The 55,413-nt window shown below is 69.6% G+C and carries 54 protein-coding genes, 1 tRNA gene, 3 pseudogenes and 1 other annotated feature (1 of these 59 only partly in view); of the genes and pseudogenes, 20 read left to right on the plus strand and 38 right to left on the minus strand.

The features are described from left to right. Positions 1-30 precede the first annotated feature (30 nt). A pseudogene (locus ACFE65_RS06490) lies at positions 31-394 on the plus strand (transposase); the annotation flags it as partial. Beyond that, positions 296-410 (plus strand) — a sequence feature (AL1L pseudoknot). It overlaps the preceding pseudogene by 99 nt. Before the next feature lie 183 nt (positions 411-593). Here the strand turns inward: ACFE65_RS06490 and ACFE65_RS06495 are convergent. Together ACFE65_RS06495 and ACFE65_RS06500 are read right to left on the minus strand one after the other, a co-directional pair. Further along, positions 594-1,129, minus strand: a pseudogene (locus tag ACFE65_RS06495) (glutathionylspermidine synthase family protein); the annotation flags it as partial. Between the two features lie 595 nt (positions 1,130-1,724). After that, positions 1,725-2,081 (minus strand): annotated as a pseudogene (locus tag ACFE65_RS06500) (ATP-binding cassette domain-containing protein); the annotation flags it as partial. Positions 2,082-2,174: 93 nt separating this feature from the next. On the opposite strand from ACFE65_RS06500, the gene ACFE65_RS06505 reads away from it, so the two are divergent. Beyond that, positions 2,175-2,924 (plus strand): helix-turn-helix transcriptional regulator, encoded by a 750-nt coding sequence (locus tag ACFE65_RS06505; RefSeq protein WP_375381535.1) that lies wholly within the window; start codon positions 2,175-2,177, stop codon positions 2,922-2,924. A gap of 90 nt (positions 2,925-3,014) precedes the next feature. On the opposite strand, the gene ACFE65_RS06510 is transcribed toward ACFE65_RS06505, so the two are convergent. From ACFE65_RS06510 to ACFE65_RS06520, 3 genes are all read right to left on the minus strand, one after another. Continuing rightward, a complete protein-coding gene (locus ACFE65_RS06510; RefSeq protein WP_375381536.1) occupies positions 3,015-3,500 on the minus strand; it encodes a hypothetical protein in 486 nt (161 codons plus the stop codon). Then, complete coding sequence (locus ACFE65_RS06515) at positions 3,475-3,969, minus strand: tyrosine-type recombinase/integrase (RefSeq protein WP_375381537.1); 495 nt, start codon at positions 3,967-3,969, stop codon at positions 3,475-3,477. Before ACFE65_RS06515 ends, ACFE65_RS06510 begins: the two co-directional genes overlap by 26 nt. Before the next feature lie 158 nt (positions 3,970-4,127). Then, positions 4,128-4,217 (minus strand) — tRNA-Ser (locus tag ACFE65_RS06520). Positions 4,218-4,387: 170 nt separating this feature from the next. Here ACFE65_RS06520 and hspQ point away from each other — a divergent pair. Next, on the plus strand, positions 4,388-4,762 hold the full coding sequence (gene hspQ, locus ACFE65_RS06525) for a heat shock protein HspQ (RefSeq protein ID WP_375381538.1): 375 nt from the start codon (positions 4,388-4,390) through the stop codon (positions 4,760-4,762). A gap of 42 nt (positions 4,763-4,804) precedes the next feature. On the opposite strand, the gene ACFE65_RS06530 is transcribed toward hspQ, so the two are convergent. Beyond that, positions 4,805-7,408 (minus strand): TonB-dependent receptor plug domain-containing protein, encoded by a 2,604-nt coding sequence (locus ACFE65_RS06530; RefSeq protein ID WP_375381539.1) that lies wholly within the window; start codon positions 7,406-7,408, stop codon positions 4,805-4,807. Positions 7,409-7,436: 28 nt separating this feature from the next. Further along, positions 7,437-8,090, minus strand: a complete 654-nt coding sequence (locus ACFE65_RS06535; protein WP_375381540.1) for a GNAT family N-acetyltransferase — start codon at positions 8,088-8,090, stop codon at positions 7,437-7,439. Positions 8,091-8,401: 311 nt separating this feature from the next. Between ACFE65_RS06535 and rplU the strand changes: the two genes are divergently transcribed. The 5 genes from rplU to obgE all read left to right on the plus strand — a co-directional run bounded on the left by rplU (position 8,402) and on the right by obgE (position 11,554). Next, the gene (gene rplU / locus ACFE65_RS06540; protein WP_375381541.1) at positions 8,402-8,707 is read left to right on the plus strand and encodes a 50S ribosomal protein L21; all 306 of its coding nucleotides are present in this window, start codon (positions 8,402-8,404) and stop codon (positions 8,705-8,707) included. An 11-nt stretch (positions 8,708-8,718) separates the two neighbouring features. After that, positions 8,719-9,003 (plus strand): 50S ribosomal protein L27, encoded by a 285-nt coding sequence (gene rpmA / locus ACFE65_RS06545; RefSeq protein ID WP_375381542.1) that lies wholly within the window; start codon positions 8,719-8,721, stop codon positions 9,001-9,003. A gap of 157 nt (positions 9,004-9,160) precedes the next feature. After that, on the plus strand, positions 9,161-9,700 hold the full coding sequence (locus ACFE65_RS06550) for a GNAT family N-acetyltransferase (RefSeq protein WP_375381543.1): 540 nt from the start codon (positions 9,161-9,163) through the stop codon (positions 9,698-9,700). Positions 9,701-9,753: 53 nt separating this feature from the next. After that, the gene (locus ACFE65_RS06555; protein WP_375381544.1) at positions 9,754-10,368 is read left to right on the plus strand and encodes a TetR/AcrR family transcriptional regulator; all 615 of its coding nucleotides are present in this window, start codon (positions 9,754-9,756) and stop codon (positions 10,366-10,368) included. A gap of 142 nt (positions 10,369-10,510) precedes the next feature. Continuing rightward, complete coding sequence (obgE, locus tag ACFE65_RS06560; RefSeq protein WP_375381545.1) at positions 10,511-11,554, plus strand: GTPase ObgE; 1,044 nt, start codon at positions 10,511-10,513, stop codon at positions 11,552-11,554. 7 nt (positions 11,555-11,561) lie between these two features. On the opposite strand, the gene ACFE65_RS06565 is transcribed toward obgE, so the two are convergent. After that, entirely contained in the window at positions 11,562-12,470 is a 909-nt protein-coding gene (locus ACFE65_RS06565) for a LysR family transcriptional regulator (protein WP_375381546.1), read from the minus strand. 92 nt (positions 12,471-12,562) lie between these two features. Between ACFE65_RS06565 and ACFE65_RS06570 the strand changes: the two genes are divergently transcribed. The 8 genes from ACFE65_RS06570 (at position 12,563) to lptG (ending at position 21,545) form a co-directional block, all read left to right on the plus strand. Continuing rightward, complete coding sequence (locus ACFE65_RS06570) at positions 12,563-13,444, plus strand: aldo/keto reductase family oxidoreductase (protein ID WP_375381547.1); 882 nt, start codon at positions 12,563-12,565, stop codon at positions 13,442-13,444. Positions 13,445-13,510: 66 nt separating this feature from the next. Beyond that, positions 13,511-14,626: a glutamate 5-kinase gene (gene proB / locus ACFE65_RS06575; protein WP_375381548.1), complete on the plus strand. Its 1,116-nt coding sequence runs from the start codon at positions 13,511-13,513 to the stop codon at positions 14,624-14,626. Positions 14,627-14,636: 10 nt separating this feature from the next. Beyond that, on the plus strand, positions 14,637-15,539 hold the full coding sequence (locus tag ACFE65_RS06580; RefSeq protein WP_375381549.1) for an SDR family oxidoreductase: 903 nt from the start codon (positions 14,637-14,639) through the stop codon (positions 15,537-15,539). A 39-nt stretch (positions 15,540-15,578) separates the two neighbouring features. Then, positions 15,579-15,848, plus strand: coding sequence for an acyl carrier protein (locus ACFE65_RS06585; protein WP_375381550.1), 270 nt, complete (start codon positions 15,579-15,581; stop codon positions 15,846-15,848). Between the two features lie 37 nt (positions 15,849-15,885). Then, positions 15,886-17,112, plus strand: a complete 1,227-nt coding sequence (locus ACFE65_RS06590) for an aminotransferase class I/II-fold pyridoxal phosphate-dependent enzyme (protein ID WP_375381621.1) — start codon at positions 15,886-15,888, stop codon at positions 17,110-17,112. Between the two features lie 94 nt (positions 17,113-17,206). Next, positions 17,207-19,150, plus strand: a complete 1,944-nt coding sequence (locus tag ACFE65_RS06595) for an ATP-binding protein (RefSeq protein ID WP_375381622.1) — start codon at positions 17,207-17,209, stop codon at positions 19,148-19,150. Between the two features lie 86 nt (positions 19,151-19,236). Then, the gene (gene lptF / locus ACFE65_RS06600; RefSeq protein ID WP_375381551.1) at positions 19,237-20,454 is read left to right on the plus strand and encodes an LPS export ABC transporter permease LptF; all 1,218 of its coding nucleotides are present in this window, start codon (positions 19,237-19,239) and stop codon (positions 20,452-20,454) included. Further along, positions 20,454-21,545 (plus strand): LPS export ABC transporter permease LptG, encoded by a 1,092-nt coding sequence (lptG, locus tag ACFE65_RS06605; RefSeq protein WP_375381552.1) that lies wholly within the window; start codon positions 20,454-20,456, stop codon positions 21,543-21,545. The genes lptF and lptG overlap by 1 nt, the downstream gene beginning before the upstream one ends. 12 nt (positions 21,546-21,557) lie before the next feature. Here the strand turns inward: lptG and ACFE65_RS06610 are convergent, their stop codons facing one another. Further along, positions 21,558-22,658 carry a fatty acid desaturase family protein gene (locus tag ACFE65_RS06610; protein ID WP_375381553.1) on the minus strand — a complete coding sequence of 367 codons (1,101 nt, stop codon included), beginning with the start codon at positions 22,656-22,658 and terminating at the stop codon, positions 21,558-21,560. A gap of 170 nt (positions 22,659-22,828) precedes the next feature. On the opposite strand from ACFE65_RS06610, the gene ACFE65_RS06615 reads away from it, so the two are divergent. Next, positions 22,829-23,983, plus strand: coding sequence for an N-acetyltransferase (locus tag ACFE65_RS06615; RefSeq protein ID WP_375381554.1), 1,155 nt, complete (start codon positions 22,829-22,831; stop codon positions 23,981-23,983). A 21-nt stretch (positions 23,984-24,004) separates the two neighbouring features. Here ACFE65_RS06615 and ACFE65_RS06620 read toward each other — a convergent pair whose 3' ends face one another. From ACFE65_RS06620 to ACFE65_RS06650, 7 genes are all read right to left on the minus strand, one after another. Continuing rightward, on the minus strand, positions 24,005-24,328 hold the full coding sequence (locus ACFE65_RS06620) for a hypothetical protein (RefSeq protein ID WP_375381555.1): 324 nt from the start codon (positions 24,326-24,328) through the stop codon (positions 24,005-24,007). Between the two features lie 29 nt (positions 24,329-24,357). Continuing rightward, complete coding sequence (locus ACFE65_RS06625) at positions 24,358-25,209, minus strand: transporter (RefSeq protein ID WP_375381556.1); 852 nt, start codon at positions 25,207-25,209, stop codon at positions 24,358-24,360. After that, entirely contained in the window at positions 25,206-25,997 is a 792-nt protein-coding gene (xth, locus tag ACFE65_RS06630) for an exodeoxyribonuclease III (protein ID WP_375381557.1), read from the minus strand. Before xth ends, ACFE65_RS06625 begins: the two co-directional genes overlap by 4 nt. Positions 25,998-26,000: 3 nt before the next feature. Then, on the minus strand, positions 26,001-26,339 hold the full coding sequence (erpA, locus tag ACFE65_RS06635; RefSeq protein ID WP_375381558.1) for an iron-sulfur cluster insertion protein ErpA: 339 nt from the start codon (positions 26,337-26,339) through the stop codon (positions 26,001-26,003). A gap of 53 nt (positions 26,340-26,392) precedes the next feature. After that, positions 26,393-27,118 (minus strand): M23 family metallopeptidase, encoded by a 726-nt coding sequence (locus ACFE65_RS06640; RefSeq protein ID WP_375381559.1) that lies wholly within the window; start codon positions 27,116-27,118, stop codon positions 26,393-26,395. 184 nt (positions 27,119-27,302) lie between these two features. Then, positions 27,303-27,782 carry a peroxiredoxin gene (locus ACFE65_RS06645; protein ID WP_375381560.1) on the minus strand — a complete coding sequence of 160 codons (480 nt, stop codon included), beginning with the start codon at positions 27,780-27,782 and terminating at the stop codon, positions 27,303-27,305. Further along, positions 27,775-30,450 carry a bifunctional [glutamine synthetase] adenylyltransferase/[glutamine synthetase]-adenylyl-L-tyrosine phosphorylase gene (locus ACFE65_RS06650; protein WP_375381561.1) on the minus strand — a complete coding sequence of 892 codons (2,676 nt, stop codon included), beginning with the start codon at positions 30,448-30,450 and terminating at the stop codon, positions 27,775-27,777. Before ACFE65_RS06650 ends, ACFE65_RS06645 begins: the two co-directional genes overlap by 8 nt. Positions 30,451-30,518: 68 nt before the next feature. Here ACFE65_RS06650 and ACFE65_RS06655 point away from each other — a divergent pair, with 68 nt between their 5' ends. Next, a complete protein-coding gene (locus tag ACFE65_RS06655; protein WP_375381562.1) occupies positions 30,519-30,692 on the plus strand; it encodes a hypothetical protein in 174 nt (57 codons plus the stop codon). A 10-nt stretch (positions 30,693-30,702) separates the two neighbouring features. On the opposite strand, the gene ACFE65_RS06660 is transcribed toward ACFE65_RS06655, so the two are convergent. From ACFE65_RS06660 to ACFE65_RS06670, 3 genes are all read right to left on the minus strand, one after another. Next, a complete protein-coding gene (locus tag ACFE65_RS06660; protein WP_375381563.1) occupies positions 30,703-31,341 on the minus strand; it encodes a sigma-70 family RNA polymerase sigma factor in 639 nt (212 codons plus the stop codon). 76 nt (positions 31,342-31,417) lie between these two features. Next, entirely contained in the window at positions 31,418-31,570 is a 153-nt protein-coding gene (locus ACFE65_RS06665; RefSeq protein WP_375381564.1) for a hypothetical protein, read from the minus strand. Positions 31,571-31,613: 43 nt separating this feature from the next. Continuing rightward, a complete protein-coding gene (locus tag ACFE65_RS06670) occupies positions 31,614-32,420 on the minus strand; it encodes a response regulator (protein ID WP_375381565.1) in 807 nt (268 codons plus the stop codon). Here ACFE65_RS06670 and ACFE65_RS06675 point away from each other — a divergent pair. Further along, positions 32,391-32,834, plus strand: a complete 444-nt coding sequence (locus ACFE65_RS06675; protein ID WP_375381566.1) for a NepR family anti-sigma factor — start codon at positions 32,391-32,393, stop codon at positions 32,832-32,834. The genes ACFE65_RS06670 and ACFE65_RS06675 overlap by 30 nt on opposite strands. A gap of 9 nt (positions 32,835-32,843) precedes the next feature. Continuing rightward, a complete protein-coding gene (locus ACFE65_RS06680; RefSeq protein ID WP_375381567.1) occupies positions 32,844-34,430 on the plus strand; it encodes a sensor histidine kinase in 1,587 nt (528 codons plus the stop codon). Positions 34,431-34,636: 206 nt separating this feature from the next. Here the strand turns inward: ACFE65_RS06680 and tatC are convergent, their stop codons facing one another. The 19 genes from tatC to ACFE65_RS06775 all read right to left on the minus strand — a co-directional run. Beyond that, positions 34,637-35,410, minus strand: a complete 774-nt coding sequence (tatC, locus tag ACFE65_RS06685; RefSeq protein WP_375381568.1) for a twin-arginine translocase subunit TatC — start codon at positions 35,408-35,410, stop codon at positions 34,637-34,639. Then, positions 35,407-35,838, minus strand: a complete 432-nt coding sequence (locus ACFE65_RS06690) for a twin-arginine translocase TatA/TatE family subunit (protein ID WP_375381569.1) — start codon at positions 35,836-35,838, stop codon at positions 35,407-35,409. The genes tatC and ACFE65_RS06690 overlap by 4 nt, the downstream gene beginning before the upstream one ends. A 26-nt stretch (positions 35,839-35,864) precedes the next feature. Continuing rightward, positions 35,865-36,110, minus strand: coding sequence for a twin-arginine translocase TatA/TatE family subunit (locus ACFE65_RS06695; RefSeq protein ID WP_375381570.1), 246 nt, complete (start codon positions 36,108-36,110; stop codon positions 35,865-35,867). Between the two features lie 87 nt (positions 36,111-36,197). Beyond that, complete coding sequence (locus tag ACFE65_RS06700; protein ID WP_375381571.1) at positions 36,198-37,199, minus strand: glycoside hydrolase family 3 N-terminal domain-containing protein; 1,002 nt, start codon at positions 37,197-37,199, stop codon at positions 36,198-36,200. Between the two features lie 43 nt (positions 37,200-37,242). After that, the gene (locus ACFE65_RS06705; RefSeq protein ID WP_375381572.1) at positions 37,243-37,977 is read right to left on the minus strand and encodes an SPOR domain-containing protein; all 735 of its coding nucleotides are present in this window, start codon (positions 37,975-37,977) and stop codon (positions 37,243-37,245) included. 1 nt (position 37,978) lies between these two features. Next, positions 37,979-39,691, minus strand: a complete 1,713-nt coding sequence (argS, locus tag ACFE65_RS06710) for an arginine--tRNA ligase (RefSeq protein ID WP_375381573.1) — start codon at positions 39,689-39,691, stop codon at positions 37,979-37,981. Between the two features lie 98 nt (positions 39,692-39,789). After that, positions 39,790-40,944 (minus strand): DUF1501 domain-containing protein, encoded by a 1,155-nt coding sequence (locus ACFE65_RS06715; protein WP_375381574.1) that lies wholly within the window; start codon positions 40,942-40,944, stop codon positions 39,790-39,792. 4 nt (positions 40,945-40,948) lie between these two features. After that, positions 40,949-42,586, minus strand: coding sequence for a DUF1800 family protein (locus ACFE65_RS06720; protein WP_375381575.1), 1,638 nt, complete (start codon positions 42,584-42,586; stop codon positions 40,949-40,951). 73 nt (positions 42,587-42,659) lie between these two features. Then, positions 42,660-43,832 (minus strand): deoxyguanosinetriphosphate triphosphohydrolase, encoded by a 1,173-nt coding sequence (locus tag ACFE65_RS06725; RefSeq protein ID WP_375381576.1) that lies wholly within the window; start codon positions 43,830-43,832, stop codon positions 42,660-42,662. After that, positions 43,829-46,492, minus strand: coding sequence for an SPOR domain-containing protein (locus tag ACFE65_RS06730; RefSeq protein ID WP_375381577.1), 2,664 nt, complete (start codon positions 46,490-46,492; stop codon positions 43,829-43,831). The genes ACFE65_RS06725 and ACFE65_RS06730 overlap by 4 nt, the downstream gene beginning before the upstream one ends. A gap of 121 nt (positions 46,493-46,613) precedes the next feature. Next, positions 46,614-48,110 (minus strand): cell division protein FtsZ, encoded by a 1,497-nt coding sequence (ftsZ, locus tag ACFE65_RS06735; RefSeq protein ID WP_375381578.1) that lies wholly within the window; start codon positions 48,108-48,110, stop codon positions 46,614-46,616. 117 nt (positions 48,111-48,227) lie between these two features. Further along, complete coding sequence (ftsA, locus tag ACFE65_RS06740; protein ID WP_375381579.1) at positions 48,228-49,490, minus strand: cell division protein FtsA; 1,263 nt, start codon at positions 49,488-49,490, stop codon at positions 48,228-48,230. A gap of 63 nt (positions 49,491-49,553) precedes the next feature. Continuing rightward, positions 49,554-50,489 carry a cell division protein FtsQ/DivIB gene (locus tag ACFE65_RS06745; RefSeq protein WP_375381580.1) on the minus strand — a complete coding sequence of 312 codons (936 nt, stop codon included), beginning with the start codon at positions 50,487-50,489 and terminating at the stop codon, positions 49,554-49,556. After that, positions 50,486-51,460 (minus strand): D-alanine--D-alanine ligase, encoded by a 975-nt coding sequence (locus ACFE65_RS06750; RefSeq protein WP_375381581.1) that lies wholly within the window; start codon positions 51,458-51,460, stop codon positions 50,486-50,488. The genes ACFE65_RS06745 and ACFE65_RS06750 overlap by 4 nt, the downstream gene beginning before the upstream one ends. Positions 51,461-51,614: 154 nt before the next feature. Continuing rightward, the gene (murB, locus tag ACFE65_RS06755; protein WP_375381582.1) at positions 51,615-52,529 is read right to left on the minus strand and encodes a UDP-N-acetylmuramate dehydrogenase; all 915 of its coding nucleotides are present in this window, start codon (positions 52,527-52,529) and stop codon (positions 51,615-51,617) included. After that, positions 52,526-52,720: a hypothetical protein gene (locus ACFE65_RS06760; protein WP_375381583.1), complete on the minus strand. Its 195-nt coding sequence runs from the start codon at positions 52,718-52,720 to the stop codon at positions 52,526-52,528. The genes murB and ACFE65_RS06760 overlap by 4 nt, the downstream gene beginning before the upstream one ends. Next, positions 52,717-54,162 (minus strand): UDP-N-acetylmuramate--L-alanine ligase, encoded by a 1,446-nt coding sequence (gene murC, locus ACFE65_RS06765; RefSeq protein WP_375381584.1) that lies wholly within the window; start codon positions 54,160-54,162, stop codon positions 52,717-52,719. Before murC ends, ACFE65_RS06760 begins: the two co-directional genes overlap by 4 nt. Beyond that, a complete protein-coding gene (gene murG / locus ACFE65_RS06770) occupies positions 54,159-55,313 on the minus strand; it encodes an undecaprenyldiphospho-muramoylpentapeptide beta-N-acetylglucosaminyltransferase (protein WP_375381585.1) in 1,155 nt (384 codons plus the stop codon). The genes murC and murG overlap by 4 nt, the downstream gene beginning before the upstream one ends. Beyond that, on the minus strand, positions 55,313-55,413 hold the final stretch of the coding sequence (locus tag ACFE65_RS06775) for an FtsW/RodA/SpoVE family cell cycle protein (RefSeq protein ID WP_375381586.1). 1,144 nt of this gene lie beyond the right edge of the window; only the last 101 of its 1,245 coding nucleotides appear in the window; its start codon lies off the right edge, out of view; it ends in the stop codon at positions 55,313-55,315. The genes murG and ACFE65_RS06775 overlap by 1 nt, the downstream gene beginning before the upstream one ends.

A 55,413-nucleotide genomic window follows, 5' to 3' on the forward strand; every position in this document is an offset into this window, starting at 1 on the left:
CGGCAATCCACTTATCCAAGCCGCGAGCCTGTGCAGACAAACCGAGCCACCTCTGACCACGAGCGGCATCATCCATCCAGGTGGGCGACGGTGGTGTCGATCGCGGAGAAGATCGGCTGCGTACCGCAGACGCTGCACGGGTGGTTGAAGAAGGCGGAGGTTGACAGCGGCAAGCGCGCTGGCGTGGCGTCTGAGGTGGTGGACAAGCTAAAGGCGCTGGAACGCGAGGTTCGCGAGCTGCGACAGGCCATCGAGATTCTGCGCAAGCCTGTCCCGAGCCTGTCGAGGGGGCGTCAGCATATTTTGCTCAGGCGGAGCTCGACCGCCCGTTCAAGCGATAATCGCGTTCATTGACGATTATCGCGATGCCTATGGGGTCGAGCCGCGCTGTCGTTGCGCTGCTGGCCCTTAGCGCCAAGCTGGCCAAGTCACGCTGTGTGCGACAAGGCGAGCGTGGTCGCGACAAGAGGCGCTGGAACTACGTACGTGAAGGGCGGCGACCGCGTGCCCATTGCGAAATCAACGAAGCAGTAGAACAGCTTCGCGCTGGTCAACGTCTCGTGCTTGCGTGACATGTGCCAGCCGCCGTCCGCGTCGCCAGCAGCGTCGGCCGTATGCGCAAAGTGAAGATGACCGCCGAGGTAGGAGCTGATGTCGCGCCACTTCGCCACCAGTCTGTCGTGCAGGCTATTGAACTGATCAAGAGCGGGGAACACCTCCTCGTTCCTTGCCCATTGCACCACCGCCGCCTCCAGCAGCGACGTGGGCGTATCGCAGTTGAACTCGAACAGCTTGGGCGGGTCCTTGCCGTCATAGCCTGCATCGAACCGACCGAAGTTCAGCGCGGGCGGTTTAGCATTCCACGCGACGCGGATCGCATCGTGGCAGAACGACGGGATACCGAACTAAGCGAGGAGATCGAGCCTGTCTACGACATGCTGCCCGGCCTCCAGGAACAGCCTAAAGAGCTCCGTCGTGGCGGCCTCGATCTCATCGATCTGGGCCAGCGTGAAGCTGTAGAACTCGCTCTCGTCCCAATACGGTCGGCCATCGGCGGTGTGCCAATCAGGCCGAGCTCCTCGACCTTCGCCTGCCAGTCGGCGCGCGGCTTGATGGTACGGCGGTTCATTCGCCTGCCCCACCGCCCGCGCCGCCATACGCCGACGATCCAAAGCCGCCGCGGCTGATCGCAGCGGACCGTCATCGCGACCTCGGCCGGCGCGCGGCCGTAGGAGGTGCCGGTCCGACCGGTGAACGATTCACCCCGAACCGGCTCGCCATAGTAGGGCACGACGCTGCTGCGGCCGAGGTAATACCAGAGGAAGAGGCTGACCCCGACGCCGTGGCCGGCCTCGGCGGTCCGCGGGCATTGTGCGTCCGGCACGCGCTTTCCCGTCTTGTCGACGCAGACGGCAGTGTCGCGATCGGCGGTCCAGCCATTGTCCTCGCGCTGGCAAGCGGCCGCCAGCAAAGTCGCCGCCAACGCGCTCGTGATCTTCAGAGCGGCCTTCATGATTGCCTCTCTGCGACGATTATCGCTCCGATCAGGGCTTTGCGGAAGGGCTAAGCAGACGATTACCCTGCAGCGCGCTATGCTGACGCTTAACACGGCACTGCGGGACGCGATCGCCGACGTCGCGCACGATCATCCCGTGCGCTATTTCGAGGAAGAGGATTTCGGCGACCGGGGATAGGCGCACGCCGGGCAGTTATTGCTGGCCGGTTAGCGCTTCGCCTTCGTGCGCCAGCGCCTTGGCGATCATCACCCGGCGCTTCATCCCGCCCGATAGCTCGCTGATGCGGCTCGCGCGCTTGTCCCAGAGCGACAGGTCGCGCAGCAGCTGTTCGAGGTAGGCTGGCTTCGGCGGGCTGCCAAACATTATGCGACTGAACGCGACCGTATTCCAAACCGTCGCAAAGATGTCGACCGCGATCTCCTGCGGCATCAGCCCGATCGCGGCGTGCGCGTGTTTGTAGTCGCGCACCACGTCGCGACCGTCGAAGGTGATCGTGCCGGAGGTCATCGTCACCGTCCCGCACACGATGCTGATCAGCGTCGTCTTGCCGGCGCCGTTGGGACCTCCTCGACGCGAACCGCCATCAGCTTCGCGCCTGGAGCGATCGCTCCTACAATCCGACTTCACGCAACCTCAAGGACGAGGACGTAGGCCGCAATGATGGAGATCGCGAGGCTGTTGCCCCCCTCATCGCCGTGGGAGATCTACGAGGCCGGCGATCCCTTCCGCTTCCGCTCGAAGGACCACATGCTACTATCGGAGGCGGTGCTCCTCTACGTGGGTCTGGTGTTCGGCCAGGATGGCGCCGAGATCGCCGAGGCGTTCACGACCGGGGAACCGACAGGCTTCGATCGGAACAACCGCGGCGAGGCGCCCGCGCTCATTTCCGTCCTGCACGACCTCCTCGTGACGGGTCGGCTGCGCTCCTTCATCCGTCCGTTCGGCGGAGGCGCACCAAGGCTCCTGCATACCAACGAATGGGAGATGGACGATCCGCTGGCCCGCTTCGCGTGGAGCGGCATGAACCCGGCAGCGCCCTACGATCCCGACGCGACGCCGACCCACTGGATCCTCGTGCCTAGGAACGAGGTCGACGAGATCCTGGAGCGCGCCGGGGGCCGGGCCGTCTTCAGGGACGCCGCGGTCCCGCTCGACCGGCCCGCACGCCAGCCGCTCACCGCTCACGGCAACGGACCGGAAATCGTCACGACGGCGCCGGAGCGGCCACCGCTGCCGGTCGGCGACCTGCTCAGGCGCGACAAGGTCCTGGAGCGCACGGGCATGAGCAAGAGCACGCTCTACCAGAAGATCGAGGAGAAGAGGTTCCCGGCGCCCGTGACCCTCGGCACCCGGATGTCGCGCTGGCGCGAGGAGGACGTCGCCGATTGGCTCCGCGATCCGAAGTAGCGCATCGCGGCGAACGCCGATGCCGAGCCCGAGCAAAGGCAGGCGTGCGCGGCGACGCACGGACGCGAGCGGCATCGTCATCTCATGCCATTAGCGGGCCAGCGGCCTGCGCCTGCCGGAGAGCAGGGACGCGGCGGGCGGGAGGCCGCCGACGAGGAGATCCGACCACTGCTCCGCAAGTTCGCGCCGCCGCTCCATGTAGCGGCTCCGGTTGTAGCGGAACTCGGTCTCGCTCATCCCGGTGGGGACGTGCGCGAGCATCAGATCGATGATCAGTCGATCGATCAGCAGCCTGTCGGCCCCCGGATGCGTCCGCTCGACCAGACCGTTCATCACGGTGGAAAACGCGCTGCGCCAACTGCGCGGCACGTGCACGCCCTTGAAGCCGATGCGGTTGTAGAGATAGCCGATCGCGTTCGCGCTCATGGGATCGTGGACGGACCAGGTCGACGGAAACACCAGCGGTCCCGCCCCTGTGAGGGCGCGCACGGCGAAGAGGACCACGACGGCGGAGGGCGCGAGCGGCACGAAGTGGTCCCACTCGTCGTCGTCACGAAGATCGAACTCCAGCTTCATGTACTCGCTGGGCACGTGGCGCGGCCAGCAGCAGGGGCTCGTCGATGTCGGTGATCGGGTAGGCGCCGAGCGACGGGAACAGATCCCGTTCCATGCTGGTGATCACGTCGTCGGCATGGACCGGCTTCCAACGCCCCTTCTGCTGCTCGTGCCAGGACCTGGCCCACTTCTCGAAGGTCTCCTCCGCGCGTCCCTCGCCCACAAGCCGCACGCGCCGACGCTCGAGCGCCGGATCCTTGCCGGCCGCGAGCGTCCGCTTCGCCTCGTCCCGCGCGAGCCGCGCGGCCTTGAGGCTGACCTCGGGATAGCGCCCGATCACGAGCAGCTTCTCCTTGCCGCCTTTTCGGAACTTGAAGCGCCACGTCCGGGTGCCGGCGGCCGACACGTGGAGGAAGAGGCCTCCAGAGTCCGGCACCTTGTAGGGCTTGTCGCGAGCTGCCGCGGCGAGCACCCCCTTGTCGGTCAGCATGCATACCTCCGCACGATCGGGGGCCATACTCCCAGAATACCCCCATTCGCGTTCGGCTGCATGCGGACCACCTCGGACGACGTCGGGCCGAGAAAGCGCGGAAAATCTAAAGAAAACAAGCTTTGCCGGACAACGTCGGTCAACGGTGGATCAAGCCTTGGCGGAGAGGGTGGGATTCGAACCCACGGTACCCGCGAGGGCACAACGGTTTTCGAGACCGTCCCAATCGACCACTCTGGCACCTCTCCGCGAGGCGATCCGGGTTGCGCGATCATACCGCGCACGGGCCGGGCCGGCCGAAGGCGCGCGCTTAGCCCAAGGCTCCGCGGCGCACAAGCCGGCCGATGGCGGGATCGCTCGGGCGCATCCCGCGATCCAGGCGGCTTGTGCGGCGCGCGCCTTCGACTAGATAGAGACGATGCATCCCCGCGCCGTGTTCCCTGCCGCTACCGCCCCGGTGGCGCCACCTGTCTCGCATGCCGATTTCGCGATCGGCGATATCGTCCGCCATCGGTTGCTGGATTTCCGCGGCGTGGTGTTCGACGTCGATCCCGTGTTCGCCAATTCGGACGAGTGGTATGACGCGATCCCGGAGGACATGCGCCCGCGCAAGGACCAGCCGTTCTACCATCTGCTCGCCGAGAATGCCGAGGCGAGCTACATAGCCTATGTCAGCCAGCAGAACCTGCTCGCCGACGACACGGACGAGCCTGTGGAGCACCCGGCGATCCCGGGCCTGTTCAAGGCCTATGCCGACGGGCGCTACGAATTGCGCCGCGAGCACCGGCACTAGGGTGACGCCGGACCGCGCGAGGCGCGGCCCGGCGCGCGAGCGTCAGAACTTGAACGCCAGCCTTCCGTAATAATAACCACCGTTAATGCCGTAGGGCGAGAACGTCATCGGCGCATCGTACACGTTGCCGCCCGTTGCGACGATCGGCTGGTTGGGATTGCTCGCGTTCGCCAGCAGGAGGTACGTCGGCGGCTTCTTGTCGGTCAGGTTCTGGGCGCCGAACGAGAAGGTGACTTGGTGCGTCAGCTTTACGCCGACCTCCAAGTCGGTAATGGCGGCGAAGCCGACCGTACTGTTGTAGAACTTGCCACCGTCCGGACTGACCATCTCGGATGTCGAGCCGTAGAAGTTCTCGCGCACCATGAGCGTGATCGCGTGATAGGTGTAAAAAGCCTGCGTCACGACCTTTACGCGCGGCGATGCGGTGGTGAGCGTGCTCTGTGCACCCGCATCGAACAACGCGGCACCGGGCAGACCGGCCGGCGCAGCGTTGATCTTGGTCAGGATCGTCTTGTTGTAATTGCCCGAGAGGCTGAGCGTCAGGTCGCCGAGATCGTTCAAGCCGATGTCGTAGCTTGCGGTCGCGTCGATGCCCCGTGTCCGCGTATCGCCGCCGTTGGTGAAGACGCTGATGCCCGTCTGCGTCACCGTCGGATCGAGGATGTTGCCGTTGGCGACGATCGCGTTCGTCACGAGCGGATAATTGGTCGCGCCGCCCGTGTTGAAGAACGTTCCGGTGCCCAGGATGCGGTCGGTGATCTTGGTCTGGTAGGCGTCGATCGTGATCGCCAGCTTCGGAAGCGGCCGGAAGACGGTACCGAAGCTGAACCCGAACGACTTCTCGGGTTTGAGGTTCTGGAAGCCCAGCACCTTGGCCGCGGCCGAGTTGGCGGGAAGTTGGACGACCGCGGTGGTCGGCGAGACGTTGGTGGCGGAATAGAACTCCTCCGCCAGCGTGGGTGCTCGGAAGCCCGAATCGACCGTGCCGCGGATCGCGAAGGCGGGCGTGAGGTCGTAGCGCGCGGTGCCCTTGCCGATGAACCGGCCACCGAAATCCGAATAATGCTCATACCGGCCGGCGGCGTCGAGCTTCAGCTTGCTCATCAGCGTGGTGGCGAGATCGATATAGGCGGCCTCGTTGTCGCGGCTGTGGAAGCCGGCGTCGGTCGGGCGGAAGCCGGGGTAGGACTGCCCGCCCTCAAGATAATAGGACGCGGGGTCGCCCGCGCCGATCTGGTAGGTGTTGCGCCGATACTCGCCGCCGAACGCGATGTTGAGCGTCGAGCCGCTGCCGATGTCCATTTGCTTGTTGAAGTCGGCGTTGCCCGTGAACTCGGTCGCCCGGAAGAAGCCGTCGTAGAAGTTGCGTGGCGTGGCGTGGGTGTTGATGAACAACGACCGGTTTGCCGAATCCACCGTCTCGATTACGTTCTTGTCTGCGCCATAGGTGGCGCTGAGGTCATAGCCGAAGCCGCCCAGATCACCCTTCGCGCCGCCGGTGAAGGCGTAATCGCTTTCCTTGATCTTCTCGCGCGGGTTGAACCCCTGGGGGAAGGGGATCAGCTCGCCCGGCGTGGTGAGCGAGCCCGCGACCGTCAGCACCGGCGAGGCGATCACGCGATCGGGAACGCGCAGGTTCTCGTACGCGCTGGCGACGCGGCGGGCGTAGGAACCGAAGCTGTAGACCTTCAGGCCGCCGAAGTCGTAGCCGGTGTTGTAGTCCACGGTCGTCAGATAAGACTGGGCGTTGCCGTTGATCTTGTTGGTGTAAGGATAGCCGGGGATGCCGGCGTACAGCGCGGCCTGCGCTGGCGAGAGGCTGGTCTGCAACGCGTTGGTGGGCGTCGACACGCGACGGTCGACGCCGCCGACCTGGGTGAAGTCGTTGTACCGATAGAAGCCGGTCACGTCGAAATAGCCGGCGGCGCCGACCTTGGTGCCGACATGGACCGTGCCGGCATAGGTCTCGCCGCCGGTGTTGTAATATTCGCCCGCGGTCGCGTTGCCGTCGACCCCGGTCGTATCGTCCTTCAGGATGATGTTGATGACGCCGGCGATCGCGTCCGATCCATATTGCGCGGCGGCGCCGTCCTCCAGCACCTCGATGCGCTGGATCGACTCGGGCGCGATCAGGTCGAGGTCGGGCGCGGCCGATCCCTGATAGGGGCCGGCGAGCACATGGAGGTTGGCCGTGCCGTGGCGGCGCTTGCCGTTGATCAGCACCAGCGTCTGGTTGGGGCTTAGCCCGCGGAGCCGTGCGGACAGCGTCAGGTTGGCGGTGTCGCCGCCGAACGACTCGGCAGTGAACGACGGCACGAGCTGCGCCAGTTCCTGGTTCAGGTTGGGCTGGCCGACATGGCTCAAAGTCTCGGCGTTCAGCACCTTGATCGGCGTGGCGCTCTCCGCGGCGGTGATGCCGCCGGCGCGCGTGCCGGTGACGATGATGTCGTTGTCGGTCGTACCGGCGGTGGACGCCTGGCCCTCGCCGGTGCCGTCGCCCGATCCCAGACGCGTGCCGGTGCCGCCCGGCGGAACCGCCTGCGGTGCGCTCGCCGCTGCCCCTCCGGACACCGCCTGCGCCTGTGCCGCCGGCACCGCCAGCAGCATGGCCGCGATCGCCGCGGCCGAAGTGGACATGTTGGTCATCGAAAATGCTCCCTTTGAAGGCGCACTCTCAGGACATCGCTCCCCCGAACCGTTGATCCGCCTGCGGAGATGCCGGTCGCCGGATTGTTCCGGTCGGGTCCGACAGCTTTCTTGTCATGGGCAGGAAGGGCACGTCGACACCGCCCGCCCGGTACAGGATCGGCTCACCGGCGACAAAGCCCGCGGCCTGATAGAAGGCGACCCCCGGCAGCGTCGCCATCAGCTCTAGCGTCCGGAAACCCGCCGCGTGTGCCGCCGCCACGCTCGCGGCGAGCAGCGCGGTGGCGACGCCCGCACGCGCATGATCGGGTGCGACGAAGAAGGCGCGGATGCGAGCGGCATCCGTCGCGGGATCGAGCCGCATATCCTCGCGGCCCGCGAACCGATCCCCGCCGAACAGCGTCCGCCGCCCGCTCCAGCCGCCACAGCCCGCGAGCGCGCCGTCGCGCTCGGCGACATAGTAGGAGCCGTCGTCGACCAGTCGCGTGTCGACGCCGAACACGTGGTCGATCGCCGCCGCCAGCTCTTCCGGCGTGTAATGTCCCTGGTTCAGGTCCCGCGCGGACCGCTCGATCAGCGCATTCATCGCCTCCACATCAGCGATCGTGGCAACGCGGATCGTGACCGGGCGATACTGCGCCCGCCACGTCGTCCCGTCGTCGATCACCGCCTCCGCCTGCACATCGTCCCCACGTTTGGATCGGAAGATCGCGACGATCTTCTTGCATCCCCGGCCGCCGCCTACCGAGCCGCGGCACGATGGAAAACGCCATAGAGCCGCTCGATACGCAACCGAAACTTGCGTGTGCATCCAACAACGCTTGCCGGTTGTGATATTTCAGTCTCATTACACTGCAGCGTTTTCGCTCCGGCGATCGATAAGGCTTCCCCGCCGGATGGTTGACAGCGGCGCTCCGCGCGACTAGCCCGCCGCTTCATCCCGACGGGCCTCGGCCCGGCCGGGCGTCATTGTTCGGGAAGTGAAGACAAGCCATGTTCGCAGTCGTGCGCACGGGCGGCAAGCAGTATCGCGTCGCCGCCGGAGACAAGATCGTCGTTGACACCATCGAGGGCGACGCCGGCTCGTCCGTCACGCTGGGCGATGTCCTGCTCGCGGGCGAGGGTTCGGAGCTGCGCTCGGTCGAGGGCTTGACGGTCGCCGCCGAGATCATCGCCCATGCGCGCGGCGAGAAGGTCATCGTCTTCAAAAAGCGGCGCCGCCACAATTATCGTCGTCGCAACGGTCATCGCCAGAACCACACGATCCTGAAGATCGTGTCGGTCGGCGCCCAGGCGTAAGGAGTTAGCATATGGCACATAAGAAGGCAGGCGGCTCGTCGCGCAACGGTCGCGACTCCGCGGGACGCCGGCTCGGCGTGAAGAAGTTCGGCGGCCAGGAAGCGGTCGCCGGCAACATTCTGGTGCGCCAGCGTGGGACTAAGTTCTATCCGGGCCGCAACGTCGGCATCGGCAAGGACCACACGCTGTTCGCGCTCGTCGACGGTCGCGTGCTGTTCCATGACGGCAAGCTCGGCCGCAAGTTCTGTTCGGTCGAGATGCCGGCCGTCGAGATGCAAGCCATCGCCGCCGAATAACGGGCGTCCATCCGGGCCGCCCACCAGGGTGACCCGGGTACCGCGACGGTACCGAACCAAGGGAGCAGGGTCACCCCGGCTCCCTTTTTTCTTGTCTCCCGCCCTGTCGTCGCCGCGTCATCATGACGTGGCAGCGCGCCGCCGAGGAGAGCCGTAGATGTTCGCGCTGACGCCCCGACTGATGCTCCGGCCCGGCTGGCCGGAGGACGCACCCGTACTCGCCGAGACGATCGCGCACGAGCCGGTCGTTCGCATGACGTCGCGCGTGCCATGGCCATACCGGATCGCCGACGCGCAGGCGTATCTCGCGCGGCCGCACGACCATCTCCATCCCGATTGCCTGATATTCGAGCGGAGCCACGCCGCGCTGCGGTTGATCGGCGGCATCGGACTGTACGTGGCGCAAGAGGCCCATGAGCTTGGTTACTGGCTGACGCCCGCCGTTTGGGGACGGGGGTTTGCGACCGAAGCCGCGCGCGCGATGATCGGACATGCCCGCCACGGCTTGGGTGTCAGCGAAGTCCAGGCCGGACACTTCGCCGACAATCCCGCGTCCGGACGCGTGCTGCGCAAGCTGGGCTTCGAGCCGACAGGAAACGTGGTCCTGTCGCCGTCGATCGCGCGTGGCTGCGCCGATCCATCTGTTCGCTACCGGCTTCGGCTCGACGTGTTGGCTGCGTTGCCGGTGGCCGCCTGATCGGGGGCCGGCCGCGATTGCCTTGGGGCTCCGAACCGCCAACATCGCGGACGATGACCACGATCGCCGCCAGCCCGCCCAACCCGTCCGACCGCCGCCGCCTGCCCCCTGCAGAGTCCCGCGACGCCGCGCTGGAGGCCGCCCGCGCGCTGTTGGTGGAGCATGGCCCGCAGGGCGTGACGCTGAAGGCGGTGGCGGCGCGGGTCGGGCGGACGCATGCGACTTTGCTCCACCATTTCGGCTCGGCGGCAGGCCTGCAGCAGGCGCTGATCGAGCGGATGGCGGAGGAGATCACCTCCACGATCCGTGACGCGGTACTGGTCCGGGCGCCCGCCACCGGCGGCCCGGACCATGCCGCGATCGTCGACCTGGTCTTCGACGCGTTCGGCCGGGGCGGTGCCGGGGCGTTGGCGAGCTGGATGATCCTGACCGGCAACCGCGACGCGCTCGATCCGATCCTGCATGCGATCCACGCGCTGGTGGACGAGTTGGCAGCGCGTCGCACGACGGCGGGGCCGCCGATCGGCGACCAGACGTTGCAGCTGGTGCTGATGGCGCTGGGCGACGCGCTGCTCGGGGCGGCGATGGCGCGGGCGTTGGGTTTGCCGGAGGAACGGGCGCGGGGGCTGGCGTTGGGGGTGCTGGTTGGGGATGGCGGGAGTGGGTAGAAGGGGCGCCGTGGCGGAGGCTCTCCTGAGCGCCTGCCTTGCAGGCAGTCGAAGGGCCACGTCGTCAGACGGCGCCTTAGCGCCGCTGGCCGGGCGCGCGTCAGCCTCGCTTTAGCTTCGCTAAAGCGGTAGGTCGCGCGCCATGCACTTTCTAGACCAAGCGAAAATCTTCTGCCGTTCGGGCGCCGGAGGCCCCGGCGCGGTCGGCTTCCGGCGCGAGAAGTATATCGAATATGGCGGCCCCGATGGCGGCAATGGCGGCAAGGGCGGCGACGTGGTGTTCGAGGCGGTGGCCGGCCTCAACACCCTGATCGACTTCCGCTACACCCAGCATTTCCGAGCGGAGCGCGGATCGGGTGGGTCGGGCAGCAACCGCACCGGTGCGGGCGGCGCCGATCTGCTCGTCCGGGTGCCGGTCGGCACGCAGGTCCTGTCCGAGGACAAGGAGGACGTGCTCCTCGACTTCACCCGCCCCGGGCAGCGCGAGATATTCCTGCGCGGCGGCGACGGCGGGCGCGGCAACGCGAGCTACAAGACATCCACCAACCGCGCCCCGCGCCAGCACGGCAGCGGCTGGCCGTATGAAGAGGCATGGGTGTGGTTGCGGCTGAAGCTGCTCGCCGACGCCGGGCTCGTCGGCCTGCCCAACGCGGGCAAGTCCACCTTCATCAACGCCGTCACCAACGCGCAGGCGAAGGTCGGCGAATATCCCTTCACCACCACCCGGCCGCAGCTCGGCGTCGTGCGCCATCGCGGGCGCGAGTTCGTGGTGGCGGACATCCCCGGCCTGATCGAGGGCGCGGCGGACGGCGCCGGGATCGGCGACCGGTTCCTGGGGCATATCGAGCGGTGCCGCGTGCTGCTCCACCTGGTCGACGCGCAGGACGACGACGTAGCCGAGAGCTATCGTATTGTGCGTGACGAGCTGGAGGCCTATGGCGCCGGCCTGATCGACAAGCCGCACGTCGTAGCGCTCAACAAGATCGACACGCTCGACGACGAGCTGGTCGAGCTGCTGTCGGCCGAACTGGCGGAGGAGAGCGGCGTGGACGTGGTGCCGATCTCGGGCGTTTCGGGCACCGGCCTCGACTGGGTGCTCGACCGGCTGATGGAGGCAATCCCGACGCCCGAGTCGCCGGTCGAGGACGACGGCGGCGAGGTTCCGCTCGAATGGTCGCCGGTCTGATCGGCCGCTATGCGCCGGCGCGGACGAAGTCGACGAACGCGCGGAGCGGCGCGGGCAGGTGGCGGCGGCCCGGATAATAGAGGAAGGGGCCGCTGAACGGCTGCCACCATTCCTCCAGCACCGGCTCCAGCGTGCCGGCGTCGAGCTGCGGTTGTAGCCAGCCCTCGAACAGGTGGATGACCCCGGCGCCGGCGCCGGCGATCGCGGCCGCGATGCCCAGGTCCGCCGCCGTGCCTGGCCGCACGATCAGCGGGCCGGTTGGGTCGACGCGGACCACCTCCCCGTCGCGTTCGAACTCCCAGGGCGGCATCACCCCGCTCGCGAACCGGCCGCGCAGGCAGGCGTGGCCCAGCAGGTCGCGCGGATGCGCCGGGCGGCCGCGTGCGTCCCAATACGCAGGCGCGGCGGCGGTCGCGAATCGCTGTACGCGCGGGCCGATCGGGACCGCGATCATGTCCTGCTCCAGCCGCTCGTCATAGCGGATGCCCGCATCGCAGCCGGCGGCGAGCACGTCGACGAACCCGTCCTCCGCGATCACCTCCAGCCGGATGTCGGGATAGGCGGCGAGGAAGCCGGGTACGATATCGGGCAGCACCAGCCGTGCCGCGCTGATCGGCACGTTGAGGCGGAGCGTTCCCGCGGGCCGGTCGCGAAAGCCGTTCACCACGTCCAATGCCGCCGCCACCTCGCCCAGCGCGGGGGCGAGCCGTTCGAGCAGCCGCTCACCGGCCTCCGTCGGCGCCACGCTGCGGGTCGTGCGGTTGAGCAGGCGTACGCCGAGCCGGGCCTCCAGCCGGCGCACCGTCTCGCTCAGCCCCGACGCGCTGCCACCCGTGCTCCGCGCCGCCTCGCGGAAGCCGCCCGCGCGCGCGACCGCGACGAAGGCGGTCAGGTCGGCGAGATCGACATCGGCCATCGTTCACGATACCGCACGGCCCGTCCCGATCACACCCCGTTATCGGATGGCTCGCGGCTCGCTAAATGCGGTCCCCATCGAGGAGACACGACATGACCGACATCGGCAAGGCAGGCACCTACAAGCTCGGCGACCGCATGGTGAAGCGGCTCGGCTATGGCGCGATGCAGCTCGCAGGACCGGGCGTGTTCGGGCCACCGCGCGACCGTGACGCGGCGCTTGCGGTGCTGCGCGCGGCCGTCGCGGCGGGGGTCGACCATATCGACACCAGCGACTTCTACGGTCCCCACGTCACCAACGAGCTGATCCGCGAGGCGCTGCACCCCTATCCCGACGATCTGGTGATCGTCACCAAGATCGGCGCGCTGCGCGGGGCGGATGCGTCGTGGAACCCGGCCATGGCCCCCGCCGAACTGGAGCGCGCGGTCTACGACAATTTGCGCAACCTCGGGCTCGACGCGATGGAGGTCGTCAACCTGCGGGTCATGGGCAATGGGCCGCACGGCCCGTCGGAGGGCTCGATCGCGACGGAGCTGACCGTGCTCGCCGACCTCCAGCGGCAGGGACTGGTCCGCCACATCGGCCTCAGCAACGTGACCGCGACACAGGTCGAGGAAGGCCGCGGCATCGTACCGATCGTGTGCGTGCAGAACCTGTACAACCTCGCGCATCGCGACGACGACGCGCTGGTCGACACGCTAGCCGAGGCGGGCATCGCCTATGTGCCGTTCTTCCCCTTGGGCGGCTTCACCCCGCTCCAGTCGAGCGAACTGTCGGACGTCGCGGTGCGACTGGACGCGACGCCGCTGCAGGTTGCGCTCGCCTGGCTGCTGCACCGCTCGCCCAACATCCTGCTGATCCCGGGCACCTCGTCGGTCGCGCACCTGCACGAGAACCTGGCGGCGGCGGAACTGGTGCTGCCGGACGACGCGCTGGGGGTGCTGGACGGGATCGGCGCGAAGGCGATCGCCTGATTGTCGAGCCCGTGATTGGCGAGCCCCTGATTGGCGAGAGCGGCGCGCGCCGCTAAGGCGGCGAGCATGGAGCTGTTCCCGCCCGCCGCGTGCCCGCGGCTCGTCGTCAAGATCGGCTCGGCGCTGCTCGTCGCTCCCGACGGCGCCGTGCGGACGGCGTGGCTGGGCGGGCTGGCGGCGGACGTCGCCGCACGGGCGCGCGCCGGGCAGCAGGTGGCGGTGGTGTCGTCGGGCGCGATCGCGCTCGGCGCCCGCCGGCTGGGCCTCGCGCGCGGCGGGCGGGCGAGCCTGGAGGACGCGCAGGCGGCCGCCGCGACCGGCCAGATCGCGCTCGCCGGCGCCTGGGCCGCCGCGCTGGAGCGGCAAGGACTGATCGCCGCGCAGATGCTGGTGACGCTGGGCGACCTGGAGGACCGTCGCCGCTATCTGAACGCCGCGGCGACGCTCGCGCGGCTATTGGGGCTCGGCGTCGTGCCGGTCGTCAACGAGAACGACAGCGTCGCGACGGCAGAGATACGCTTCGGCGACAACGACCGGCTGGCGGCACGGGTCGCGCAGGCGGCGGGGGCGAGCGGCGTGGTGCTGCTGTCCGACGTCGACGGCCTGTACGATCGGCACCCCGCCGAGCCGGGCGCGACGCTGGTACCGCGGGTCGAACGGATCGATGGCGTGATCGAGCGCATGGCCGACGCGAGTTCCGGCTCCGGCATGGGGTCGGGCGGCATGGCCTCCAAGATCGCCGCCGCGCGGATCGCGACCGGTGCGGGCATCCCGCTGGCAATCGCGTCCGGCAGGGTCGAGCGGCCGCTAGCGCTCGAGGCATCGGGCGAGCGGCCGCACACGCTGTTCGCGGCGGAACGCACCGCGAGCGCACGGAAGGCATGGCTGGCTGGCGGACTGACCGCGATGGGGACGATCCACGTCGATGCCGGCGCGGCGGGTGCGCTGGCGGGCGGCGCGAGCCTGCTCGCGGCCGGCGCGGTCCGCGTCGAGGGCGCGTTCGCGCGCGGCGATCTGGTCGGCATCCACGGCCCCGCCGGCCCGGTAGCGCGCGGGCTGGCGGAGTACGACGCCGTGGACGCTGCACGGCTGCTCGGCCGGCGATCGGACGAGCAGGAGGCGATCCTGGGCCATGCGCCGCGCGCCGCGCTGGTCCATCGCAACCACATGGCGCTGTTGTGAGGATACGGCCTTGATCCTGGCCCTCACCGGCGCGACCGGCTTCGTCGGCAGCCATCTGCTCGATCTGGCGCTGGCGGAGGGGCACAACGTTCGCGCGCTGGCCCGCCGGCCCCAGCCGCCACGCAAGGGCGTGACCTGGATCGGAGGCGCGCTCGACCGTTCCGACAGCCTTGCCAGGATGGTGGCCGGCGCGAACGCCACGATCCACGTCGCCGGCGTGGTCAACGCGCCCAACCGCGCGGGTTTCGCGGCCGGCAATGCGGCCGGAACGGCGGCGATGCTTGAGGCGGCGACCGAGGCGGGGATGCGCCGGTTCGTCCACGTCTCGTCGCTCGCCGCGCGCGAGCCCGACCTGTCGGATTACGGCTGGTCCAAGGCCGAGGCCGAGCGGCTGGTGGAGGCGAGCGCGCTCGACTGGACGATCGTGCGACCGCCCGCGATCTTCGGGCCGCGCGATACCGAGTTGCTGGAGCTGTTCCGCATGGCCAGGCGACACGTCGTCCCGCTGCCCCCCGCCGGCGGACGGCTGTCGGTGATCGCGGTAGAGGACCTCACCCGGCTGCTGCTGGACCTCGCGACCGGCCAAGCGCTGGTCCGCGCCCACGTCGATCCCGACGACGGCACGCCGAACGGCTGGGATCATCGCGCCTTCGCCCGCGCGATCGGGGATGCGGTCGGCACGCGCGTCCTGCCCCTCCCCCTGCCCCGCCCGGTGCTGGAAGGCGTATCGCGGATCGAGCACGCGATCCGGGGCCGACGCGCGAAGCTGACGGCCGATCGCGTCCGCTATTTCTGCCACCCCGACTGGGTCGCGCAGGCCCGGCCCCCGGCCGAGATCTGGTCGCCGCGCCTGGAGACCCGCGCAGCGCTTGCGGCCACGGCGGCATGGTATCGCGCCGCCGGCCTGCTATAGCGCCGCATCGCCGCCGCATTCGGCTGTCAGGACCCGAGCATGAGCGAAACCACTCCCCCAGCAGGCGACGCGGGCAAAACGACCTACGACACGGTCACGCGGCTGATCGCGCCGTTCAACAAGAAAGGTGCGGCCCTGTCCACCGCCACCACCTTCCAGGGCGACCTGGAGTGGGACTCGCTGACGGTCATGGATTTCGTCGCGGCGGTGGAGGACGAGTTCGATATAGTCATCACCATGAACATGCAGGCGGAGATCGAGACGATCGGTCAGCTCGTCGACGCCGTCGACAGACTGAAGGCCGCCTGACGTGACCGAAGCCGCCGCGACCCGCCACCAGTTGCCGATCGACCCGCCGGTCGTCGCCCCCGAGCGCGACCTGTTTAGCAAGTTCGATCCGCTGATCGCCGAACGCGAGGCGCTGCTCGCGACCGGAGTGCGCGATCCGTTCGCGATCGTGATGGACGAGGTGAAGTCCCCCACGCTCGCGATCATCAGGGGGCGCGAGACGATCCTGCTGGGCACCTACAATTACATGGGGATGACGTTCGATCCCGACGTGGTCGCCGCCGGAAAGGCTGCGCTCGACACGTTCGGCGCGGGCACCACGGGCAGCCGCGTGCTCAACGGCACCTACTCGCCGCACCGCGACTGCGAGGAGGCGCTCAAGACCTTCTACGGGATGGACCACGCGATGGTCTTCTCGACGGGATATCAGGCCAACCTCGGCGTGATCTCGACGCTCGCCGGCAGGGGCGAGTACGTCATCCTCGACGCGGACAGCCATGCGTCGATCTACGACGGCTGCTCGCTCGGCAACGCCGACATCGTCCGGTTCCGCCACAATTCGGTCGAGGACCTTGACAAGCGACTAGGCCGCCTGCCGCCCGCGCCGGGCAAGCTGGTGGTACTGGAGGGCGTCTATTCGATGCTGGGCGACGTCGCGCCGCTGCCCGAGATGGTGGCGGTCGCGCGCAAGCACGGCGCGATGGTGCTGGTCGACGAGGCACACGGCATGGGCTTCTTCGGCGACCATGGTCGCGGCGTCTTCGAGGAACAGGGCGTGGAGGCGGACGTCGACTTCGTCGTCGGCACCTTCTCCAAATCGGTCGGCACCGTCGGCGGCTTCTGCGTGTCCAACCATCCCAAGTTCGAGGTGATGCGCCTCGTCTGCCGGCCCTATGTGTTCACCGCCAGCCTGCCGCCTTCGGTGGTCGCGACCGCGGCGACCTCGATCCGCAAGCTGATGCACGCGGGCGAGAAGCGCGCACATCTGTGGCGCAACTCGCGGCGGCTGCACGGCGGCCTGAAGGACATGGGCTTCAAGCTCGGCACCGACACGCCGCAGTCGGCGATCATCGCGGTGATCCTGGAGGACCAGCGCGAGGCGGTCGCGATGTGGCAGGCGCTGCTCGACGGCGGCCTGTACGTCAACATGGCGCGGCCGCCCGCGACGCCGGCCGGCACCTTCCTGCTGCGGTGTTCGCTCTGCGCCGACCACACCGCCGAACAGGTCGAGACGATCCTGGCGATGTTCCGCGCCGCCGGCGAGATGATCGGCGCGCTGGACTAGCCACTGGTCGCACCCCGATCGATCGATTAGACTGGATCGCGTGAGCGGCAGGCAAGGCCTTTCATCCCGGCGGGGGCTGGCATCGGCGTGGCGGATGGTCACGCTGGTCGTGATCGCGCTGATCGGCGCCGGCGTGCTGACCGCGCTGATCGTCAGCGAGGGCGAGGCGAACCGCCAGCGCGACCGGGCGCTCGCGCTGCAACAGCACAGCTTCGAGGTGATGATCCTCGCCCGGTCCCTGTCGGGCACGATCGCCCGGTCGGAGGCGACGCTGGGCCGCTACGTCATCAGCGCCGATCGCCATCTCGGCCAGCAATATTACGAACAATGGCGGACGGCGGGGCAGCAGCTCGACCGGCTCGACACGATCACGGACGACAATCGCGCCCAGCAGCCGAGGATCGACGCGTTGCGGCGGGCCTATGATTCGCGCGGGGCGGAACTGTCGCTGATCGCGCTCGCGACCGCGTACAAACGATATCCGCAGGCGCTCTCGCGCTATTACGCCGCACGCCAGGCCGCCTCGCTCGCCGCGATCGACGACCAGCTCGATGGGATCATCACCGCGGAGCGCACCCTGCTCGACCAGCGCACCGCCGCCGCTGCGGAGTCGGTCGAGCGGTCGAGCGGAAAAGCCCGCGGTCTGACGATCGTCGGTGTCCTGCTGGCGCTCGGCGCGATCGCGCTGGGCTGGCTGATGGTGCAGGCGCAGGCCGAGCGTGCCCATGCGCAGGGCGAAGCGGACGAGGAACGCCGCCGCGCGGCCGAGCTGGAGGCGGCCGTCACGGCCGCGACCGACGAGCTGCGCGCGCAGGAGGCGAAGCTTCGCCAGGCGCAGAAGATGGATGCGGTCGGGCAACTGACCGGCGGCATCGCGCACGATTTCAACAATATGCTCGCGGTCGTTCTAGGCGGGCTTGAGCTCGCCCGCCGCCAGGTGCCCGACCTCGCGAGCCCGCTCCTGCGCCATCTCGACAGCGCCACCGAGGGCGCGCGACGCGCGGCAACGCTCACCCGCCAGTTGCTCGCGTTCAGCCGCGAGGAGGCGTTGCGACCCGAACCGATCGAGCCGGGGGCGCTGATCGCCGGGATGCGCGACCTGCTCGACCGCACTTTGGGCGACCAGATCACGGTGGAGGTGACGGACGCGACCCGCGGCTGGACGGTCCTCGCCGACCGCGTAGCGCTGGAGAACGCGGTGCTGAACCTCGCCGTCAACGCGCGCGATGCGATGGACGGACGCGGGCGGCTGCGCATCACGACCGGCACCGCGACGCTGGCATCGGGAGAGGTCGGCAATTGCGACGCCGGCGAGCACGTCACCCTGGTGGTGACGGACGACGGCTGCGGCATGACGCCCGAGCTGCTGGAGCGCGTGTTCGAACCCTTCTTCACCACCAAGCCGGTCGGCAAGGGCACCGGCCTCGGCCTCAGCCAGGTATTCGCGCTCGTCCAGAACCTGTGCGGCGGCATCGCGATCGCGTCGGTCCCGGGACCGGGACCCGACCGGGGGACGGCGGTGACGCTGTACGTCCCGCGTCTGGCGGCGGCGTCGAAGGGCGAAGCGGGGATCAAGGCGGTGGACCTACCCGTCGCGACTGCGGCGACCGGCGCATTGGGGATATTGGTCGTCGAGGACGACCCTCGTGTGCTGAGCGCGACGACGGAGGCACTCGAGGAGCTCGGGCATCGCGTGATCGCGTGCTCGGATCCGCTGGCGGCACCTGGGCTGCTCGATGCGGACGGCGGCATCGACCTCGTCGTGTCGGACGTGCTGATGCCCGGGCAGACCGGGCCGGAGATGGTCGCGGGATTGCTAACGCGCCGGCCCGATCTCGCGATCCTGTTCGTGACGGGCTATGCCGGCGAGGCGGTGGGCGGCGCCGTTGGCCAGGGCGCGTTCGGCAGTCACGGCGTGTTGCGCAAGCCCTTCACGCTCGCCGCGCTGGAGCGCGCGGTCGCGGACGCCGGCGCGTCTCGGTCGATCGCCGCGGCGCCGTTCCCGGTCGCCGAAACTGTTTCGCTCGCCGCTGAATAGACGCATGGTACGAAAGCGGCTGACGGGCCGCGCGCGGCACCCTATAGCCTCGGCTTCCGCCCGTTTCGCGAGCCGCCGACTGCCCCATGAAATCGATCGATCGTTACATGGCGCGGCTGATCGCGGTGCCGCTGTTCGCCACGCTGGTGATCGCGTCGCTGCTCCTGGTCCTCGACCGGATGTACCGCCTGTTCGACTTCGTGGTGACCGAAGGTGGCCCGGTCAGCGTCGTGTGGGCGATGCTCGCGAACCTGCTGCCCGAGTATCTTGGCCTCGGCATCCCGATCGGGTTGATGCTGGGCGTGCTGCTCGCGTTCCGCCGGCTCGCGATATCGTCGGAGCTCGACGTGATGCGCGGTGTCGGCATGAGCTACGCGCGCCTGCTGCGGGTGCCGTATATGTATGCGGTGGCACTGGCGCTGCTCAACCTGGCCATCGTCGGCTACGTCCAGCCGCGCGCGCGCTACGGCTATGAGCGGTTGCGCTTCGAGCTGCGCACCGGCGCGCTCGGCGCCTCGATCAAGATCGGCGAGTTCACACACCTGGGCCCGCACATGACGTTGCGGATCGAGCAGAGCCGCGACGAAGGGCGACGCCTGTCGGGCATCTTCGTCCACGCCGATACGCCCAAGGGCGACTGGGTGGGCGTCACCGCCCAGCACGGCCGGTTCCTGGCGACCGACGATCCCGACGTCATCATCTTCCGGCTGACCGACGGCACGCTCGTCCACAACAGGCCGAACTTCCGGACGCCGCGCGTCCTGACGTTCAACTCGCACGACCTGCCGATCAACCTGCCCAAGCTCGAGAGCTTCCGTCAGCGCGGCGGGGGGCCCGACCATCGCGAGTCGACCCTGCTGGAGCTCGCCCGCCAGGGACGCCAGCGCGGCGTCCCCGTCCACGAGCGCGATCCCAGCCGCGCCGAGTTCCACTTCCGTGTGACCGAGGTCATCTCGATGCTTCTGCTGCCGTTGCTCGCCGTCGCGCTCGGGATTCCGCCCAAGCGATCATCGTCGGCGCTCGGGGTGCTCGTGTCGATCGTCATGATCGTCACCTACTTCAAGATCAACCAATATGCGGAGGCGCTGGGGACGCTGGCGCAGGTCGATCCGCTGATCGCGCTGTGGGTACCGTTCGCGATCTTCGCGAGCCTGGTGATCTGGATGTACTATACGATCGCCTATGTGCCCGGCGGCCAGCCGATCGGCGCGCTGGAGCGGGTGTTCGGCAAGGCGTGGGCGGTCATGCGTCGCCGGTTCGTCCGTCGCCGGGCGGTGACGACGCCGGCGGTGGTGGCCGCGTGATGGCCAGTCCGTTCCCCTCGCCGACCGTCGCCTGGTACATGGCACGGATGTTCCTGGTGCGCACCTTCGGCATCATGGCGGCGGTGTCGCTGGTCCTACTGGTGCTCAGCGTGCTCGGCGAATCGGGGCACATCCTCGCGCAGCCAGCCAACGGCGAGGCGCAGGTGTGGCGGTATGCCGGGCTGCGGGCGCCGCAGATCATCTCGTTCTTCCTCCCATTCTCTGTGCTGGGCGGCACGGTCCTGACGCTCATCACGATGAACCAGAACAGCGAGATCATCGCGCTGAAGGGTGCCGGCCTATCCGCGCATCAGGTCCTGGCGCCGCTGCTGGTCGCGAGCGTCGGCGTCGCCGCGCTGTCGTTCGCGTTCAACGACCGGATCGTCAGCCGCGCGACCGCGACGCTGAACCAGTGGCAGGCGGTGGACTATGGCCCGCTGCCGATCGACCGGGGCGACCGGACCAATGTGTGGGTGCGTGACGGCGACGATCTGATCGAGGTCGATCAGTTGCGCGGCCGCGGCGATGCGGCGCAGCTTGGCAACGTCACCGATTACGACCGGGACGGCGGCCGGCTGATCTCGCTCATCACTGCGCCGCACGGCGTGCGCGAGGGCCGCGGCTGGCGCATCTTCCCTGCCCGGCGGTTCGACGTCGCCAGCGGCAAGGTGGCGCTCTATCCGGCGTTGCACATCGCGGACGGGGTACGGCCGGCACAGTTCATGGTGACGACCGTCGACGCCGACGGCCTGTCGCTCCGGGCGTTGCGCGCGACGATCAAGAACCTGTCTGACGCGGGCCGGCCGACCAAGGCGCTGGAAGGCGCGTCGTGGCACAAGCTGTCGGGGCCGCTGTCGGCGGTGCTGATGCCGCTGCTGGGCGCGGTGGCGGCGTTCGGGATCGCGCGATCGGGCAAGCTGTTCGTGCGCGCGGTGGCAGCGATGGGGCTGGGCTTCGCCTATTTCGTCGCCGACAATTTCGCACTGGCGATGGGCAGCCTGGGCGCCTACCCGCCCTTCCTTGCCGCCTGGGCGCCGTTCCTGCTGTTCTTCCTGATCGGCGAGGCGGTGCTGATCCGGAGCGAGGAGTGAGCGGGCGCTTGTTTAACCCGCCCGCCACGTGCTTCGCATGATCTTCGCAGTCAAGTGCGGCAGCCCAGCGTAGCTCGCCTTGTGGAACGGCGAGTCCTCGCCCAATGCCGCCGTCAGTCGTCGGTGTGCCTCACCCAAGGCATGGTAGGGCAATCCCGGCAGCAGGTGATGCAGCGCATGGTAGCGCAGCCCCACCGGCGCCCACAGCATCGGCAGCAGCGCGGGCGGCGGCACGTTGACCGAATCGAGATATTGCGCCGTGACGCTCATCGCCTCGCCCTCATTCTCCCACAGATGCGCGACCAGCGTGCGGACCTGATTGAGGACCGCCACCGCGGACGCGATCGCCATTGCGATGACGAAGCCGCGCCATGGGATGATCCCACTCGCGACGGACGCAATCAGCGCGATCGCCCAGACACTTGCCGCGGTCTCCAGCCGGTTCCACTGCACCAGCGCCGCACCCTCCGGCGCGCGACGGCGGAAGTTCGGGTTGATCGCGAGCGCCGAGTAGCGCTCCATCACCGCGCGCCGCAGCTTCGGCACCAGCACCGACAAGGGCGACAGCACGCCGTAGCGGACCAGCAACGCTACGGGCGCGAGCGCCGACACGACGACGAACGCCGGCAGCGTCCACGGCTTCATCAGCGCGAGTGGGAGGTATTCGGGGTCCTCGCTGGTGCCGTAGCGGGTCTTGGCGTGATGCAGCGTGTGGACGCCCTCATACATGAACGACGGGACCAGCATCGGCACGCCGACGAGCATGTTCCAGCCGAGCCGGAAGCCGGGCAGGCTTGCGTGCTTCACATGGCTGACCTCGTGGATGAAGCTCATCGCGCGGTACAGCGCCAGCACCGCGACCGCCGCCGCGGCGATCGTCCAGCCGGCAGCGTGGCTCGTCACCGCCACCGCCAGCGCGCCATAGCCGACGGTCGCAGAGCCGACGAGGTCCGCCCAATACACTGCCGGCCGCGGCGCGACGAGGTCACGCGTCAGTTCGGCCGCCGCGCGCAGCATCGCCTTGTCGTCGGACGCGCGGTGGGTCCCGGCGGATGCGCGCGCCGCTCCGGGCGCAGAGGCGCGGTCGCGAGCCAGACCGATCGAGCTATCCATGGCTGTTTCCATTGTCGGAAGATAATGGCTGCGACGTGGCGGTCATAGGGGTGATTACCGGTAGCGGGCCGTATCGGTTCCGGCCACGATGATCGAACGGCTCATCCGTCTCGCCACAAACCGGAAGAATCGCTAAGCGAAACGATCGACCACCTACCTGGAGCTCCCGCATGGCGACCGACGTGACGATCCGCCCGATCAGCAGCAAGCGTGACCGCAAGACGTTCGTCGACCTGCCGTTCCGGCTCTACAAGGACGATCCCAACTGGGTCCCGCCGCTGAAGGGTGAGGCGCTGGGCCTCATCACGCCCGAGAAGAACGGCTGGTACAGCCATGCCAAGGCACAGCTTTTCCTGGCAGAACGGGACGGCCGCGCAGTCGGGCGCATCTCCGCGCATATCGACACGCTCGCGCTCACGATGCCGGCGGCGCAAGGCTTCGGCCCCGGCGTCGGCCAATGGGGCCTGATGGATGCGGAGGGCGAGGACATTTTCCGCGCGCTGCTCGCTCGCGCCGAGGATTGGCTGCGCGATCAGGGGATGACGCGCGCGCTTGGCCCGATCTCGCAATCGATCTGGGAAGAGCCTGGCCTGCTCGTCGAGGGCTTCGATCATCCGCCCACGATCATGATGGGTCATGCCAAACCGGAATATCAGGGCTGGATCGAGCGCGCCGGCTATGCGGTCGTCAAGCGGCTGCAGACCTATGACCTCGACATCCTCAAGCCGTTCCCGCCCATCGTCCAGCGCATCATCGCGTCGGGCGAGAAGAACCCGCGCATCCGCATTCGCGAGGTGAACAAGAAGAAGTTCGAGGAAGAGGCAGCGATCATCCTGGGGATCCTCAACGACGCCTGGTCCGACAATTGGGGTTTCGTCCCGCTCACCCCGCCCGAGATCAAGGACGTGGGCGTCAAGCTGAAGCCGATCGTGTTCAACGACCTGATTCGCATCGCGGAGGTGGACGGCAGGCCGGTCGCGTTCATGATCACCCTGCCCGACCTTAACGAGCCGCTGAAGACGCTGGGCGGATCGCTGCTCCCGTTCGGCTGGGCCAAGCTGCTGCTGTGGCTGCGCGCGCCCAAGGTGCGCACGGTGCGCGTGCCGCTGATGGGCGTCGTCAAGGACCTTCAGGCGACGCGCATGGCGAGCCAGCTCGCCTTCATGATGATCGAATACATCCGTCGCGCGTCCGTCGAGAAATATGCCGCCACGCGCAGCGAGATCGGCTGGATACTGGAAGACAACCAGGGAATGAACTCGATCGCGACGACGCTCGGCAGCCGCGTGAACAAGGTGTACGACGTCTTCAACCGGGATTTGTGAGCGGGGACAGGCCTGCCGAAGCTATTTGCGTCCGAGCGGCACCGTGAACGTCACCGCCGCGCCCTGGCTCGTCGCGCCGGGCAGATCGTGCTGGAACCCGTGCACCCGCGCCGATGCGCCGCCGGGCAGGCGGAACAGGAGCGGGTCGAACGGCCGGTCCGTCCCGGCCGCGAGCGGCGGCAACGGCGCCAGCCGGTTCTCGTTCCGGGCGTGGGCGCACACCACCACCTCGCCATCCTGACTTGGACCCGCGCAGGGTCGCGGAACGGCGGAGATGGCGGACCCCGGTTCCGGCGCCGCCGAGGGAAGCGTCTGGATGATCAGCGACGCGACGGGCAAGATCATCTTGGCACCTCCCTCATCATGCCGCGCCGTCAGAACAGGATCGCGCCGCCCGTCACCAGCCGGATAGCGGGCGACGCCGAGTTGAGCCCCGCGACCGCCTGCGCGTCAAGCTGGAGTCGCTTGGTCGGCCGCCATGCCGCCGAGAAGGCGGCCAGCATATGGGTCTCGTGGCCCGACGGATCGTCGTCGCGCTGGACGTAGAACTCGCCATAGACGTTGACGGCCTCGGTCAGCTTGTAGCGCGTTCCCCAAATGCCGTTGAACGCGAGATGCCGCCCCGATCCCGACCCGTTCGTCGCCGCATCCATCTCGCCGGTGAACTGCACGGCCAGCTTCTTCGTCAGGTCGTACTGCACCGGCACGATCGCGCCGGCCGACCAATCGCCCGCGCCGATCGGGTAGCGCCCGGTCGGCACCGTCACGAACGGCTGGAAGCCCGCGGAGAAGGACTTGCCCTCCGCCCCGGCCAGATGCTGGCGTAGCGCGAGCGTCACGTCGCCGGTGCCGTCGACGGTATCGATGCTGCCGCTGGCCTTGTCGCGCGTGCGATCATGGCCATAGCCCGTCCAGCCGACCTGCACCTCCGTCTTCGATCCGATGCCGAGCCGGGCGAGGAAGTCGCCCGTGATGATCCGGTCTTCCCGGCTATCGGCGGTGTCATCGCGCTGCCAGTCTAGGGTCGACACCTCGACCTGAACCTGGCCCGGCTCGGTGGTGCAGCTCGACCCGCCCAGGCTCGGACGCGTCGGGCAGAAGCGCGGTTCGTCGGCGGCCGGCGGCGCAGCCGGCGTGGCCGCCGCCGTCTGATCGGCTTGGGCCAGCGCCGGGGTCGTGGCGAGCAGCCCCGCGAGCAACGCGACCCCCTGCGTACGGAGCCTCACTTCAGCGTGACCCAGGTCGGAGCGTGGTCGCTTGCCTTTTCTCGGCCGCGGTATTCCTTGTCTACCCCGGCATCGACCAGCCGGTCCGCCGCCATCGGGCTGAGCAGCAGGTGATCGATGCGGAACCCCGCGTCGCGCGGCCAGGCACCCGCCTGATAGTCCCAGAACGTCCACATGCCGCCCTTCGGCTGGCGCGTGCGTAGGGCGTCGGTCCAACCCTGCGCCACCAGGCTGCGAAACGCGGCGCGGCTTTCGGGCTGCATCAGCGCGTCCTCCGCCATGGCGCGGACGGAATAGGTGTCGTCATCGTTGGCGATGACGTTGTAGTCGCCGGCGAGCACGGCGGGGACCTCCTGCGCCAACAGCGCACGCGCACGCGCGGCGAGCCGGTCCATCCAGCGCAGCTTGTAGTCGAACTTGGGACCGGGCCGGGGATTGCCGTTGGGCAGATAGAGCGACGCGACGACCAGACCGCCGCCCTCTCCATCGGGGACCACGCATTCCAGATACCGGCTATGCTCGTCCTCCGGCTCGCCATCCAGGCCGCGCTGCCGCTCCACGGGCGTTGTCCCGCGCGCGAGGACCGCTACGCCGTTCCAGCTCTTCTGCCCATGCCACACCGCGCCGTACCCGACCGCCTCGATATCGGCGATCGGGAAGGTGTCGTCGCTCGCCTTCAGCTCCTGGAGGCAGACCACATCGGGCTGCGCCTCCGTCAGATATTCGAGTAATCGCGGCAGTCGCGCCTTGATGCCGTTGACGTTGTAGGTGACGATCTTGCGCGGCACCCGTCAGATCGCGAACGACGAGCCGCAGCCGCACCCGGATGCGGCATTGGGGTTCTCGACCCGGAACGCGGCGCCGCCGAGCGATTCGACGTAATCGACCGCGCAGCCCCGCACGAGATCGAGACTGACCGAGTCCACCACCAGCCGGACGCCGTCTGTCTCCGCCACCGTGTCGTCGGGCTCGGCCGCGTCGGCGAAACCGAATCTGTACTGGAAGCCCGAACAGCCGCCGCCATCCACTGACAGCCGCAGGATCGCAGGCTTGCCCTGCCGTCCCGCGACGGCCGCCACGCGAGCGGCCGCGGATGGGGTTAGCGCGATGTCGTGTGCAGGTGTCGCCATGGCCACGAGATAGGCGGGTTGACCGCCACGGGCAACCGGTGCGCCGCCGCCGATCAATCCTGCGGCGCGGGGCCCGTCATCGACACCGGGATCGCGTTGACCGAAGCGGATTGCGCCGCCGTCATATAATCGGCGGTCGTCAGGAACGGCGCGGGGTTCACCGCCTTGCCGTCGATGCGGACCTCGTAATGGAGGTGCGAGCCGGTCGAGCGGCCGGTGGAGCCCATCAGCGCGATCAACTGGCCGCGCTTCACCTGGGTACCCGGCTCGACCAGGATCTTAGACAGGTGGCCGTAGCGGGTCTGGATGCCCTTGCCATGGTCCAGCTCGACGAGGTTACCATAGCCGCCTGCCCGCTCCGCGCGATCGACGGTGCCGTCCGCGGTGGCGTAGACGGGCGTGCCCACAGGGCCGCGGATATCGACGCCGGCATGCATGCGGGCGGTGTGGTTGAAGGGATCGGACCGGATGCCGAAGTTGCTGGTGAACTCGAGCTGCTCGACCGGGTGGACCGACGGGATCGCGATACCGGCATGAAGCGGCGCGGCGCCGGCATCGGCCTGCTGCCAGGTGTCGAACAGCGACTTCATCCGCGTCTCGGTGACGATTTCCGCGGCGGTCGCGATGCCGACGACCATCGCCGGTCCCGCGCTCGCCGACACCGCCATCACCGGCGCGCCACCCGGCTCCCCCGGATCGGCCTGAGCTGCCCCTGCCACCATCATGCCGGCCACCACCGCCAGAACCCGAACACCACGCGCCATCGAGAAAGTCGCCATCAACGTCCCATCCCTGGCCGCGCGGTGGGTCCGCTCGGCACTGTCACCCCCGAAACGCCAGTTTTCAGGAACATGCTTACCTGTCCCGGATCGGGCGACGGCGGCAAGGGCACGAGCGGATGGGCGCGTCGGACCGGCAGGAAGGTGCGGCGAACCGATGGCCGCGCTATCCTCGATCACCTAGTCAGGCGGATGAGTGCGACGACTCCGCCGCTCGCAGCGCCTGCGCGGCGGCGAGGACCTCGTCGGCATGGCCCGGCACCTTCACCTTGCGCCAGGCCCGCGCGAGCCTGCCCGCGCCGTCGAACAGGAAGGTCGAGCGGTCGATCCCCATGTATTTCTTGCCGTACATGCTCTTTTCGACCCACGCGCCGAACGCCTCGCACACCGCGCCCGTCTCGTCGCTCGCCAGCGCCACCTCCAACTGGTGCTTGCCGGTGAAGCGCTGGTGGCTGGCGGGCGTGTCCTTGGAGACGCCGATCACCCGCACGCCGGCGGTCGTGAAATCGGCGGCGAGCCGGGAGAAGTCCTGCGCTTCCTTCGTGCAGCCGGACGTATCGTCCTTGGGATAGAAATAGACGACCGACGGCCGGCCGCGCAGCGCGGCGAGCGACAACGGCGATCCGTCGGTGGCGATCAGCGTTAGGTCCGGCAGCTCATCCATCAAACGTCTCCTGTGCCCAGAGCGCGCCCACGTCCTGACGCGTACGCTCGAAATCGGCAACCAGCGCGTTCCAGTCGGCCACGCCCATCGCGCGCGCCATCACCGCGCGGGTGGCGGGCGGCGGCTCCGTCGCGTCGGGCGCGAGCAGGCGGGCGGTGACGAGCATCCGCGTCAACAGGTCGTGCGCCGCATGCGTACCGGGCGGCAACAGGGGCCCGAGCGCATCGATCGCGCGGCCGAGGTCGGGATCGAAGCCGGTGCGGTGGACCAATTGCGCGACATGGATCGCGAACTCTAGGTCGACGAGCCCGCCGGGTGACAGCTTGGCGTCGAGCGGCCCGGCGGGCGGCTTGTGCCGCGCCATCTCCGCCCGCATCGCTCGCGCCTCGGCAGCCACATCGCGCGCCGGCCGCTCGCCGCCGAGCACGCGCGCGACGACACCCGCGACATCGCCCCGCGCCGCCGTCGATCCGTACACGGGCCGCCCGCGCGCCAACGCCATATGCTCCCACGTCCAGGCGTCCTCGCGCTGGTAGCGATCGAACGAGGCGACCGAGACCGCGATCGGGCCTTGGCTTCCTGACGGGCGCAGCCGCGTGTCCACGGCATATAACGGCCCGGCGGCGGTTGGCACCGACAGCGCCGCCGTGATCCGGCTCGCGAGCCGATTGTAGTAGAGCGTGGCGCCCAGCGGCTTCGCTCCATCAGACTGCGCCCCGAACGCGCCGGTGAAGAGGTAGACGAGGTCGAGGTCGGATGCGTGCGTCATCGTGCCGCCCCCCATCCGGCCGAGCGCCAGGATGGCGAGTTCGCTGTCCGGCACGCGCCCATGCGCGCGCACGAACTCCGCCACCGTCGCCTCCGCGAGCGTCACGATCGCCGCCTCCGCCACGCGCGCATAGCCGTGCGCCACGCCGAGCGGATCGGCGGTGCCGGCGACGATCTGGACGCCGAGCGCGAACTGCCGCTCGCCGACGATGTGCCGCACGCGATCGAGCCGTGCCTGATAGTCGGCGTCGGTCTCGGCCGGCGTCATCTCCGCCGCCAGCGCGGACACGGACGGCACGGGATCGAGCGCGGACGCGTCGATCAGCCCGTCGAGCAGCGCGGGCCGCCGTGCGAGATCGTCGGCAAGCGGTCCGGCATGGCTCAGCACCGCCGCCAGCAGCGTCGCCAGCGGCGGCCGCGCCTCCAACAGCCGGAACAGGTTGATCGCGCTCGGCAGTCGCTCGATCATCGCATCGAACCGCGCGAGCGCCGCCGACGGCTCCGCCCCTTCGGCCAGCGCCGCCAACAACGCCGGCAACACCGCTTCCAACGCCAGGCGGGCGCCCGCGCCGCGCAGCGCGGGGTAGAGCCCGGTCCGCCACCGCTCGACGATCCGCGCCGCGTCCGCCGCGAACCCGGTGCCGACGAGCGCTTCGGCCAGACGATCATGATCGACAGGCAAGCCGACCTCGCGCTCCGACCCCAAGGAGTCGTACACCGCCGCCACGCGTGCGACCGGCAGTGCGAGTAGCCCGAGCAGTGCGTCGCCATCGGCAAGCCCGTCGAGCCGCGCCACCCGATCGAGCGCGTTGCCGGCGGGAAGCAGATGCGTCTGGCGATCGTCGATCATCTGCACGCGATGCTCGATCCGGCGCAGCACCGCGTAAGCGGCGATCAAGTCTTGCGCCTCGTCGCCCGCGATCCAGCCCGCGTCCGCCAGCCGGGCGAGCGCGTCGCGGGTGGCGGGTGCCCGCAATGCGGGATCGCGCCCACCGTGGATCAACTGGTGGATCTGCGCGAAGAACTCGATCTCACGGATGCCGCCCCGCCCGCGCTTCAGGTCATAGCCGGGACCAAGCCGTTGGCCGGAGGCATAATGGTCGCGAATGCGCTGCGACATCGCGCGCAGCTCGCCCACCGCGCCGAAATCGAGACCACGCCGCCACACGAACGGCCGGATCGCGGTGAGGAACCGCTCGCCCAGCGCCACGTCGCCCGCCGCCGCCCTTGCCCGGATGAAGGCGGCGCGCTCCCAAGGGAGCGCCTGCGACTCGTAATAGGCCGTGGCGGCGCCGATCGACAGCACGATCGGCGTCACCTCAGGCGAGGGCCGGAGCCTCAAGTCGACGCGCAGCACATATCCGTCGGCGTCACGCGTCTGCAGCAGCTCGATCACACGGCGCCCGACCCGCACCGCCGCGTCACCCGGCTCCTCGCGCAGGCGGCGGGGGAAGGTCTCGGGATCGAACAGCAGGATAGGGTCGATGTCGGACGAGTAATTCAGCTCGCGACTGCCCTGCTTGCCTAGCGCCAAGGCGACGAAGCCGGCCGGCTCGGCCTCCGGCGCCCGTTCGGCGATGGCGGTGCGGATCCCGGTATCGAGCGCATGGTCGGCGAAATCGGACAGCGCGTGCGTCACCGCGCCGAGGTCGAACGCGCCCGACAGGTCGCCGATCGCGACGAGCAGCGCGATGCGGCGTCGTTGTACGCGAAGGCGATGCGCCACCGGTCTGGACGGGTCGACCAGCATCGCGTCGGCGACATCGAACACGCCGGCGCGGAGCCTCGTCGCCAACGCCGCCTCGCGACCCGCGACGTCCAGTAGAAACGGCGACTCCGCCATGGCCCGCCTGAACGCCGCAGCCGCACGATCAGGGGCCGCATGGATCAGGTCGGTCATCATCGGCCGCTTGGGACTTGACAAAACCCCAGAAGCAACTTTTCGCCAAACCGGTCGTTTAACTTACCATGACCTGCTTCACCGATCATTTGAAAACGGCGTCGCCCGTGACGGGCACGATCGTCGCGCGGCCCCAGAAGAGCGACGCCATCGGCAAGGCGCTTTCCTGCGCGTTCGGACCCGGTCAGTCGATGCCCACCGCGATCTCGGCCGCGCTCGACAAGCTCGATCACATTCAATAGCCGCGCCGGTCTAGCGATCGCGGCTGAGCTCTTCTACTTCGTTCATGATCGTATCGAGCGCCGTACGCGACGTATCGGTGACGTGTTCGCGTCGCGACGGTAGCGAACCCTGCGTCAGGATCGTCTCGAGCGCGACCCGGCCGCGAGCCACGCGGCTCTTGATCGTCCCGACCGCTACCTGGCAGATCTCTGCCGCTTCCTCATAGGCGAAGCCACCCGCTCCCACGAGGATCAACGCCTCGCGCTGCGGTGCCGGCAGGTGAAGCAGGGCGCGCTGCATGTCGCCAAGCTCGACGTGCCGATCCTGGCTCGCCGGCGCCGCCAGGAGGCGATCGGCAACCAGATCGTCCCACTCGCCCTTGAAGCGCGCGCGCCGCATCTGCGACAGATACAGGTTGCGCAGGATGATGAACGTCCACGCGCGCATGTTCGTGCCGGCCTGGAACCGCTTGCGCGCAGCCCACGCCTTCAGCAGCGTCTCCTGGACCAGATCGTCGGCGAGATCGCGGCTGCCCGACAGCGACCGCCCGAACGCGCGGAGGTGGGGAATGACCTGACCGAGCTGCGTCTTGAACTCAGGGTCGGACAGGGAGACATGCTCGACGGGCGCATCGGCCGGCTCCGCGTCGTGCGCTGCAGCTTCACTCATGTTCTGGCCTTGTCCCCGATCGCGCATCCGCGTCACCAACATAGGAGAAGGGCCGGCGATTTCCACCGCCCGTCCTTCAACCGCTGTGGACGCCGTGCAGCACGATGAAGGCGAACAGGACGATGACGAGTACCAACGAGATGCCCAGCACGTAACGGGTCACGCCGGGCGTGGAGCCGCCGCGCGCGCGCTCGGTGTTGATGTGGATCGGTTCCTTGTCGTCGGCCATGATTGTCCCCCGCAAAAATCGTGTCTGGTTCGGTGGCGCCGCGTCAGGCTGCCGGCACGGTGTTCTCGTCGAAGAACAGCGCCTGGCTGATCGCCGCCTTCACCGTCGAGCGCTGGAACGGCTTGGTGATGAGGAACGTCGGCTCGGGCCGCTCGCCGGTCAGCAGACGCTCCGGGAAAGCGGTGATGAAGATCACCGGCACCTGAAACTCCGCCAGGATGTCCTTCACCGCGTCGATCCCGGAACTGTCGTCGGCGAGCTGGATGTCGGCGAGCACCAAGCCCGGCCGGTCTTCCATCGCCAGCGCCACCGCCTCGTCGCGCGTCACGGCGACACCGGTGACGTCATGGCCGAGATCGCGCACGATCGTCTCGATGTCCATCGCGATGATCGGCTCGTCCTCGATGATGAGCACGCGAGCACGCGTCTGCGTCTCGATCTCCGCGAGCGCCTGCGCCACCAGCGTCTCGATCTCCGCCGGCTCCACCTCGATCAGATAGGCGGCATCCTCGATCGTGAAGCCCTCCATCGCCGTCAGCAGCAGCGCCTGACGCGACAGCGGCGTCATGCGCGCGAGGCGAGCACGAGCGACGACCTCGCGGTCGCCCCCGTCGATCATCGACGGCTCGTCCATGTCGGTATCGGCGTTCGCCGAACTCCAGATCCCCTGGAACATGCGATACAGGCCGAGCCGCGGCTCCACGTCGCGGGGGAACTCCGCGGGCGCGGCGACGATCGCCTCCAGCGTAGCGCGGACGTAGTGATCCCCATGCATCTGGCTTCCGGTCAACGCCCGCCCATATCGGCGAAGGAACGGAAGGTGGGGCGCGAGTTGCTGGCCAAGCGACATGATCGTCAGTCTCTCCACGTGATAACGGGTCGCTCCTTTGGAAGCGAGCGGCCCTCGAAAGCAAATCGTTTTGCCGCCCCCTTTATAACAACGGGTGCGGCGATCGGGTTTTTCGGATCGTGGCTGGAACCGGTGACGGCGTTTTTGGTTTCAGAAGCTTGTGCGAGCCTGCGTCCGTCCATTCGGTGGCAAGATCGTGGGGCCGCGCCGGCAGCGGCGCACCGTTGGTGGGAGTGGGCGTTGCCGGGCGATACGGAACAGGGCGGCAAGGGATCGGAGCAGACGATCGCTCCCAAGATCGAAACGCCGGCCGGCGATCGCGACACCGGCGCCGCATTGCGCTCGGTTTACCAGAAGACGGTGGACGAGGCGGTCCCCGACGAGATGCTGGACCTGCTTGGCCGGCTCGACTGAGGTTGTGTGATGATCAGTTCGGCCGTGCCGCCGCGGGTTGAGCGGCGATGGGTGGCGCCGCGTCGGTGGCCCACGGGTGCGAAACTTTTCCTGACGCTCAGTCTCGCGCTCCTGCCACTGGCGCTGATCGCAACCCTCGCGACCTGGCAGACGGCGCGAACCTTCAACGACGAGGTCCGTGCGCGCGTCCGGACCGCTGCGGCGAGCGGCGGCCGGGCGATGGGCCTCGAACTCGTCGGCGACATGACCGCGTTGCGCGCTGCAACGGGCGCGCTCGATCAGGACCCGGAGGACGCGCCAAGCTGTGCCCGTGTCCAGGGCGTGTTCGCGGCGCAGGCGGCAGCCAGCGTGCGGTTCGAAGTGCTCGACCAGCGAGGCCGCCTCCTATGCGGCGAGCGTGTTCCCGGCACCCCGGGCGGTTCGCGGCCGTCCGCCGCAAGACCGATCGTCGCCGCGGTGGTGCCAAGCCAGGGCCTCGTGCTGCACATCGGTGGCGGACGCCGCCACGCCTCTGCCTCCGCCCTGTTCGCGGCGGACTACCTGAGCCGGATCATCCACCCCAACGGTGTCGGCACCGGCTATGGCGCGACGATCGAGCGCGACGGCGACGCGCTGCCGCTGGTTCCCATGCCCGGCACCGGCGCGCTTGACCGTCACGAGGCGGTCAGAACGCCGCTCGGCATCGACGGACTGTCGCTGGTCATGGAGGCACAGAAAGCGCCGATCACTTGGCCGCTGGTACTCGCCCTCCTGCTGCCGCTGTTGATGTGGGCGGCGGCGGCAAGCATCGCCTGGTTCGTGGTCGATCGGCTGCTGGTACGCCCATTGCGGCGGCTGCGGGCGAGCGTCGCGGCCTACAATCCCGGTGATGTGATCGATCCGGGCGACCTGTCGCTGCTGCCGGCGCAGGAGATCGTCGATCTGGGCGACACGTTCCGCGCGATCAGCCGCACCGTGGCGCTGCACGAGGCGGGACTTGCCGAAGGGTTGGTGCGCCAGACCCGGCTGACGCGCGAGGTGCATCATCGGGTGAAGAACAACCTGCAGGTGATCTCCAGCCTCATCAACATCCATGCCCGCGGCTCGCGCGGTAGCGAGGCGGCGGCCGCCTATTCTTCCATCCAGCGGCGTGTGGATGCGCTCGCGGTCGTGCACCGCAATCATTTCGCGGAGAACGAGGCCAATCGCGGCCTGCCGCTGCGATCGGTCCTGGGAGAGCTCGCGTCGAACATCCGCGCGACGGCACCGGACGAGTCGGCTCACCTGGGCATCACGCTCGAGATCGACCCGTTCTTCGTGAGCCAGGACGTGGCGGTCGCGGTCGCGTTCCTCGTGACGGAGATCGTCGAGCTCGCGATGTCGGTCGATCCCGTCGCCCAGATCCGCATCGGGCTTAGAAGCACCGATCGCGACGACCGTGCGACGTTGAGCGTCACGGCCCTGGCGCTCACGGGCAATCCCCTGCTCGTCGAGGCGCTGACGAAACGATATGGGCGCGTGATCGAGGGGCTGTCGCGTCAACTGCGTTCGCCGCTCACCCGTGACGAGGCGGCGGGACAGTATCGGATCGACATCGCCGTCATCGGCCAGGATTGACCGAAGCCTGCGACCTTTTTTCGTCTAGCCAACGGGAACCTGCTGATCGACTCGTCGTTATAACCTCCGACCGCGGCCCCATAGCCCCCCGCTCTCGCGGTCCACGACATGGACCCGGAGGCGCCGCCCTCCCCCTGCGGCGCTTCCGGGTCTACTTCGTTAGCCGAGTTTTTGCGTCGCAAACCGGCATCGTCCGGCGGGTTTCGTCACTGCTGGACTATCTCGGTGCTCGACACCTCACGCGCGCGGCGGCGTTCGGTGAACCAAATCGCGATGAGCGCCAATTCGTATAGCAGGATCAACGGCACCGCGAGCAGGATCATCGATCCCGCATCTGGCGGCGCAAGCACCAGCGCGACGGCGAAACATCCGACGATCGCATAACGCCGTGCGCCCGCCAGTTGCTTGCGCGTCACGATGCCGGCACGTTCCAGCAGCATCAGCAGCACCGGCATCAGGAACGCGATGCCGAACGCGAACAGGAACTGCATGACGAACGACAAGTAATTGTCGACCGACGGCAGCGCCTCTTGGTGCACGCCGCCGATATCGCCCTGATAGCTTAGCAGGAAGTGCAGCGCGGCCGGGACCGCGACGTAATAGGCCATCGCCGCGCCGGCGATGAACAGCACCGGTGTCGCACACAGGAACGGCAGCAGCGCGCGCCTTTCCTTGCGGTAAAGCCCCGGCGCGATGAACTGCCACAGTTGATTGGCGATCACCGGAAACGCGAGCATCGCGCCGGCGAAGAACGCGACCTTCAGCTGGACGAAGAAAGCCTCGAACAACTGGGTATAGATCAGCCGATTCTGCCCTGCGCGCAGCAGCGGATGCACCAGGAAACCGAAGATCGGCTCCGCGAAATAGAAGCATCCGACGAACGTCACCAGCAGCGCCACCATGCTGAACAGCAGGCGTCGGCGCAGCTCGATCAGATGGTCGAGCAGCGGCGCCCGGCTGTCGTCGATCTCCTCGCTCACGATGGTGCCTTTGTGTCGGCCGCCGGCTCGGTGCCGGACTCAGCGGGAACGACGGTCGGCGACTCCACGGTGACGGGATGCTCGATCGTCGAAACCGCGGCCGGCGCGTCGTCGATCCGCGGTTGCGCCGTCATCACAGGGGCGCCGTCCGCCGCTGCAGGTCCATCGATCGCCACCGCCTCGGCACGGGTTGGTGGATGGTCGCGCATGATGCGCTCGTTCTCCGCCTTCCAGCGCTGTTCCATCTCGGCGAGCTCGGCATCGCGGACCATGGTGTCGAACCCCGACCGGAACTGGCGCGCGACCCCGCGCGCCCGCCCGATCCAGTAACCCGCCGTCCGCATCGCGCGCGGCAGGTCCTTGGGCGGGATCACGAGCAGCGCGACCGTGCCCAGCACGATCAGTTCCGTGGGAGCGACGTCGAACATGTCAGCCGTCCGTCCGCGCAGGCGCCTCAGTGATCGTCACGCACCTTTTGGACATCGCGGTCGAGCACCGGGTCGACGGCGGGTTTCACCTCGATGCGCGACGGCGGGCGCGGCGCGTCGGATGGATGCTCATCCTCGTCGGCCATGCCCTTCTTGAACTGCTTGATGCCCTTGGCGACGTCGCCCATCATGTTCGAGAACCGGCCACCACCGAGCACGAGCACGAGCACGACGCCGAGGATCAGCCAGTGAACTAGGCTGAATTGACCCATGAGAAATCTCCTACGCTGGCCGACCGCTTAGCGGGCATCGCAACCTTTTGCCACCAATGACTTGGGGCCCTCGACGGCGTGGCCGGCTCAGCGCAGCGCCAGGAACGCGTCGCGCCGGGCGATCAGCTCCGCCGGATCGCCGTCGGGCGCGCCCCGCGCCGCCATCGCGCGGTCCAGCCGCTCGCGGGATCGCGGCGCGATGGGGCCAAGCCGCTCGGCGACCGCGCGCATCTCGTCCAGCCGCGCCCAGCAATCGAGCACCACGTCGCACCCAGCGGCGATCGCGCCCGAGGCCTTGTCCGCCGGCGACCCGGTCAATGCCTTCATGTCGATGTCGTCCGTCATCAGCAGCCCGTCGAAGCCGATCTGCCCGCGGATCACCTCCTCGATCACGATCGGTGACACTGTCGCGGGCCGCTCCGCATCCCAGGCCTCGAACACGATGTGCGACGTCATCGCCATGCTCGCGTGGCGGAGCGTGCGGAACGGCCCCAGGTCCACCTCCAGCGCCCCGGCATCGGCGACGACGGTCGGCAAGGCGTGGTGCGAGTCGAGCAGCGCGCGGCCGTGGCCGGGGATGTGCTTGACGACGCCGACAACCCCGCCAGCCGCCAGCCCCTCCAGCATCGCGCGACCGAGCGCGGCGACCTGCATCGGCTCCGATCCATAGGCACGGCTCGCGATCGCCGGCGTCGTGTCGGGCTGCGAAACGTCCAGCAACGGCGCGCAGTCGACGGTGATCCCTACCTCGGCGAGCATCAGCCCCAGCGCCTGGCCATTCGCGCGCATCGCCTGGATCGCAGACATCGGCGCGAATTGGTAAAGCGCGTCGAACGCGGGGCCGGCGGGAAAGGCGGGCCATTCCGGCGGTTGCAACCGCGCCACCGGGCCGCCCTCCTGATCGACCAGGACCGCCAGATCGTCGCGCCCGGTCAACGCGCGCAACGAGTCGGTCAGCCCGAGCACCTGGGCCCGGTCGACGACGTTGCGGCGGAACAGGATGAAGCCGGCCGGCTCCGCTTCCGCAAAGAAGGCGCGCTCGTCGGCGGACAGGGTCGGGCCGGCGAGGCCGAAGATCACAGGCGTCATGCCGCCGCCTTATACCGGGGTGGCGGCACGCGTCACGCGAGGCTCAGCCGGCGGTGACGAAGCACCCCTCGCCCGCCACCTTCAGCCGGCCGCAGATGTCGGTCGCCGCATTGGCACTGCCCGCGTTGACGCGCAGGCGGAAGACGTGGCGCCCGCCGACGTCCGCCTGTTCCACCGACTTGCCGAGCGTCGCCACATAGCCGAACCGGCGCGCCATCGCGCTCCACGCCGCATCGGCCGCGGCCTGCGTCGGGAACGCGCCGAGCTGCACGAGCGAACCGCCGGAGCCCGCACCGGGGACCATGCCGTGCGGCGCGGTAACGGGGGCCGGCGCGGTCAGGCGGCCGCCGCTCGCCGGCACCGCGGCGGTCGCCACCGCTGCGCCGTGCGCAGGCGTCGTCGCAGCGGCGCTGTGGTGACTGGCCACCGGCTTCTCGGGAACTTGATGCGGATCGATCGCGCCGGTTCCCGCGCCCGTGCCGGTGCTGGTCGCGATCGCGCTGTCACCCTCGCCTCCGACCTTCAGCCCGCCGGGATCGTCGGGCTTGACCTTGTAGTCGCCGTCCTGCGCCGCGATCAGTCCGCGGCCGCTCGCCTGCGTCGCCGGACCCGGGCGATTGAGGCGATAGACGGCGAACACGATCCCTGCGAGGATCGCGAGGCCGATCAGGACAAACAGGATCATCCGCCCGGCGCCCGGCCCGCGCGGCTCGTCCGATTCGACCGTCTCCAGCCACGGCAGGCGATCCTCGTCGCGCAGATGGATCTCGTCCGCCATGTCAATGCATCTCCCACGCCGCCGCGACGCCCATGACGCCCAAGCCATTGCGGATAACCTGCGCGACGGCCTCGGCCAAGAACAGACGCGCCGCGCTCAGCCCCGCATCACCTTCGATCAGGAAGCGCCGATCGGGGTCGTCGTTTCCGACATTCCACGCCGCATGAAAGCCAGCCGCCAAGTCATAGAGATAGAAGGCGATCCGGTGCGGCTCACGGGTCGCCGCCGCGGTCTCGACCACGCGCGGAAACTGCGCCGCAAGCTGCACCAGCGCCAGCTCGCGCGTATCAAGCCGGGACAGGTCCGCGTCCGCCGTCACGACTCCGACCCCCGCCGCACGCCGGCCAAGCGAGGCGATCCGCGCATGGGCGTATTGGACGTAGAAGACCGGATTGTCCTTCGACGCCTCCACGACCTTGGCGAAATCGAAGTCCATCTGCGCGTCGGCGCGGCGCGTCAGCATCGTGAAGCGGACGACGTCCCTGCCGACTTCGCTCACCACATCAGCAAGCGTCACGAAGTTGCCGGATCGCTTGGACATCTTGACCGGCTCACCACCGCGCAGCAGCCGCACCATCTGGATCAGCTTGACGTCGAACCGCGTCTTGCCACCCGTCAGCGCCTCGACCGCGGCGACGATCCGCTTGACCGTGCCGGCATGGTCAGCGCCCCAGATGTCGATCAGCGCGTCCGCGCCCTGCGCCTTCTGGAAATGGTAGGCGAGGTCGGCGCCGAAATAGGTCCACTGCCCGGTCGATTTGCGGATCGGCCGATCCTGGTCGTCGCCGAACGCCGTCGAGCGGAACAGCGGCAGAACGACGGGCTCCCAGTCCTCGGGCGTTTCGCCCTTCGGCGCCTCCAGCACCCCGTCGTAGACGAGCCCACGTGCGCGCAGTTCCGCTTCCGCCGCCTCGGGCTTGCCGGCGGCCTGCAACGCGGCTTCGGAGGCGAACACCTCGTGCGTGATGCCGAGCAACGCCAGATCGGTGCGGATCATGTCCATCATCGCCGCCACGGCGCGGGTGCGGAACAACGGCAGCCAGTCGGCTTCGGGCGAGGTTAGGAAGCGGTCGGAGAAGTCGGCCGCAAGTGCCTGCCCTACCGGCACAAGATAGTCGCCGGGGTACAGCCCCTCGGGGATGGCGATGCTCTCGCCCAATGCCTCGCGGTAGCGGAGGTGGACGGAGCGGGCGAGCAAGTCGACCTGGCCGCCGGCGTCGTTGACGTAATATTCGCGGATCACCCGCGCGCCGGCGAACTCCAGCAGATTGGCGAGCGCATCGCCCACCACCGCGCCGCGGCAATGGCCCATGTGCATCGGGCCGGTCGGGTTGGCCGAGACATATTCCACGTTGATCGTCTGCCCGCGCCCCTTTGCGGACCGGCCGTAATCGGCGCCAGCAACCGGGATCGCCGCCAGCTCCGCGCGCCACGCGGCGTCGGTCAGCGTCATGTTGATGAAGCCAGGCCCCGCCACCGATACCGACGCGACATCGTCGAGCTTGCCCAGTTCGGCCGCGATCCGCTCGGCGAGCGCGCGCGGGTTGGTCTTCGCCGCCTTGGCGAGCACCATCGCGGCGTTGGTGGCAAGGTCGCCATGGCTCGCGTCGCGCGGCGGCTCGACGGCGACGTTCGAGCGGTCGAGATCGGCCGGCAGATCGAGCAGATCGAGCGCCGCGTCGACGTGCGCGGCGAAACGGGAATACAGGGTCATTCCGCGCGCCTAGCGCATGGAGCGGAGCGGCGCAAAAGCCGACGCCGGCGCGGTGGTTGTTAGCGAACACACAGGACCGGGGCCGGCGCTCCCGCCCCTCATGCCATGCGGACGAGGCCCTCCACCGCCGCGGAGCGTGGCGCGCCGGGGAACAGCGTTGCCGTGGTGCGCGACGGATCCAGCGCGAAATGCCCCGCCACCGCGCCGCCGATGAACGCGTCGAGCGGCAGCGTCGGCTTCAGATCGCGCGCCTCGTAAAGCGCCGCGGTCTTCAGCCCCGGCCAGTCGGCCATCACGCGACCGCCCTTCACCGCGCCGCCGAACAACATGGTGGCGGATCCCGTGCCGTGGTCGGTCCCGCCCGTGCCGTTGACCGCGACGGTCCGGCCGAACTCGGTCGCGACCAGCACCACCGTGTCGGCCCATAGCGGCCCCAGCCCGGTCTTCAGCGCGCCGACCATCGCGTCCAGGCCCTTCAGCTGCTGCGTCAGCCGCTGGCGCTGCTGCGTGTGGGTGTCCCACCCGCCGGTCTCGATCATCGCGATCTTCGCGCCACCCGGCGCCGCGAGCAGCTTGGCGGCCAACGCGCCCGTCGCGGCGGCATTGGCGCCGTTGCCCTGCCCCAGATCGCTCGTCAGCTCGCGCGTGCCCAGCGCCTCCGCCCACAGGCCGTGGAGCTGGTGGTCGCCCTGGTACATCATCGACACGCGGGCGAGCAGGTCGTCGGACGCCTGCGGCAGGTTGGAGGGCGCGTAGGAGGAGACGTCATGCGGCCCCCGCAGCGCCATCGGCACCGACGCCGCGATCGCGATTGCGCTCGCATCGTCGCGCGGCACGACACCGAGCATGCGGTTCATCCAGCCATCGCGCACTTGGTAGGCGCCCGCGCCGCCGGTCTCGAGCACGTTCTGCCCATCGAAGTGCGAGCGATCGCGATAGGGGGACGCGACCGCATGGGCGAACAGCGCCTCGCCGCCGCGGTACATCGCCAGCGTGTTGGTCATCGCCGGATGCAGCGCGAACATCGCGTCGAGCCGGGGCGCGCTCGCGAAGTCTGCGGCCAGATCGCCGCGCGCGCCGACGAACGCCGGATCGCCGACCGGCGCGACGACGCCCATGCCGTCCGCGGCGCCACGCTGGATGATGAACACGAACCGCCGCTCGGTTGCGGCAGCGGCGAAGGCCATGCGTGGCGCGAGCGCGAAACTGGCGGCGACGCCAGCTGTAGTCAGGAAGGAACGACGGTCTAGCATGATCTTACCTCCGCATCATCTCAGGGGATACGAGCAGCAACGCGAGCGCCTGCGCCGGGCTTTCCGCGCGCGTGAGCGACTGTTGCGTGGCTGTCGACAGCGCGGCGGGGAACAGCTTGCCGCCCAGCGCGCGCGCGTCGGTTTGCGCCGGCGCCTTCGCCGCGAACCGCTCGGCCGCCTCGACCCGGCGCATCACCGCATCGGGGCCGGCCCAACTGCCGGCGACGTCGTCCCACCCGACTGGCTGGCCCGGCTTCCACGTCGGCTGGCCCAACTGGTTGAGCAGCCCGACGATCATCGCGGGCTGCACGTCCTTCGCGCCGAGCGCGCGATAGCTGGCGATGCTCCACTCCCAGGGCGTGCGGAACTTGGGCGATCCCGCGACCCACGCCTCGGGCGAGGCGACGATCGCGCGATACACGGTCGGCAGATCGCCGCCGGACGTGAGGAAAGCCTTCTGCAGCCGCGCGACCATCGCCGGCGGCGGGTTGTCGCCCGCGAAATGTCGCGCGAGCTTGGTCGCGATGTGGGTCGCGGTGGCGGGCGAAGCGGCGACGTCGTCCAGCACCGCCTGCGCCTGTGTCACCCCGCCCGCAGGATAGACCTTCCCCATGATCGTCCGGTCGCCGGGCTCGTGGATCGGATCGGCGAAGACGAAGTCGCCGGGGATGCCGTCCGTGCCCGCGGCGCGCGCGCCTGGACCGCGACCGATGCCCGCTACCGTCCATCCGGTCATCGCGCGCGCGAACTCGGTGACGTCGGCCTGCGTATAGCCCGACCGGACGCCAAGGGTGTGCAACTCCAATATCTCGCGTGCGAGGTTCTCGTTCAACCCGATCTTGCGGTTGCCGCGCGCCGCGATCTTGAGCCCCAGCGGGCTGTTCGGCCCCACCGACACCGCTTGGTCAAGATACAGCAGCATCGCGGGATGCCGCTCCACGGCGGTCAGCATGTCGTGGAACCGTCCGAGCACGTGCGGCCGGATCGCCTCAAACTCCAGCGTACCCGACAGCGCGGTCAGCTCCAGCTTGTCAGCGGAGACCGCGAAATGGTTGGCCCAGAAATACACCAGCCGCTCGACGAACGGCGTGTCGGTCATGATCGCGGTCATCGCGCGCGCGCCGACCGCGGCGGCATAGCCCTGGCGCCCCTCGCGCGCCGCGAACTGGCGCGCCTCCCGCTCCGCCTCGTTGCGCGGCGGCTGCTGGCCCGCCGCCGCCGCCATCCCGGGCTTCATGCCGGCCGGCACGGGCTGCAGCGACTGCGGCGTCACGGGCGCGGTCATCATCGTGCCCGCGATCGGTGGCGGCGCTGCGTTCATCAAGCCGGCGGCCGGCGCCATCGTAGCCATACCCGCAGCCGGTGCGGGCACGGCGCCGGGCAAAGCCGCTGCCGCTGCGGCCGCCGCCTTGGCGTCGGCCTGCGCCTGCTGGCGGAGCTGTTGCTGCTGGCGGAAATAGTCGGCGAGCTCGGCCGAGGCGGCGGCGCTGGTCGGCGCGGCGACGATGACGTCGGGCCTCGCATCGTAGCGGTCGAACTGCGCAAGGAGCCATGCCCGCGCATCAGTCGGCACCGGCTGGTCGGGCCGGCCGCCGAGCCCGAACCGGTTGATGGCGATGCTGACCGAGGGAACGGGTGTCATACGAACCTCGCAGATTGACGACGACTCGGTATATAGGCTCTATCTGTCGCGGGAGTGTGCCCGTTTCGGCCCGTCAGAACCCTTCCGGCAAGTCGATCGGTCCCACGATGTCGCGGTAGCGCGCGACCGCGTATCGGTCCGTCATCCCCGCGATGAAATCGGCGACATGTCGCGACAGGCCAGGCTCGTCCGGCGGCAGGCGCATCCGCCACTCGTCCGGCATCAGCCGCGGATCGGCGTGATAGGCGGTGAACAGCCCGGCAACGACGCGGTTCGCCGCCGCCGCGGACGCGAGCTGGACCGGGTGATGGTAGAGGTTGGCGTACATGAAGCGCTTCAGCTCGCGCTCCGCCTCCCGCATCGCCGGCGAGAAGCCGACGAGCGCGCCGGGCGCCTGCCGCACCTCGTCCGCCGTGTCGACCGCGGCGGCGGCGAGGCGGGCCGTCGTCTCGGCGATCAGGTCGTTGACCATCGCGCCGATCTGGCCGCGCACCAGCTCGCCCGCCAACCGCGCGCGCGGCACGTCGGCGAAGCGCGCCTCCACCCCGGCCCAACCTTGCGCGACCAGCGGCACCGCCAGCAACTGATCGAGCGTCAGCAGCCCCGCCCGCAGGCCGTCGTCGATGTCGTGATTGTCATAGGCGATGTCGTCCGCGAGCGCCGCCACCTGCGCCTCGAGCGACGGCCAGGTGCCCAGCGCCAGCGGGAACTCGGCGTCCGCCGCCGCCAGCGCCCAGCCGGGACGGCGCACCGGGCCATTGTGCTTGGCGAGCCCCTCCAGCGTTTCCCAGGTGAGGTTCAGTCCCGCCCAGCGCGGATAGGGCTGCTCGATCGCGGTCAGCACGCGCAACGTGTGGCCGTTGTGGTCGAACCCGCCCCGGCCCTTCATCGCGGCCTTCAGCGCATCCTCGCCCGCATGGCCGAACGGCGGGTGGCCGATATCGTGCGCCAAGCACAGCGCCTCCGTCAGATCCTCGTTCAGCCCCAGCACGCGGGCGATGGTGCGGCCGATCTGCGCGACCTCCAGGCTATGCGTCAGTCGGACGCGGAAATGGTCGCCGTCGGGCGCCATGAACACCTGCGTCTTGTGGCGCAGCCGCCGGAAGCTGATCGAGTGAATGACGCGATCCCGGTCGCGCTGGAACGCGTCGCGGGGGCCGCGTGCCTCGCCATCGGCGCTTCCCGGTTCGCGGTGCAGCCGGCCCCGGCTGGCGGCTGGGTTCGACGCCCAACGGGCGGGGGTCACTTGCCGTCGAGCCGGCTGATCTTCTGGCCCGCCTCGCTGGTGAACGGGAAGGCCGAAACGCCCTGTTTCTTCAGCGTGTTGACGAAGGCGCGCGCCTCCTCGTCGGTCTTGAACGGCCCGGTGACGACGCGGTTGGTGGCGTGCAGCGGCGTCGTCCAGCCCTTGCGCCCGGCGAGCGCGGGCGCCTTCGACTTGGCGGCGGACCAGGCCTTGGGCAGATCGTCCTCGTTGGCGCCGCCCGCGACCTGCACCCAATAGCGTCCGGGCTCCGCCTTTTTAGTTTTGCGCTCGTCCGCGGCGTTCTTGTCGGCGAGCGCCTTCTTTTCGGCCGCGGCCTTCTTCTCGGCAGCCGCCTTGCGATCAGCCGCGGTCTGGCGGGCCGTGGCCTTGCGATCGGTCGGAGCCGCATCGTCGCTGCCGGTCTCGTCGGTGGCGGCATGGCTGCCGTGGCGCGAGCGCGTCGGCGTCGGTTCGGCGGTATCGGCGGCGGCGATCTCGCGTCGGCCGCGACGGGTGGAACGGTCCGGCGCCGCGGTGTCGGGCTTCGCCGCGTCCGCCTCCGTCGCGGCGACGGCAGTACGGTGGCCACGCCGGGTGGACGGATGCTCGCCCTCCGCCGACGGATCGGGCGCCGGTGCGGCCGCAGCCGCGGCGCCCTTCGCCTCGGGCGGTGAAGCGGACGCGGCGATCTCGACCGGCCGGTGCCGCCGCGCGGTGGCGGTGCGTCCGGCCGTCGTGAGCTGGCCGTTAACCATCATCGGCTCGGGTGGGAAGTCGGTCGACAGACGTTGGGTGACCGCCGGCGTCGCCGCCGACGATACCGGCGCCTGCGCGGCGGTGGTCACCGCAACCGTGGTCACCGCGACGGGGGTCACCGGAGTCACGGTTCCCGCCGCCGCCAGGTCGCGTCCCGGTATCGCGAGCGCGTCCGCGATGCGGGCGAGCACCGCATCGCCCGTCGTCGTGGCACCGGGTGGCGCCACGGTCGGCCTGGCGGCCGATGGCGCGGTCGTGGTCGATGCCGTCGGTGGCGCCGGAACGGGCGCGGTCGCAATCGGGGCGGCCGGAGCGACCGGGACAATCGCCGGTGCGGACGTCTGGACCGGACCGGCGGCCGACGGAACGACGATCCCGACCGACGCGGAAGAGAAGCCGGCGCTCGGCGGCGCGACTGCCGCGAGTTGAACGGGTGTGGACGACGGACGGGGCGCAGGCGCGACGGACGCAAGCTGCACAGGCGTGACCGACGCACTGGGCGCGGGCGTCGCCGCCGCGATCTGCACGGGCGCGGGCGACGCAAGCGGCGCGCCCGTCGCCGGCGCCGGAGATGCGGCTGGTCGCGCAGCCGCGATCGATACGGCCGGAGCGGGCGGCGATGCCGGCCGAGACGCGCCGGTCGGTGTCGACGCCAGCGCCGTCGGGCCAGCGCCCGCTCCTGGAGCAGACTGGACGGCAACGGCAGCCGGGCCGGCCGGCGGGCGCGGAAGATAATGCGGCAGCATCGACCCGGGATAGTAATAAGGCGCCCCGAAGCCGCTCGTCCGCGCAGGCGCGGCGATGGCTGCGGGAAGCCGGGCGGGCGGAGCCGCAGCGGCGAGCGCGACCGGCGCAGGAGCTCGCGCCGGGCCGACAGCCGGACGCGCCGGGGCCACACCTGCCGACGCGACACCCGCCGGCGCGCCGGTCGATCGCCCAGCCCCCGCATAGCCGTAGGACGGTGGCAGTGGTGCCGGTGCGACGACGACGGGTACGACGGCGGCGACCTGCACCTCCCCCTTCCGCTTGTGGCGGCGATCGGCCACGCGGACCGGGGCAGGCGCCGCGACCGGCGCCGCGCGCACGACCTGCACCACCTCGGGCGCGAACGGCGGCAAGGCAGGCGCGAGCCGGGCGTCGGCGATGCGCTGCGCGGTCGGCCTCAGCTCGCCGAAATGCACCGCGAACGCGCGGTCGACCGGCCCCAGCGCGGCCAACCGCGCGAAGAATGGCGCAAGCCCCTGCGCCTGGCCCGGCGCCATCATCGTCGTCGCGATCGACCCCGCAGCCGCCGCATCGCCGCCCATCGCGATGATGAACGCGCGCGACCGCCAGGCACCCCGATCGTTCTTGCGGATCAGCGGGTCGAGCTGCTGCAGTGCGGCTTCGTTCTGGCCCGAGATCGCGAGCGACAGCGCATATCGCCGCCGCACCTCCGCATTGTCGCCGGTAGCAAGGACCAGACGATAATCCCGTTGCGCGCGCCCCTGCTGCCCCAGCAGATCATAGGCGAGCCCGCGTTCCGCCGCGAAGCGCGCGGGCGGATAGCCATAGCCCTCAGCCTGGTCGAAGAAACGCAGCGCCTCCCCCGGTCGCTCGGAGCGCAGCAGCACCTCCGCCATGCCGGCCTTGACCCGGCCGTTGTGCGGATCGACCTTGTCGGCGCGCGCGAACAGCGACGCAGCACCCGACAGGTCGCCCAGCCGGGCGGACAGTTCGCCGGCCTGCGCCAGCGCGGCCACGTCCGTCGGCTCCGCGGCGATGATCCGCATCTGCGCGGCGAGCGCGTCGGCGTCCGACAGCGCAGCCGGCGCCGATACTGCCGACTGCGCCGCGCCGGCACCGGGCAGCATGATCGCGGCAGCCAGCGCGACGAGCGACGGCAGGAGGAGATGACGTGTCATGAGCCGCGGTAGCTAGACCGTCCAACACAGGACCCGCAATCGCACCCCTCAGGTCGCGCGACGGACCGGGGCGGGTAGGCGACGGAGCGAATGAGGCTACGCCCTGTCGCTTCCCCGACGATTACTGGTTGTTCTGCCGGTGCAGGAAGCGCGGGATGTCGAGCGGATCCTTGCCGGCCGGAGCTGCCGCGGGTGCTTCCTCCTCGCGCGGCGCCCCCCGCGCGGCACTGGACATGCGCTCGAACAATGTGCCGCCGAGCTTCACCTTGGGCGCGCCGCCAGGGGCCGCGGTCGCTGTGTCCGAACCGGTCGCGAGCCAGCGCCGACGTGCCGCTTCGGCATCGCCGCCGACGTCGTTGCCGAATACACGCGGCGCGGCAGGCTCGGATACGATCGTCTCGGGCGCCAGGACCAGCTCGTCCTCGTCGGCCGATGTAGCGGCGGCCGGGACCGGGGCGGACGATGATGCCACCGCAGCCTCGTCCTGCGGCGGCGCTTCGGCGATCTCGTCGGCGCCGGACGCAGTCGTGGTCCGCGCCGGCTCGGTCGGGCGGAACGACGTCGGCTCGTCGGCGCGGCGCGGCGTCGCGAAGCTGAACGACGTGCGCGCGGGCTCAGGCGCGGCGGCGGCGGCTCCCGCGACGGCGCGCTGGTCCGCCTCGATCCCGGTCGCGACGACCGACACGCGGATGCGGCCTTCGAGCTCGGGATTGAACGCCGACCCCCAGATGATGTTGGCGTCGGGATCGACCAGGTCGCGGATATGGTTCGCCGCCTCGTCGACCTCGAGCAGGCGCATGTCGTCACCGCCGGTGATCGAGATTATGACGCCCTTCGCGCCCTGCATGCTGACGCCGTCGAGCAGCGGGTTGGCGATCGCTTTCTGCGCCGCCTCCAGCGCGCGATTGTCGCCCGAGCTCTCGCCCGTGCCCATCATCGCCTTGCCCATCTCCTGCATCACCGAGCGGACGTCGGCGAAGTCGAGGTTGATGAGGCCGGGCATCACCATCAGGTCGGTGATGCCGCGCACGCCCTGTTGCAGCACCTCGTCCGCCATGCTGAACGCCTCCTTGAAGGTGGTGTTCGCATTGGCGATCAGGAACAGGTTCTGGTTGGGGATGACGATCAGCGTGTCGACGTATTTCTGCAGCTCGTCGATGCCCGCGTCCGCGCTCTTGGCGCGGCGGTTGCCCTCGAACGCGAACGGCTTGGTGACGACGCCCACCGTCAATATGCCCATGTCACGCGCCGCCTTGGCGATGACGGGCGCCGCGCCGGTGCCGGTGCCGCCGCCCATGCCGGCAGCGATGAACACCATGTGGTTGCCTTCCAACTGCTTGGACAGGCTGTCGATCGTCTCCTCCGCGGCCGCGCGACCGATCTCGGGCCGGCTGCCGGCGCCAAGGCCCTGCGTGATCTTCGCGCCAAGCTGGATCCGGTGCGGCGCGCCCGATTGCTTCAGCGCCTGCGCGTCGGTGTTGGCGACCAGGAAGTCGACGCCCTGCACATCGGCGCGCATCATGTTGGCGATCGCATTGCCGCCCGCGCCGCCGACGCCGATCACGGCGATGCGCGGGGTGAGCTCGTCGACGTCCGAAGCCAGAAATTCGATGCTCATCGCCTTGTCACTCCACCCTGCTCGCCGGATGATACGCTAGACCGGCCGCCCTGGTTAACACCTTGCACCAACGTCTTCGCGCGTTCCAGCCGAAAAGCTGGGCCGCGCCGCCGCGCTTCAATAATTGGCCCGCGCCGCCTGGATCAGCTTCCGGAACGCGCCCAGGCCGCGCGGGCGGTGGACGAGCTGCGGCGTGCCCGACAGCGAGCGCAGGTCGACGGGATCGGCGGCGGCATAGAAGGCAAGCCCCGCCAGCGTCGCGAACGCAGGCCCCGAATGCGCCTCGGGCAGGCCGGTCAGCCCGCGCGGCCGGCCGATCCGGACGGAGCGGCCGAGCGCGGCCTGCGCGTAATCGGCGATCCCCTTCAGCTCCGCGCCGCCGCCGGTCAGCACCACCTGGCGTCCCACCGGTCCCTCGAACTTCAGCTCCTTCAGCGCGCGGCCCACCTCTCCCATCATGTGCTGGAGCCGCTGGCGGATCACGCCGTTCAGCGCGGCGCGGGTGATCTGCTGCGCATCGTGCTTCTCGTCCTCCTCGCCCACCATGGTCACCGGGATCATCTCGTGATTGTCGCGAGGGCTGGTGTTGGCGGAGCCGTGGAAGCATTTCATCCGCTCGGCTTGCGCGCGCCGGGTGCCGAAGGCGGAGGCGATGTCGTCGGTGATGTCAGAAGCGCCATACGGGATCGACGTCAGCCCCACGAGCATCCCGCCCGCGAACAGCGACACGTTGGTCACCCCCGCGCCGACCTCGACCAGCGCGACGCCCAGCTCGCGCTCCTCGTCCGACAGGCAGGACAGCCCCGTCGCCACCGGCGAGGCGATGATCGACTTTACTTCCAGATGCGCGGAGCGGACGCACAGGTCTAGGTTACGCACCGGGGAGCCGTCCGCCGCGACGACGTGGATGTGGACGCCCAGCCGGTCAGCATGGAGCCCCAGCGGCTTCTTCACGCCGGTCAGCCCGTCCAGCATGTAGAGCGCGGGCTGCGCGTGCAGCACCATCCGTCCCTGCGGATCGATCGACTCGCGCCCGGCCTGCAGCAGCGCGTCGATGTCCGCCTGCTCGATCCGGTGCCCGCCGAGCTCGAACTCGATCGACGCCACGTCGCTGACGAGGCCGCCGGCGGAGAAGCCGACCCAGACGTTCTCGATGTTGATCCCGGCGATCCGCTCCGCCTGCTCCACCGCCTCGCGCACCGCCGCCTCGGTCGCGGCCATGTCGGCGATGTAGCCGCGCTTGACCCCCCGGCTTTCGCGCTGGCCGGTGCCCAACACCCTGAGCTCGCCGCCGTCACCCGGCTCGGCGATCATCGCCGAGACCTTGGACGAGCCGATGTCCAGCGCCGTAATCAGTCCCTCGGGTGCTGCCTTCGCCATGATATTCCCCCCTGCCCGTCCCTGTCCGCTTCGTGTCCGCCCGTCCTTAGCCCTGGTCCGTCCTCAACCCTCGTCCGTCCGCGGCTCCGACCCCGCCGCTCGCGCCGGCACCGCGACGCCTGCGCTGCCGGTGTCGCTCAACGCCTGAGCTCCCGATCCCGGCCGGCGTGCGACCAGCTTGGTCGGATCGCGCAGGTCGAACCGCAGCCACCCCTTGCCGAGCACCGCCCGCGCGCCCTCGATCTGCGCGAACCGGCCGAGCGCCGTCGCCGACTCGTGCTCGCCTTCGGGCAGCGCCAGCGTCTCGCCGGTGGTGAACGTCAGGTCCCAGCGTCGACCGCCGACCCAGGTCGCCGCCTTCACCCGCGGCCGCAGCGCCGGGGCGGCGGCGAGCAGCGCCTGGTACCCCGCCTCCTGCCGGTCCGCGCCCGGGCCGATCACCAGCGGCAGGTTGGGCATCCGGTTCGGGTCCACCGCTTCCAGCAGCGCGCCCGAGGCGTCCACCAGCGTCAGTTGCCCCTCGTTCTGCCACACCGCCGCGGGCGTGCGCTCGTCGATCTGGATCAGCAGCGTGTCGGGCCAACGGCGCGAGACGTGCGCGTCCGCGATCCAGCCGCCGTAACTCACCAGCCGCTCGCGCACCGCGTTCAGGTCCACCGCCGTCATCGCGAGCGACTTGCTCTCCAGCGCCAGCGCGTTGATCGCCATCAAGTCCGCGCGCTTGTTGCCCGTCACCTGGATCGTCTCGACGCGCAGGCCGGCGCGCCCGGCCACGTCGTCCACCGCGCTTCCGACCATCGCCGGCACACCGAGGACGCTCGCCGCCGCGACCGCCGCACCGGCGCCCACCAGCAGGATCGCGGCCGTCGCGGCGTGGCGAAGCGTCGCCTCGCTGATCGGCAGCGCCGACACGATCCGGTCGCCGAGCGAGCGCTTGGCGACCTTGCGCCGCTGCACCGGGCGCCTCGCGGGGGTACCACGCTTGATCGTCGCGCTCATTCCGCCCCTCCCCGCCCGTCCGCCATTGCCAGCGCGTTTTCTACACCAAAGCGCGCAAGCGCGTCGTCGATGATGGCCTGTACCAGCTCGGGGTAGCTCATGCCCAGATGCCGCGCCTGCTCGGGCACGAGACTCAACGGCGTCATCCCTGGCTGGGTATTGACCTCCAGCAGGAACAGCCCGGCGACACCCTGGCTGTCATCCCAGCGGAAATCGGACCGCGACGCCCCGCGGCAGCCGAGCAGCCGATGCGCGTGGAGCGCGATCGCCTTGCACGCATCTGTCACGTCATCGGGGATGTCGGCTGGGCAGACGTGCTCGGTCATGCCGTCGGTATATTTGGCGTCGTAATCGTAGAAGCCGCTCTTAGGCTGGAGTTCGGTGACGAGCAGCGCGCGATCCCCGAGCACGCCGGTCGTCAGCTCGCGCCCGCGGATGAACGGCTCGGCGAGCAGCTCGGCGAACTCGGCCCACGGGCCGGCGACGTCACGGCCGATCGGGTTGCCGTAATTGCCCTCGTCGGTGACGATCGCGACGCCCACCGACGAGCCCTCGTTGACGGGCTTGAGGACATAGGGGCGCGGGAGCGGGTCGGCGGCGTACAGGTCCGCCGACCGCACGATGCGGCCGCCGGGCATCGGCACGCCGTGCGGCACTAGCGTCTGCTTGGTCAGCTGCTTGTCGATCGCGATCACCGACGTCGCCATGCCGCTGTGCGTATAGGCCAGCCCCATCAGGTCCATCAGGCCCTGGACGCTGCCGTCCTCGCCCGGCGTGCCGTGCAGCGCGTTGAAGACGACGTCGGGCGCCGCCGCCGCCAGCCGTTGCGCGACGTCCCGCCCCATGTCGATGCGCGTGACGCGATGGCCGAGGCTCTCCAGCGCCTCCGCCACGCCCGCGCCCGACGACAACGACACCGCGCGCTCCGCGGACCAGCCGCCCATGAGGACGGCTATGTGGAGAGGACTCATGCAATCCTCCCCGAGCTGCGCTCGGGGAGGGGAACCGCGCGAAGCGTGGTGGAGGGGCGGAGGGCGCAGTACGCCGTCTTCGACGGCTGCCCCTCCACCAGCTTCGCTGGTCCCCCTCCCCCAGCAAGCTGGGGGAGGATGAAGTTGGCCCCGCTCACGCCGCCCCCACCCGCTGTATCTCCCACTCCAGCGTCACGCCCGACTGCGCCAGCACCCGTGCGCGCACCTCCTCGCCTAGCGCCTCGATCTCGGCGCTCGTCGCGTTGCCGAGGTTCAGCAGGAAGTTGCAGTGCTTCTCGCTCACCTGCGCATCGCCCCGTCGCAGGCCGCGACAGCCGGCGGCGTCGACCAGCGCCCAGGCCTTATGTTCCGGCGGGTTCTTGAACGTCGAGCCGCCGGTCCTGGAACGCAGCGGCTGGCTGGCCTCGCGTTCGGCGGCGATGCGGTCCATCTCCGCGCCGATCGCGGCCGGGTTGCCGGGCGTGCCGCGGAAGGTCGCCTCGACGACGATCGAATCGCTCGGCAAGTCGGAATGCCGGTAGGAGTAGCCAAGTTCTGTGGCGGCCATCGGCATCGTCGCACCGTCGCGCGTCACGACCACGCACGACACCAGCACATCGGCCGTCTCGCGCCCATAGGCACCCCCGTTCATGCGCACGAACCCGCCGACCGTCCCCGGGATCGAGCGCAGGAACTCCAGCCCCGCCGTGCCCGCATCGCGCGCGACGGACGAGGCGAGGATGCCCGACGTTCCGCCGCCGCACGTCAGCGTCACGCCGTCATCATGCGCGCGCGCGAAGGCGAACGGCTTGCCCAGCCGGACCACCACGCCCGCCACGCCGCCGTCGCGCACGATCAGGTTGGAGCCGAGCCCCAGCGCCATCACCGGCACCGCCGGATCGAGGCCCGCCAGGAACGCCGCCAGATCGTCCGCATCCGCCGGCTCGAACAGCCACTCGGCGGTGCCGCCGGTCTTGAACCAGGTGAGCGGCGCGAGCGGAGCGTTCGGGGTCAGCCGGCCCCGCACCGGCGCATCGGCCTGACCGGCGAGGAGCGTCGCCGCGCTCACTCGACGCCCCACAGCTTGGCCCAGCCAGCCCATGCCTTGCGGTTCGCCTCCGCCGCGCGCAGCATCGCCTGCTGCGCGTCGAGCATCGCTTTCGCCGGATCGAGCGCGCGGGCGCCGGCCTCCATCGCGCGCCGCTGCGCCTCGGCCGCGTCGGCCTGCAGCTTCAGCGCGTCCTTCCACAGCGTGCTCATGCCGGCACCATGCGCGCCGCCGTCAGGGCTCCGGCCAGCCCGGCGGCCCATTTGGTGATGTCGCCCGCGCCCAGGCACACGACCTGATCGCCGGGGCGCAACTCGCCCGCCAGCGCCTGCGCCAGCGCATCGGCGCCAGCCACCTCCTGCGCCGCGCGATGGCCGCGCTGTTTCAGCCCGGCGGTGAGCGCGGCCGCGTCCACGCCCTCGATCGGCGCCTCGCCCGCGGCATAGACGGGGGCGACGAACACCATGTCCGCCTCGTTGAACGACGCCTGGAAGTCCGCCATCAGGTCGCGCAGCCGGGTGTAGCGATGCGGCTGGACGACCGCGATCACGCGCCCTCTCGCGCCCTCGGTCGCCGCCGACAGCACGGCGCGGATCTCCACCGGGTGATGCGCATAGTCGTCGATCACGATCGCGACGCCGCCGTCGACCGGCACCTCGCCCACCTTGGTGAAGCGTCGCTTGACGCCGCCGAACGCGTGGAAGCCGCGCTGGATCGTCGCGTCGTCGATGCCGAGTTCCAGCGCCACGCCGATCGCGGCCAGCGCGTTCTGGACGTTGTGACGGCCCGCCATCGGCAGCTCGATCCCCTCGATCGAGCGCACCGATCCGTCGCGGGCGCGGATCAGCGCCTCGAACCGGTTGCCGCCCGGCACCGGCTGGACGTTGACGCCGCGCACGTCGGCCTGCGCGGAGAAGCCATAGGTCACGATCCGCCGGTCGCGCAGCCGCGGCAGGATGCCCTGCACCTCGGGATGGTCGAGGCACAGCAGCGCCGCGCCATAGAAGGGCACGTTCTCGACGAACTCGACGAACGCGTCCTTCACCGCGTCGAACGAGCCGTAATGGTCGAGATGCTCGGGATCGATGTTGGTCACCACGGCCACCGTGCCGTCAAGCCGCAGGAAGCTGCCGTCGCTCTCGTCCGCCTCCACGACCATCCAGTCGCTCGCGCCTAGCCGCGCGTTCGAGCCGTAGGAGTTGATGATGCCGCCGTTGATGACGGTCGGGTCGACGCCGCCCGCATCGAGCAGCGCGGCGATCATGCTGGTGGTGGTCGTCTTGCCGTGCGTGCCCGCCACCGCGACGGTGGATTTCAGCCGCATCAGCTCGGCCAGCATCTCGGCGCGGCGGACGACGGGGATGCGCCGCTCCAGCGCCGCCTCGACCTCCGGGTTGGAGCGCACGATCGCGGTGGACGTCACGACCACCGCCGCGTCGCCGAGGTTCGCAGCGGCGTGGCCGGTCGCGACGGGGATGCCCTTGTCGCGCAGGCCCTGCACCACATAGCCTTCGGCCACGTCGGACCCCTGCACGCGATAGCCGAGGTTCTTCATCACCTCCGCGATGCCCGACATGCCGATGCCGCCGATGCCGACGAAGTGGATCGTGCCGATATCGGTCGCGACACCCGAGCGTGTCGAGGCGGCGGTCACGCGAACGCCTCGCGGCGGGTGGGCTTGGGCGCCGCGACAGGCAGCCGGGCGAACGGCGCGCCCAGGCTCTCGACCAGATCGGCAAGGTCGCGTGTCGCGTGCGGGCGCCCCACCGACCGCGCCCGCGCCGCGGCATTGGCGAGCGCGCCGGGATCGAGGCCCAGCTTCTGCACCTGCTTGGCGAGTTCGACGGGGGTGAAATCCTCCTCGTCGATCGTGCGCGCGCCACCGGCCCTGGTGATCTCCTCGGCGTTGGCGGTCTGGTGATCGTCGGCCGCGCTCGGGTAGGGCACGAGGATCGCAGGGCGACCGGCGGCGGTCAGCTCCGCGACCGTCGAGGCGCCCGCGCGCGCGATCACCAGATGCGCCCAGGCCAGCTCGCCCGGCATGTCGGGCAGATAGGTCGCGAGGTCGGCTGCGATCGAAAGCTCGGCATATTTGGCGCGTGCCGCGTCGATGTCCTCGATCCGCGCCTGGTGCGTCACCTGCAACCGGCGGCGGAACGCGACCGGCAGCATCGCGAGCCCGTCGGGCACCACGCGGCTCAGCACGCTCGCGCCCTGGCTGCCGCCGGTGACGAGCACACGGAAGATGCCGTCCTCCTCCAGCAGCGGGTAGGGCCGGTCGCGCAACGCCAGCACCGCGTCGCGCACCGGATTGCCGACTAGGTGGACCTTGCCCGCCAGCGAAGGTTTCAGCCGCTCGACGTCCGGATAGGCAGTCGCGATCGCGCTCACCCGCCCGGCGACCAGCCGGTTGACGCGGCCCAACACCGCATTCTGCTCGTGGACGGCGGTCGGGATCCTGTCCGCGAACGCCGCGAGCAGCGCGGGGAACGCGGGGTAGCCGCCGAAGCCGATCACCGCCGCGGGCTGGAACGTGCGGTACAGCTCGCGCGCCATTGCCCGGCCGCGCCACATCTCGCGCGCCGCCGACGCCCAGCCCTGCGGCCGCCCTACCTGGAAACGCCCGGCGGGGAGCACATGCATTTGAATACCGTCGAACAATCCCGGAAACCGCACGCCGCGCGCGTCGCTGACGAGCGCGACGCGGTGGCCGCGGCGCGTCAGCTCGGCGGCGAGCGCGGCGGCGGGCACCATATGGCCACCGGTGCCACCGGCGGCGAGAACGAAGTGGCGGGATGCGGTCATCACGGGCTCCAGCGCACCACATAGGGGCTGCGCGTCAGGAACGGATTGCGCCGGGTGAACGCCAGCAGCAACCCCATCCCGATCGACAGCGCGATCATCG

It is taken from the genome of uncultured Sphingomonas sp., assembly GCF_964237335.1.
Taxonomy (GTDB): domain Bacteria; phylum Pseudomonadota; class Alphaproteobacteria; order Sphingomonadales; family Sphingomonadaceae; genus Sphingomonas.

What these genes read in the sequence shown, in the direction of transcription:
- ACFE65_RS06505 (WP_375381535.1), top strand. Translation starts at nt 2,175, where the DNA reads ATGATGGAGATCGCGAGGCTGTTGCCCCCCTCATCGCCGTGGGAGATC.
- ACFE65_RS06510 (WP_375381536.1), bottom strand. Translation starts at nt 3,500, where the DNA reads ATGAAGCTGGAGTTCGATCTTCGTGACGACGACGAGTGGGACCACTTC.
- ACFE65_RS06515 (WP_375381537.1), bottom strand. Translation starts at nt 3,969, where the DNA reads ATGCTGACCGACAAGGGGGTGCTCGCCGCGGCAGCTCGCGACAAGCCC.
- hspQ (WP_375381538.1), top strand. Translation starts at nt 4,388, where the DNA reads ATGCATCCCCGCGCCGTGTTCCCTGCCGCTACCGCCCCGGTGGCGCCA.
- ACFE65_RS06530 (WP_375381539.1), bottom strand. Translation starts at nt 7,408, where the DNA reads ATGACCAACATGTCCACTTCGGCCGCGGCGATCGCGGCCATGCTGCTG.
- rplU (WP_375381541.1), top strand. Translation starts at nt 8,402, where the DNA reads ATGTTCGCAGTCGTGCGCACGGGCGGCAAGCAGTATCGCGTCGCCGCC.
- rpmA (WP_375381542.1), top strand. Translation starts at nt 8,719, where the DNA reads ATGGCACATAAGAAGGCAGGCGGCTCGTCGCGCAACGGTCGCGACTCC.
- ACFE65_RS06550 (WP_375381543.1), top strand. Translation starts at nt 9,161, where the DNA reads ATGTTCGCGCTGACGCCCCGACTGATGCTCCGGCCCGGCTGGCCGGAG.
- ACFE65_RS06555 (WP_375381544.1), top strand. Translation starts at nt 9,754, where the DNA reads ATGACCACGATCGCCGCCAGCCCGCCCAACCCGTCCGACCGCCGCCGC.
- obgE (WP_375381545.1), top strand. Translation starts at nt 10,511, where the DNA reads ATGCACTTTCTAGACCAAGCGAAAATCTTCTGCCGTTCGGGCGCCGGA.
- ACFE65_RS06565 (WP_375381546.1), bottom strand. Translation starts at nt 12,470, where the DNA reads ATGGCCGATGTCGATCTCGCCGACCTGACCGCCTTCGTCGCGGTCGCG.
- ACFE65_RS06570 (WP_375381547.1), top strand. Translation starts at nt 12,563, where the DNA reads ATGACCGACATCGGCAAGGCAGGCACCTACAAGCTCGGCGACCGCATG.
- proB (WP_375381548.1), top strand. Translation starts at nt 13,511, where the DNA reads ATGGAGCTGTTCCCGCCCGCCGCGTGCCCGCGGCTCGTCGTCAAGATC.
- ACFE65_RS06585 (WP_375381550.1), top strand. Translation starts at nt 15,579, where the DNA reads ATGAGCGAAACCACTCCCCCAGCAGGCGACGCGGGCAAAACGACCTAC.
- ACFE65_RS06595 (WP_375381622.1), top strand. Translation starts at nt 17,207, where the DNA reads ATGGTCACGCTGGTCGTGATCGCGCTGATCGGCGCCGGCGTGCTGACC.
- lptF (WP_375381551.1), top strand. Translation starts at nt 19,237, where the DNA reads ATGAAATCGATCGATCGTTACATGGCGCGGCTGATCGCGGTGCCGCTG.
- lptG (WP_375381552.1), top strand. Translation starts at nt 20,454, where the DNA reads ATGGCCAGTCCGTTCCCCTCGCCGACCGTCGCCTGGTACATGGCACGG.
- ACFE65_RS06610 (WP_375381553.1), bottom strand. Translation starts at nt 22,658, where the DNA reads ATGGATAGCTCGATCGGTCTGGCTCGCGACCGCGCCTCTGCGCCCGGA.
- ACFE65_RS06615 (WP_375381554.1), top strand. Translation starts at nt 22,829, where the DNA reads ATGGCGACCGACGTGACGATCCGCCCGATCAGCAGCAAGCGTGACCGC.
- ACFE65_RS06620 (WP_375381555.1), bottom strand. Translation starts at nt 24,328, where the DNA reads ATGATCTTGCCCGTCGCGTCGCTGATCATCCAGACGCTTCCCTCGGCG.
- erpA (WP_375381558.1), bottom strand. Translation starts at nt 26,339, where the DNA reads ATGGCGACACCTGCACACGACATCGCGCTAACCCCATCCGCGGCCGCT.
- ACFE65_RS06640 (WP_375381559.1), bottom strand. Translation starts at nt 27,118, where the DNA reads ATGGCGACTTTCTCGATGGCGCGTGGTGTTCGGGTTCTGGCGGTGGTG.
- ACFE65_RS06645 (WP_375381560.1), bottom strand. Translation starts at nt 27,782, where the DNA reads ATGGATGAGCTGCCGGACCTAACGCTGATCGCCACCGACGGATCGCCG.
- ACFE65_RS06650 (WP_375381561.1), bottom strand. Translation starts at nt 30,450, where the DNA reads ATGACCGACCTGATCCATGCGGCCCCTGATCGTGCGGCTGCGGCGTTC.
- ACFE65_RS06655 (WP_375381562.1), top strand. Translation starts at nt 30,519, where the DNA reads ATGACCTGCTTCACCGATCATTTGAAAACGGCGTCGCCCGTGACGGGC.
- ACFE65_RS06660 (WP_375381563.1), bottom strand. Translation starts at nt 31,341, where the DNA reads ATGAGTGAAGCTGCAGCGCACGACGCGGAGCCGGCCGATGCGCCCGTC.
- ACFE65_RS06665 (WP_375381564.1), bottom strand. Translation starts at nt 31,570, where the DNA reads ATGGCCGACGACAAGGAACCGATCCACATCAACACCGAGCGCGCGCGC.
- ACFE65_RS06670 (WP_375381565.1), bottom strand. Translation starts at nt 32,420, where the DNA reads ATGTCGCTTGGCCAGCAACTCGCGCCCCACCTTCCGTTCCTTCGCCGA.
- ACFE65_RS06680 (WP_375381567.1), top strand. Translation starts at nt 32,844, where the DNA reads ATGATCAGTTCGGCCGTGCCGCCGCGGGTTGAGCGGCGATGGGTGGCG.
- ACFE65_RS06690 (WP_375381569.1), bottom strand. Translation starts at nt 35,838, where the DNA reads ATGTTCGACGTCGCTCCCACGGAACTGATCGTGCTGGGCACGGTCGCG.
- ACFE65_RS06695 (WP_375381570.1), bottom strand. Translation starts at nt 36,110, where the DNA reads ATGGGTCAATTCAGCCTAGTTCACTGGCTGATCCTCGGCGTCGTGCTC.
- ACFE65_RS06700 (WP_375381571.1), bottom strand. Translation starts at nt 37,199, where the DNA reads ATGACGCCTGTGATCTTCGGCCTCGCCGGCCCGACCCTGTCCGCCGAC.
- ACFE65_RS06705 (WP_375381572.1), bottom strand. Translation starts at nt 37,977, where the DNA reads ATGGCGGACGAGATCCATCTGCGCGACGAGGATCGCCTGCCGTGGCTG.
- argS (WP_375381573.1), bottom strand. Translation starts at nt 39,691, where the DNA reads ATGACCCTGTATTCCCGTTTCGCCGCGCACGTCGACGCGGCGCTCGAT.
- ACFE65_RS06715 (WP_375381574.1), bottom strand. Translation starts at nt 40,944, where the DNA reads ATGCTAGACCGTCGTTCCTTCCTGACTACAGCTGGCGTCGCCGCCAGT.
- ACFE65_RS06720 (WP_375381575.1), bottom strand. Translation starts at nt 42,586, where the DNA reads ATGACACCCGTTCCCTCGGTCAGCATCGCCATCAACCGGTTCGGGCTC.
- ACFE65_RS06730 (WP_375381577.1), bottom strand. Translation starts at nt 46,492, where the DNA reads ATGACACGTCATCTCCTCCTGCCGTCGCTCGTCGCGCTGGCTGCCGCG.
- ftsZ (WP_375381578.1), bottom strand. Translation starts at nt 48,110, where the DNA reads ATGAGCATCGAATTTCTGGCTTCGGACGTCGACGAGCTCACCCCGCGC.
- ftsA (WP_375381579.1), bottom strand. Translation starts at nt 49,490, where the DNA reads ATGGCGAAGGCAGCACCCGAGGGACTGATTACGGCGCTGGACATCGGC.
- ACFE65_RS06745 (WP_375381580.1), bottom strand. Translation starts at nt 50,489, where the DNA reads ATGAGCGCGACGATCAAGCGTGGTACCCCCGCGAGGCGCCCGGTGCAG.
- ACFE65_RS06750 (WP_375381581.1), bottom strand. Translation starts at nt 51,460, where the DNA reads ATGAGTCCTCTCCACATAGCCGTCCTCATGGGCGGCTGGTCCGCGGAG.
- ACFE65_RS06760 (WP_375381583.1), bottom strand. Translation starts at nt 52,720, where the DNA reads ATGAGCACGCTGTGGAAGGACGCGCTGAAGCTGCAGGCCGACGCGGCC.
- murG (WP_375381585.1), bottom strand. Translation starts at nt 55,313, where the DNA reads ATGACCGCATCCCGCCACTTCGTTCTCGCCGCCGGTGGCACCGGTGGC.